The organism is Rothia sp. QJM3NY_36 (assembly GCF_056173115.1).
In genome coordinates, this window is sequence record NZ_CM149658.1 from 570877 (window position 1) to 628266 (window position 57390).

Here is a 57390-nt window from a genome sequence, read left to right on the forward strand (position 1 = left end):
GCGAGGCCGGCATCGAGACGTTCGTGCTGGCGCCCCGGGACTTCCCGGACCGCCCTGCCTGGAACCGGGCCCTGGAGGAGAAGCTCGCCTCCTACGCCCCGGACCTGCTGCTGTTCGCCGGATTCATGCGCATCGTCGATGCGCAGCTGGTCGCGCGCTTCGAGCGGCGCATCGTCAACACCCACCCGGCGCTGCTGCCCTCCTTCCCCGGGGCGCACGGGGTGCGCGACGCCCTGGCCCACGGGGTGAAGATCACCGGCGTCACCGTGCACCTGGTGGATTCCGGGGTGGACACCGGCCCGATCCTCGCCCAGGCCGCGGTGCCGGTGCTGGAGGGGGACACCGAGCAGAGCCTGCACGAGCGGATCAAGGAGCAGGAGCGTCCTCTCCTGGTGCGCACCCTGCGGGAGCTGGCCGCCCGCGCCTGAGGCGGCGGGCGCTGGCACGCCCGAGTGCGACGCCCCTTACACTGGAGGGGTCTTCGCGCCGTGCGCGCCACCATCTCCGACTTCCCAAGGGAGCATCCTTCCGTGACCCTCATCGACCTGGACCGGATCCCGCTGCGTCGAGCCCTCATCTCCGTCTACGACAAGACCGGCCTGCCCGAGCTGGCCCGCGGCCTGCACGCCGCCGGGGTGTCGCTGGTCTCCACCGGATCCACCGCCGGGGTGATCCGCGAGGCCGGGGTCCCGGTCACCGAGGTCTCCTGGATCACCGGGTTCCCCGAGTGCCTGGAGGGCCGGGTCAAGACCCTCCACCCGCGCATCCACGCCGGGATCCTCGCGGACCGGCGCAAGCAGGAGCACGTGGATCAGCTCGAGCAGCTCGGGGTCGAGCCCTTCGACCTCGTCGTCGTGAACCTCTACCCCTTCCAGGACACCGTGGCCTCCGGGGCCGGGGCGGATGAGATCATCGAGAAGATCGACATCGGCGGTCCCTCGATGGTGCGCGCCGCGGCCAAGAACCACCACGCCGTCGCCGTGGTGACGGACCCCGCCCACTACGACGACGCCGTGCGCGCGGCCGAGCAGGGCGGCTTCGACCTGGCCGCCCGTCGCCGCCTGGCCGCCGGGGCCTTCGCCCACACCGCCGCCTACGACACCGCCGTGGCCACCTGGACCCAGCACCAGTTCCTGCAGGATCCCGAGGCCAACTTCTGGCCGCCCTACGCCGGGCTGGGCTTCGAGCGCTCCGAGTCCCTGCGCTACGGCGAGAACCCGCACCAGAAGGCCGCCCTGTACGTGGATCCGGCCGCCGAGCCGGGCATCGCCCAGGCCGAGCAGCTGGGCGGGAAGGCGATGTCCTACAACAACTACGTGGACGCCGACGCCGCCCTGCGCGCCGCCTACGACTTCGACGAGCCGGCCGTGGCCGTGATCAAGCACAACAACCCGTGCGGGATCGCCGTGGGATCCGGTGAGGACCCCATCGCGGATGCGCACCGCAAGGCCCACGCCTGCGACCCGCTGTCCGCCTACGGCGGGGTCATCGCCGCGAACCGCGAGGTGAGCCTGGGCATGGCCGAGCAGATCAAGCCCGTGTTCACCGAGGTCGTGATCGCCCCGTCCTACGCCCCCGAGGCCCTCGAGCTGCTGCAGACCAAGAAGAACCTGCGCATCCTCCGGCTGCCGGAGGGCTTCGCCCGCGGGGCCGTCGAGTACCGGCAGGTCTCCGGCGGCGCCCTGTTCCAGGAGTCGGACCGGCTCCAGGCCGACGGGGATGACCCGAGCACCTGGACCCTGGCCGCCGGGGAGGCCGCCGACGAGCGGACCCTGCGGGACCTGGCCTTCGCCTGGAAGGCCCTGCGCGCGGCGAAGTCCAACGCGATCCTGCTGGCCGAGGACGGCGCGGCCGTCGGCATCGGCATGGGGCAGGTCAACCGGGTGGACTCCTGCCGGCTGTCCGTGGAGCGGGCCAACATCCTCGGGGCCGACGGCGCCGAGCGGGCCCGCGGCGCGGTGGCCGCCTCGGACGCCTTCTTCCCCTTCGCCGACGGGCTGCAGGTGCTGCTCGACGCCGGGGTGCGCGCCGTCGTGCAGCCCGGCGGGTCCATCCGGGATGAGGAGGTCATCGAGGCCGCCAAGACCGCCGGGGTGACCATGTACCTGACCGGCTCCCGGCACTTCTTCCACTGATGGCACCGGCAGCATCCGACCCCGCCGAGCGCACCGCGGAATCCGCCGCGGAGGAGCGCAGCGCCCGGCGGGCCGTGACCGTGTTCCCGTTGCTGATCCTCGGGGCGGGGGTGCTCGGCTTCCTCGCGCCAGGCGCGTTCGCCGCGTGGTCCCCGGCGATCAGCCCGCTGCTCGGGGTCATCATGTTCGGCATGGGCCTGACCCTGACCTGGCCGGACTTCGCGCTCATCGCCCGCCGCCCGGTGCCGGTTCTCATCGGAGTGATCGCGCAGTTCCTCATCATGCCGCTGCTCGGCGCCGGGATCGCCGCGGCGCTGCAGCTGCCGCCGGCCCTGGCGGCCGGGGTGATCCTCGTGGGCTGCTGCCCCGGCGGCACGGCGTCGAACGTGGTCTCCTACCTGGCGCGCGGGGACGTGGCGCTGTCCGTGGCGATGACCTCGGTGTCCACCCTGATCGCGCCGTTCCTGACGCCGCTGCTGTGCCTGTGGCTGGCGGGGGAGTACATGAGCGTGAACGGCACCGCGATGATGGTCTCGATCCTGCAGGTGGTGCTGATCCCGGTCCTGGCTGGGCTGCTCGTGCGCTGGCTGCTGCCGCGGCTGGTGCTGGCCATCACCCCGGCGCTGCCGTGGATCTCGGTCGCGGCGATCTCCGTGATCGTGGCGATCGTCGTCGCCGGCTCCGCGGGGGCCATCGTCTCCGCGGGTGCGCTGGTGCTGCTGGCGGTCGTGCTGCACAACGGCCTGGGCTACCTGCTGGGCTACGCCGCGGCCGCGGCCCTGCGGCTGCCGGCGCCCTCCCGGCGCACCACCGCGATCGAGGTCGGCATGCAGAACTCCGGATTGGCCACCTCCCTGGCCAAGACCTACCTCACCCCCGAGGCCGCCCTGCCGGGGGCGGTGTTCTCGGTGTGGCACAACGTCTCCGGGGCGCTGCTGGCGGCTATCCTGCGGCGGCGCGCCGGGGACTGAGCATCCCCGACGGGCACCGGCCGTAGTCGACGTCGGAGACGGAACGGCCGCGGCCTCCTCCGAAGGGGGCCGCGGCCGTTCCGCTGCTCTCGGTCAGGCTCAGCCGAGCGGGAACTCGGCGGACTGCCCGCCGGCCAGCACCGTCTCCTGCTCGCCGACCACCACGCGCACCGGCTGGGCCCGGGTGGAGCGGGCGGTGATGCGCATGAAGGTGCCGTCGATGTACACGTCCAGCAGCTGGCCCCGGTACTGCACCTCGAAGCCCACGGACTTCAGCTGCTCCGGCATGGACGGCTCCAGGCTGACGCAGTCCTCGTGCACCCGAAGCCCGGCGTAGGCCCGCTGGATCACGTCCAGGGTCCCGCACATGGCCCCTAGGTGGATCCCCTCCTGGGTGGTGCCGCCCTGGGTGTCGTCCAGGTCCGCGACCAGCGCATCCTGATAGGTGGACCAGGAGTTGCGGCGGTCGATCTGCGCGAGGATCGAGGCGGTGACCACCCGGGAGAGCGTCGAGCCGTTGGAGGTGCGCGGCAGGTAGTAGCGCACCGTGTCCTCGATGCGGGCCAGGGAGACGTCGTAGCCGAGGGCCGCGAGCTCATCCTGCAGCCCGGACTGGCCGAACAGGTAGATCAGCATCAGCGTGTCCGCCTGCTTGGACAGCTTGTAGTTGTTGGTCGCATCCCCCTCGGACTCCAGGATCAGATCCATCCGCCCGATGTTGCCGTACTTGCGGCGGTAATGGTCCCAGTCGATCTCGGCGAGGTCGTCGTAGCCGTCGAACTGGCTGATGGTCCCGTTCTCGTTGAACGGCACGGCCATGCGGGTGGACATGTGCTTCCACCGCTCGGTCTCGGACTCGGTGACCTGGTTGGCGGCCAGGGTCCGATCGGCCAGGTGCTCCGGCAGCACCTCCGGCAGGTGCACCACGTGCCGGTAGAGCCAGGCCGCCAGGACGTTGGTGTAGGCGTTGTCCTTCACACCCCCGCCGTTGACGGAGCCGGGGTAGCCGTCGTGGTACTCGTCCGGGCCCATCGCGCCCTCGATGTGGTAGCGCTGATCCTGCTCATCCCAGGTGGTGATGGAGGTGAAGAACCGGGCGATCTCGATCATCAGCTCCGCGCCCTCGTGGGAGAGCCAGGAGTCGTCCCGGGTGGCCTGGTAGTACTGCCAGGCGTTGAACGCGATGGCCAGGCCCACGTGGAACTGCCGCCAGGAGTTGTCCGGCATCCACCGCTCCGAGTGTGGGTTGTACAGCTCCACCGGGGTCTCCTCGCGCCCGTCCGAGCCGGACTGCCAGGGGAACATCGCGCCCTCGGCGCCGAACTCCCGGGCCTTGTGGCGGGCGGCCGGCAGTCGGGCGGAGCGGTAGGCCAGCAGGGACTTGGTGACGAAGGGCAGGCGCATGGTGATGACCGGGAGGATGAAGATCTCATCCCAGAAGATGTGCCCGCGGTACCCCTCCCCGTGCAGCCCGCGCGCGGTGACCCCGGCGTCGGCCAGCTCCATGTTGGGGCCGAGGGTCTGCACGATGTGGAAGATGTGCAGCCGCAGGGCCAGCATGGTCTTCACATCCGCGTCGATGTCCACGGCGAAGCGGGACCACAGCCGGGACCAGGTTGCGGTGTGCGGACCGTAGAGCGCCTCGAAGCCGATCGCGGTGCGGTTCAGGGCCTCCACCGAGCCGAGGGTGGCGGAGGCGATCGCGGAATCCCGGGAGGTCACGACGGCGGTGGTCGTGTCGAAGACCACCGGCTCGCCGTCGTGGCCGTTGACGTGGAAGTGGCGCATCTCCACGTTGCCGGGGCGGATCTCCCGCTCCACCCGGATATCCGAGGCGGCGTTGATCTGGGTGCGCTGGGCGATGGAGATCTGGTGGTCGGACTGGTTGGTGGAGACCACGCAGATGAGGGTCTCGTCCGGCAGCGTCGTGGAGGCGCGGGCCACCAGGTGGTGCCGGTTCAGCTCCCGGTACTCGGCGACGTTGTTGTTGGTCACGGTGGGATCGATGCCGGTGCGCACGTGGATGCGTCCGGACCAGCCCACCGGCTCCACCTTGGTCTCCATCGCGGACAGGTGCCGGCTGGCCATGGAGACCAGTCGACGCTGGTGCACGCGCAGGCGGCGGGGAGTCCGCGCGCCGTCGCGGTCCTCCTCGCGCAGCACCTCCTCCAGGAGTGCGCTGCGGGAGAGCACACCGTGGCGCATGTCCAGCTCGGTGGTCTCATCCAGGATGCGCAGCCCGCCCTCGGACCACCAGTCCCCGTCGCGAAGGCGGACGTCGAGCACCTCGAAGTTGGGCAGGTTGACCATGGACTCGTGCTCCAGGTCCCGGCCGTTGATGTGCGAGACCACCCGGTTGAAGATCCCGGCGACGTAGGTGCCGGGGTAGTGGATCCCGTCGTCCCCGTGCTCGGGGCGGGCCCCGCGCACCCCCATGTACCCGTTGGCCAGGGTCAGCAGGGCCTCGCGGTGGGCCTCGTGCTTGGGGTCGAAGCCGCGGTAGATCAGCTTCCAGGAGTCGGTGCGGTCCAGGCCGAGGTCCAGCTCGGCGACGTCGTTGTGCACGACGTCGGCCCCGGCCTCCTCCAGATCGGCCCGGTCCCCGTGCCGGTTGATCCCGACGACCAGCCCGAAGCCCCCGGCCTTGCCGGCCTGCACCCCGGAGACCGCATCCTCGATGACCACGGCGTCGGCGGGGTCCACCTCCAGGGCGCGGGCGGCGGCCAGGAACATGTCCGGGGCGGGCTTGCCGGGGATGCCGTGCTCCAGGGCGTAGCCGCCGTCGATGATGATGGGGAAGAGGTCCTCCAGCCCGGCCGCGGCCAGCACGGTGCGGGAGTTGCGGGAGGCGGTGACCAGGGCGATGCCGGTGCCGCCCTCCTTCACGCGGCGGGCGAAGTCCACGGTGCCGCGGAAGGTCTCCACGCCGTGCTCATCCAGCTGGGCCTGGAAGTAGTCGTTCTTCAGGGCGGCCTGCCCGTGCACGGTCCAGGCGCCGGGGGCATCGCCCTCGGCGCCCTCGGGCAGGGCGGCCCCGCGGGAGGCCAGCAGCTGGCGCACCCCGTCCTCGCGGGCGCGCCCGTCCACGTGGGCCCGGTAGTCCCGCGAGACGGAGAACTCCCGACGGTCGATATCCTCGGCGCTGCGGCCCTCGGCCGGCTCCAGGCGGGGATCGGCCAGGATCGCGTCGAACAGCTGCTTCCAGGCGGCGGCGTGCACCGAGGCGGTGTCGGTGACCACCCCGTCCATGTCGAAGATGACGGCCTGCTGGGGACACAGCATGGGGAACTCCGCCTTCTTCTCCGGGGCTCGGCGGGCGCCGGGCATGTTGGGATCGCCGGGGCGCAGGTTCAGCAGGTCGGTGGAGCCGAGGAGGTTCAGGGCGTTCATGGAGACCTTTCGCGAGGGTGACGACGGCGGTCAGGAGGTCAAGCCACCATTAAACACTCGCGTCGGAGGCCTGGCGATGGGCTCGGGCGCCGGATCCGCGGTCCAGGTGCACCCGAGGACGGGGTCGCGGGAGCGGGAGTGCGGAGCTCACCAGGCAAGACGCTGGAGCGCGCTCCACCCTGACGCCGACGCCGATGTGACCTAGACTAATCCCTCGGAACCCCTTTCCCCGCCGAATCCCCAGGAGAGCGATGAGCGCATCACCCGCGTCCGATGTCACCACCACCCCGCTGGCCGAGCTGGACCCGGAGGTCGCCCGGGCCATCGACGCCGAGCTGCACCGGCAGCGGGACACCCTGGAGATGATCGCCTCGGAGAACTTCGCCCCGCTGGCCGTGCTGCAGGCGCAGGGCTCGGTGCTGACCAACAAGTACGCGGAGGGTTACCCCGGGCGGCGCTACTACGGCGGCTGCGAGCACGTGGACGTCGTCGAGCGCCTGGCCATCGAGCGGGCCAAGGAGCTGTTCGGCGCCGAGCACGCCAACGTGCAGCCGCACTCCGGGGCGCAGGCCAACGCCGCGGTGATGATGGCCCTGATGAACCCGGGGGACACCCTGATGGGCCTGTCCCTGGCCCACGGCGGGCACCTGACCCACGGGATGAAGCTCAACGTCTCCGGGAAGCTGTACGACATCGCCGCCTACGAGGTGGACCCGGCCACCGGGCGCCTGGACATGGAGGCCGTGCGGCAGGTGGCCCTTCAGGCCCAGCCCAAGGTGATCGTGGCCGGCTGGTCCGCGTACCCGCGCCAGCAGGACTTCGCGGCCTTCCGCGCCATCGCCGACGAGGTGGGCGCCTACCTGTGGGTGGACATGGCCCACTTCGCGGGGCTGGTGGCCGCGGGGCTGCACCCCAACCCGGTGCCGCACGCCCACGTGGTGACCTCCACGGTGCACAAGACCCTCGCGGGTCCGCGCTCCGGGGTGATCCTGTGCACCGAGGAGCTGCGGAAGAAGATCGACTCCGCCGTCTTCCCGGGTCAGCAGGGCGGCCCGCTGATGCACGTGATCGCGGGCAAGGCCGTGGCCTTCAAGATCGCCGCCTCCGAGCAGTTCCGCGACCGGCAGGCCCGCACCCTGGAGGGCGCGCGGATCCTGGCCGAGCGGCTGGGGACCGAGGACGTCGCCCAGCACGGGGTGAAGGTGCTCTCCGGGGGCACGGACGTGCACCTGGTGCTGGTGGACCTGCGGGATTCCGCCCTGGACGGGCGCGCGGCCGAGGACCTGCTGCACGAGGTGGGCATCACCGTGAACCGCAACGCCGTGCCGAACGACCCGCGCCCGCCGATGGTCACCTCCGGGCTGCGCATCGGCGCCCCGGCCCTGGCCACCCGCGGCTTCGGCGCCGAGCAGTTCGCGGAGGTCGCGGACATCATCGCCGAGGCCCTGAAGCCCGAGCCCGACGTCGCCGCCCTGCGCGAGCGCGTGAACGCCCTCACCGCGGCCTTCCCCCTGTACCCGGATGTCGAGGAGTTCGCGGCGTGAGCACCACCCAGCAGCACAGCGAGCAGCAGGACGACGCCCAGCAGGGCCCGCAGATCCTGGACGGGCGGGCCACCGCGGCGGCCATCAAGGAGGAGCTGCGCGAGCAGGTCGCCGAGCTGAGGGTCCGCGGCATCGTGCCCGGGCTGGGCACGGTGCTGGTGGGCGATGACCCGGCCTCGCACTCGTACGTGAAGGGCAAGCACCGCGACTGCGCGGAGGTGGGCCTGGCCTCGATCCGCCGGGACCTGCCCGGGGACATCACCCAGGAGGAGCTGGAGGCCGTCATCGACGAGCTGAACGCGGACCCGGCGTGCACCGGGTACATCGTGCAGCTGCCCCTGCCCCAGCACATCGACACCAACGCGATCCTGGAGCGGATCGACCCGGCCAAGGACGCCGACGGGCTGCACCCGATGAACCTGGGGCGGCTGGTGCTGGACGTGTACGGGCAGGGCGATGCCCCGCTGCCGTGCACCCCGGCCGGGATCGTGGAGCTGATCCGCCGGCACGGGCTGGATGTGAAGGGCAAGGACGTGGCGGTGCTGGGCCGCGGGATCACCGTGGGCCGCCCGCTGGGGCTGCTGCTGTCCCGCCGGGACGTGAACGCGACCGTGACCCTGGCCCACACCGGCACCCGGGATCTGGACGAGGTGCTGGCCGCGGCGGACATCATCGTCGCCGCGATCGGCGTGCCGCACGCAGTGCGCGCCCACCAGGTCAAGGAGGGTGCGATCCTCCTGGACGTGGGCGTCTCCCGGGTGATGGACCCGGTGACCGGCAGGAAGAAGCTGGTGGGGGACATCAGCCCGGAGGCCGCCGAGAAGGCGTCCTGGCTCTCCCCGAATCCCGGCGGGGTCGGCCCGATGACCCGCGCGATGCTGCTGGTCAACGTGGTCCAGGCCGCCCAGCGCGCCGCCGACGCCGCCTGAGCGGCCCGCTCGCGGGGGAGCGCTGAGACTCATCTCGGCGCTCCCCCGCGGTCGTCTCGTGCCGACTTCGCGGAACACCCGTTGTGGTGCGTGACACCTCGCAGTAGGATCTGACGCACACATGAAAGTGTGACCCGCTCGGCGAGCGCTCGACGGGTCGCCCACCTCCGCTGAGACACCGGGTTCTTGCTGAGATGCGGGGATCGTGCTGAGATACCGCACGGCGGGACGCATCTCAGCACGAACAGCGCATCTCGACACGAAACCCGCATCTGAACGCACTTCGGAGCGCAGCAGTCACGACACTGAGGGCACGCGGCATCACCGGGAAGTCATCGCCGGAGCCAGATGCAGGGCGGGTGTCCTGCATCCGATGATTCGGGCTGGGCACTTCTCCCCGACCCCCCCGCCGGGGCCCCGGTGCCGCGCTTGTACAATGGGGGCCATGCGTTCAGCCGGTCCCCAGGAGCACTCTCAGGCATCATCCCCGGGCGGGGCGGACCCCGCCGCCACCCGCAGGAAGGCCGTCTGGGCCACCGTCGTCGGGATGGCGGTGCTCGTGGCGATCTTCATCGCCGCGATCTGGCGGGCCGCGGACGAGGCCTCTCTGCTCGGGTGGATCCTCGCCGCGATCGCCCTCGGCTGGCTGGGCCTGGCCGCGTACGTGCTGAGCCTGGTGCGCGGCAGCCTCACCCCCCGCACCACCTCGGCCCCCGGGCAGGAGGCCGGTGGGTCCGACTCCATGCGGGATGAGAAGCTCGCGCACAGCTTCCAGATCGTCCTGGTGCAGAAGAAGGTCGTCGCCGAGGAGCTGGCCAAGGGCGAGGACGCGGACGCCGAGATGATCGACCGCGCCCTGGACACCATCGACTTCACCGCCAAGAACGGCATGGGACTGGCCCGCTCCGCCCAGCCCGCCGCCCAGGAGGCCTGAGCCCACATGAGCTCCCCGAACACCGCCGCGCAGGACCCGGCACCCCGCGACCAGCACACGCTGCGCATCGCCACCGTCAACGTCAACGGCATCCGCGCCGCCTACAACTCCAAGAAGAAGCAGACCATGGGGGACTGGCTGGCCCACCGGGACATCGACATCCTCTGCCTGCAGGAGGTCCGCGCCCCGGACGCCAGCCTGCGCAAGCTCCTGGACGAGGACCAGTGGGAGATCCTGCACTCCGAGGCCGTGGCCAAGGGCCGTGCGGGTGTGGCGATCGCCACCCGTAAGGGTGCCGAGCAGCACCCCTCCCGGCTGCCGGACCAGCCCCGACAGACCCGCATCGGGCTGCCCGGCCTGGACGGGGACGAGCACACCGGCCGCTGGGTCGAGGCCGACTACGACCTGCCCGGCGGCACGAGCCTCACCGTGGTCTCCGCGTACGTGCACTCCGGGGAGGTGGACACCATCCGCCAGGAGCACAAGTACGCCTTCCTGGAGCGGATGCTCACCCGCCTGCCCGAGCTCGCCGAGCAGTCCGACCACGTGCTGATCGTCGGAGACCTCAACGTCGGGCACACCGAGCTGGACATCAAGAACTGGAGGGGCAACGTCAAGAACGCCGGGTTCCTGCCCGAGGAGCGGGCGTACCTCGACCGCTACTTCGGGGACGTCGGCTACGTGGACGTGGCCCGGAAGCTCGCCGGGGACGTGCCCGGCCCGTACACCTGGTGGTCCTACCGCGGTCAGGCCTTCGACAACGACGCCGGGTGGCGCATCGACTACCACATGGCCACCCCCGCGCTGGCCGCCGCCGCCCGGCAGGCGGTGGTGGACCGCGCCCCCAGCTACGACACCCGCTTCTCCGACCACGCCCCGCTCGTGGTCGACTACCAGCTCGTCTGAAGGAGCCCCCGCCCGTCATGACCGATACCGCCATCCCCAACCGCTCCACCGGCGCCCCCCGCGTGTTCTCCGGGGCCCAGCCCTCCGCGGACTCCCTGCACCTGGGCAACTACGTCGGGGCCGTGCGCAACTGGGTGGACATGCAGGATGCCAACGAGTGCATCTACTTCATCCCGGACCTGCACGCCATCACCGTGCCCCAGGACCCGGCGACCCTGGCCGAGCGCACCCGCAAGACCGCGGCCCAGTACATCGCTGCCGGGATCGACCCCACCCGCACCCCGTTTTTCGTGCAGTCCCACGTGCCCGAGCACACCCAGCTGTCCTGGCTGCTGTCCTGCATCACCGGCTTCGGCGAGGCCTCCCGGATGACCCAGTTCAAGGACAAGTCCGCCAAGCAGGGCGCCGAGAACGCGACCGTCGGGTTGTTCACCTACCCCATCCTCATGGCCGCGGACATCCTGCTGTACCAGACGGACCAGGTCCCGGTGGGGGAGGACCAGCGCCAGCATCTGGAGCTGACCCGCACCCTCGCCCAGCGGTTCAACACCCGCTTCGGGGAGACCTTCGTGATCCCGGAGGGCAAGATCCTCCGGGACACCGCCAAGGTCTACGACCTGCAGAACCCCGGGGCGAAGATGTCCAAGTCCGCCGCCAGCGACTCCGGGATCATCTGGCTGCTGGACGAGCCGAAGAAGATGGCCAAGAAGATCAAGTCCGCCGTGACCGACGACGGCACCGAGATCCGCTTCGACCGCGAGGCCAAGCCGGGGATCTCCAACCTGCTGACCATCTACTCCTCCCTGACCGGCCGTCCCGTGGAGGAGATCGTCGCCGAGTACGAGGGGAAGATGTACGGGCACCTGAAGGTGGGCCTGGCCGAGGTCGCCGTCGAGGTCCTGGGGCCCATCCGGGAGCGGACCCTGGAGATCATGGCGGACCCGGCTGAGCTGGATCGGCTGCTGGCCGCCGGGGCCGAGCAGGCCCGTGAGATCGCGGCCGTGACCGTGCAGCGCGCCTACGACGCCGTCGGCTTCCTGCCCCCGCTGCGGTAGCGCCCACCCGGACCCGCCATGACCCCCGGCCCCAGCACCAGCCCCACCCTGCGCGGGGATCGGCGCTACCTCAGCGTGGTGCTGGGGGTGCCGGAGCACATCCAGGACCGGGTGCTGTCCTGGCGGGCGGCCCAGGGGCTGACCTCCTCCGCCCCGCCGCACATCACCGTCCTGATCACCGAGACCGACCCGCGCGATCCCCTGCCGGAGCGGATCGCCGCGGAGCTGGCCCGGGTGTGCCGGGAGGTCGGACCCTTCCGGGTGGGCTTCGACGGGGCGGAGACCTTCCTGCCGGTCAGTCCCGTCGCGTACCTGCGCATCGCCGACGGCGGGGACCACCTGACCCGGCTGCACCGGATCTGCGCGGACCTGCTGCCCAGTGCCTCGCCCTTCGACTACCACCCGCACCTGACGCTGGCCCACGGGCTGGACGAGGAGGGGCTGCACCGGGCCCGGTGGGACTTCGCCTCCTGCCGCCTGAGCTTCCGCGCCGAGCAGCTGCAGATCTTCCACGGGGACCGCACCGGCTGGCGGGACCTCGGCGCCCTGCCCCTCGGGCCCGCCCGCTGACGCCCTCGGCCGACGTCGTCCGGTCGACGTCGCACCCCAGACGTTAGCCCGCAGGCTCCCAATCCCGGGCACCCGTCGTCTTGCGCCGCGCGACGCCGCGTGACCTCCCGTGTCCGGGCACTCGTGCCCCGGGCCCGCCCGCTCCTAGCGTGGTCCCCAACCCCGCGCCCCGGAAGCGATTCCGGCGGGCGGGCGGCACACACACCGGCATGAGGGACGTCAGGAGCACGGACATGGTCGAGACGAGATTCCACTGGTTCCTGCCCACCAGCGGGGACTCCCGCGGGGTCGTGGGCGGCGAGCACGGCGCGGAGGTGCTCAGCAGCTCCCCGGTGCGCGAACCCGAGCTGGCCTACCTGCGCCAGGTGGCCCAGGCCGCGGAGGCCAACCGCTTCGACTCCGTGCTGACCCCCACGGGTCTGTACTGCCGGGACCCATGGCTGACCGCCGCCGCGCTGGCCGAGCACACCCCGAGCCTGCGCTTCCTCGTCGCGATGCGTCCGGACGCCCTCTCGCCCACGCTGGCCGCGCAGATGGCCGCGACCTTCCAGGCCCAGACCGGCGGGCGCCTGGCCCTGAACGTGGTCACCGGCGGGGAGTCCGCCGAGCAGCGGGCCTACGGAGACTTCCTGGACAAGGAGGGCCGCTACCGGCGCACGCGGGAGCACCTGCGGGTCGTGCGCCGGCTGTGGGAGCACGGCCCGGCCTTCGACCACGACGCCGAGGGGGTGCGCGTGGAGCAGGCCCGTCTGGTCGATGCCCCGGACCCGGTGCCGGAGGTGCACTTCGCCGGGTCCTCCCCGGCGGCCCTGGAGATCGCCGCGGAGCTGGCCGATGTGTACCTGACCTGGGGCGAGCCGCCGGCCCAGGCGGGGGAGAAGATCGCGCGGGTGCGTGAGGCCGCGGCGGCGCGCGGACGCACCCTGCGCTACGGGGTCCGGCTGCACGTGATCACCCGGGACACCTCCGAGCAGGCCTGGGCCGTGGCCCAGGCGATGCTGGATGCGATCCCGGAGGAGCTGGTGCGCCGTCAGCAGCAGGCCCTGCGGGCCTCCGAATCCGAGGGGCAGCGGCGGATGCTGGCCCTGCACGGCGGGGACCGGCGGAACCTGGAGATCCACCCCGGGCTGTGGGCCGGTTCCGGGCTGATCCGCGGGGGAGCGGGCACCGCGCTGGTCGGCTCCCACGAGGAGGTCGCGGACCTGATCCGCCAGTACGAGGCCGTGGGCTTCACGGACTTCGTGCTCTCCGGGCACCCCTGCCTGGAGGAGGCGTGGTGGTTCGGCGAGGGCGTGCGTCCCCGGGTGGATCGGCCCGAGGCCTCACCGCGCACCGCGGATGCCCGACGGCGCGAGCGCGCCGCCGCCGCGGTGGACTGAGGCGCCCAGACACGGTGCGCCGGGGCGCGACGACGCGCTGCGCACCGCGGTGGTCTGATCCGCCCGGCCCGGTGTGTGGGGCGGGCGCCCCGGGGGCGGGAGAGGGCTAGAGCACGTCCGTGTCGCCGTTGCGCTTGAGCTCGTCCACCGCGTGCTTCACGCGCTGGGCATGCTCCTGGGTGGTCACCAGCAGCGCGTCCGGGGTGTCCACGACCACGATGTCCTGCACCCCGATCAGCGCGACGATGCGGCTGGTGTCTGAGACGACGATCCCGGAGGAGTCATCGGTCATCACCCGGGTGTTGCTGCCCAGCAGGGCCACCTCGTCCACGTTCTGCGCCCGGTTCAGCCGGGAGATCGCGGCGAAGTCCCCGACGTCGTCCCACGTGAAGTGGGCCGGGACCATCGCGACGTCGCCCGCGGCGGCGGCCGGCTCGGCCACCGCGTAGTCGATCGCGATCTTCGGCAGGGTCGGCCACACCCGATCCATCACGGCGTCGCGCTCCTCGGTCTCCCAGGCGCGGGCGATCTCCATGATCCCGGCGTGCAGCTGCGGCTGGTTGCGCTCCAGGTGCTCCAGCAGCAGGGCGGCCGGGGCGACGAACATCCCGGCGTTCCAGGTGTAGCGGCCCGAGCGCACGTACTCGCGGGCTGTGTCCTGGTCCGGCTTCTCCACGAACTCCTCCACGGCCAGCGCGGAGGGGGCCGCCTCGAGGTCGAGGGAGCGCCCGGCGCGGATGTAGCCGAAGCCCGTGGAGGGAGAGGTCGGGGTGATCCCGATGGTCACGATCCGCCCGGTCGCGGCGGTCTCGATCGCCTCGACCACGGCGCGGTGGAACTCCTCGGTGGGCTCCACGACGTGATCCGCGGCGAAGGAGCCGATGATCGCCTCCGGGTCGCGCAGCCACAGGATCGCCGAGGCCAGGCCGATCGCGGCCCCGGAGTCCTTGGGGGAGGGCTCCAGGACCAGGTCCTCCTCCGAGCATTCGGGCAGCTGGGTGCGCACGGCCGGGGCGTGGGTGCGCCCGGTGACGACCATGACGCCCTCGGCGCTGAGGTCGACGAGGCGGTCGTAGGTCGAGCGCAGCAGGGAGCTGCCGGAGCCGGTCAGGTCCAGGAGGAACTTGGGCGCATCCGCGCGGGACAGCGGCCACAGCCGCGAGCCCACCCCGCCGGCGGGGATGAAGGGTCGGAAGTGTTCGCGTGGGGATCTCATCGGCACCACCCTAGCCGCAAACCCCCGGGCGCGCGGCGCACATGGTGGGGAAGCGGGCGGACGCGGTCTGCCTCCGGCCGGTCCCCGCACCGCGGAGCGGGCGGGATTAGCCAAGGTTTCCCTCCCCTAATTCCGCGTAATTCCGCCGCGGAAGGGCTCAGACACCGTGTCACCAAGAGCCGCCGACGGCTGGTAGTCTCAGACGAGAAACAGCTCACTCACACCCGCGCCCGGGGACTCCTTCCGGACGACGTCGTCCCGAGTGGCCGGGCCCGCGCCGGGGCCGCAACCGGCGCCCGCCCGCTCGTTGATCACCCATCGGAGGTTGTTCAGTGCCGAACCAATCCCAAGGCACCCTCTACCGCGGCCGCCAGGGCATGTGGTCCTGGGTCGCGCACCGCATCACCGGCATCGCCATCTTCTTCTTCCTGCTCGTGCACGTCCTGGACACCGCCGTCGTGCGGATCTCCCCGGAGGCGTACAACGCCGTCATCGGCACGTACAAGAACCCTGTGATGGGGCTGGGCGAGGCCGGGCTGGTGGCGGCGATCTGCTACCACGCCTTCAACGGCCTGCGCATCATCCTCATCGACTTCTGGAAGGACGGGGCCAAGCACCAGAAGACCATGCTGTGGGGCGTGCTCGTCCTGTGGCTGCTGGCCATGGTGCCGTTCCTGATCCGCCACCTCGCCATCGTCTTCGGAGGTCACTGAGCCATGTCCACCCCTCTCAAGACCAGGATCGCCGTCCCGCGCAGCTCCGACCGCTCCGTGGACGGGGTGAAGTACAACCGCTCCGGGTCCAAGCGCAACAACTTCGAGATGTACGCGTGGCTGTACATGCGCATCTCCGGGGTGCTGCTGATCGTGCTGATCTTCGGGCACCTGTTCGTCAACCTCATGGTCGGCGACGGCGTGCACGCGATCGACTTCGGCTTCGTCGGCGGCAAGTGGGCCAACCCGTTCTGGCAGGTCTGGGACCTGCTGATGCTGTGGCTGGCGATGCTGCACGGCACCAACGGCGTGCGCGTGATCATCGAGGATTACGCGGAGAAGGACCGCACCCGCTTCTGGCTGAAGACCCTGCTCTTCCTAGCCGCCGGGTTCATCCTGCTGGTGGGCACCCTCGTGATCTTCACGTTCAGCCCCTGCCCGACCGTGGACAACCCGGATCTGCTGCCCTCCTTCTGCCCCGCGCAGTAGGCGCCGCCCTCCGCCGGGCGGGCCGCACAGCGCCCCCGCCCCACCACCGTCTCCCTCCATATAGAAAGAGCATCTGAAGCATGCAGGTTCACAAGTACGATGTGGTCATCGTCGGCGCCGGCGGCGCCGGGATGCGCGCCGCCATCGAAGCCGGCCAGCGCGCCCGCACCGCCGTGCTGACGAAGATCTACCCGACCCGCTCCCACACCGGCGCGGCCCAGGGGGGCATGTGCGCCGCCCTGGCCAACGTCGAGGAAGACAACTGGGAGTGGCACACCTTCGATACCATCAAGGGCGGGGACTACCTCGTGGACCAGGACGCCGCGGAGGTCATGGCCAAGGAGGCCATCGACGCCGTGCTGGACCTGGAGAAGATGGGCCTTCCGTTCAACCGCACCCCCGAGGGGAAGATCGACCAGCGCCGCTTTGGCGGGCACACCCGGGACCACGGGAAGGCGCCCGTGCGCCGGGCCTGCTACGCCGCGGACCGCACCGGGCACATGATCCTGCAGACCCTCTACCAGAACTGCGTCAAGCACAACGTGGAGTTCTTCAACGAGTACTACGTGCTGGACCTGATCATGGTCGAGGTGGACGGGATGAAGCGCCCGGCCGGCGTCGTCTCCTACGACCTCGCCTCCGGGGAGATCCACGTCTTCCAGGCCAAGTCCGTGGTCTTCGCCTCCGGAGGGACCGGCAAGATCTTCAAGACCACCTCCAACGCCCACACCCTGACCGGGGACGGCATGGCCATCGCCTTCCGCAACGGCCTGCCGCTGGAGGACATGGAGTTCGTTCAGTTCCACCCCACCGGCCTGGCAGGGCTCGGCATCCTCGTCTCCGAGGCGGCCCGCGGCGAGGGCGGGATCCTGCGCAACTCCGAGGGCGAGCGCTTCATGGAGCGCTACGCCCCCACCATCAAGGATCTCGCCCCGCGCGACATCGTCGCCCGGTCCATGGCCAACGAGGTGCGCGAGGGCCGCGGCTGCGGGCCCAACAAGGACTACGTGCTGCTGGACCTGACCCACCTGGAGCCGGCCCACATCGACGCGAAGCTGCCGGACATCACCGAGTTCGCCCGCACCTACCTGGGCGTGGAGCCCTACACCGAGCCCGTGCCGGTGTTCCCCACCGCCCACTACGCGATGGGCGGGATCCCCACCACCATCGACGCCGAGGTCTACCGCAACTCCGAGGAGACCGTCCCGGGCCTGTACGCCGCCGGGGAGGTGGCCTGCGTGTCCGTGCACGGGTCCAACCGCCTGGGCACCAACTCGCTGCTGGACATCAACGTGTTCGGCAAGCGCGCCGGGATCAAGGCCGCCGAATACGCACTGGAAGCGGACTTCTTGCCCGTGCCCGAGGATGCGACCCGGCGCACCGAGGAGCTGCTGGAGCTGATGCGCAACGGCCACGGCGAGGAGAAGGTCGGCCAGATCCGCCGGGAGCTGCAGGACACCATGGACGCGGACATGCAGGTATTCCGCACCGAGGAGACCATCCACCGCGCCCTGGACAAGATCGCCGAGCTGCAGGACCGCTACACCCGCATCTCCATCCAGGACCAGGGCAAGCGGTTCAACCTGGACCTGCTGGAGGCCGTGGAGCTGGGCTTCCTGCTGGAGCTGGCCAAGGTCATGTCCGTGGCCGCCCTGCACCGCGAGGAGTCCCGCGGCGGGCACTTCCGCGAGGACTTCCCGAACCGCGATGACGAGAAGTTCATGAAGCACTCGATGGCGTACCTGGACACGGAGGCGGAGACGGACCACGTGGCCGGGATCCGCCTGGAGACCAAACCGGTGATCTTCACCCGCTACGAGCCGATGGAGCGCAAGTACTGATGAGCACGCAAGAGAAGGAATACGCGGAGCCGGCCGAGCCGGCCTCGAAGGTCGAGCTCAAGAGCGAGTCCGGCGACGGCGGGGAGATCCCCACCTACGACGTCACCCTGCGGGTGCGCCGCTACAACCCGGAGGTCTCCGAGGAGGCCCACTGGGACGAGTGGACGCTGCAGATGTACGGCACGGACCGCGTGCTGGACGCCCTGCACAAGGTCAAGTGGGAGCTGGACGGCTCGCTGTCCTTCCGCCGCTCCTGCGCCCACGGGGTGTGCGGCTCGGACGCGATGCGCATCAACGGGCGCAACCGCCTGGCCTGCAAGACCCTGCTGAAGGACCTGGACCTGTCCAAGCCGGTCACGGTCGAGGCCATCAAGGGCCTGCCCTGTGAGAAGGATCTCATCGTGGACATGGAGCCGTTCTTCCAGTCCTACCGGGAGATCATGCCGTTCCTGATGAACGAGGGGCACGAGCCGGAGAAGGAGCGCTACCAGTCCCAGGAGGACCGCGCCCGCTTCGACGACACCACCAAGTGCATCCTGTGCGCGGCGTGCACCAGCTCCTGCCCGGTGTTCTGGACGGACGGGCAGTACTTCGGCCCCGCGGCCATCGTCAACGCCCACCGGTTCATCTTCGACTCCCGAGATGACGCCGGGGACCTGCGCCTGGAGATCCTCAACGACAAGGAGGGCGTGTGGCGCTGCCGCACGACCTTCAACTGCACCGAGGCCTGCCCGCGCGGCATCCAGATCACCAAGGCCATCGCCGAGGTCAAGCAGGCGGTGCTGGCCCGGGCCTTCTGAGCCGGACCACCCGCCCGCTTCACGACGCCGCCCGCCCCTTCCGCACCGGGAGGGGCGGGCGGCGTCGTCGTGCCCGGGCGGCCTTCCGGGCGGGGCGGTGCCGCCTCCCGGTCACACGCCGTCACACGGTCACGCCCGCGGCGGGTCGCGTTGGGGTCCTATAGTCGTGACCATGCCAGAACTCCCCGCCGCACCCGCCGAGCAGCCGCCCATCGGCCCCCTCGCCAAGGCCTTCCTGCCCGAGCTCATCGACTTCCGCCGCACCGTGCACCGCAACCCCGAGCTGAGCTTCCGGGAGCACCGCACCACGGACCGGATCATGGCGCGCCTGCAGGCGGCGGGACTGGACCCGGTGCGCCTGGAGCACACCGGCTGCTACGTGGACATCGGCCGGGGCCCGCTGGCCGTGGCCCTGCGCGCGGACATCGACGCCCTGCCCATCCAGGAGGACACCGGGCTGGAGTTCTCCTCCGTCAACGACGGCGTCATGCATGCCTGCGGACACGACATCCACCAGACCGTGATGCTCGGGGCGGCCCTGACCCTGGCCGACGTGGACTCCTCCGCGCCGCTGGCCCGCAGCGTGCGGGTGATTTTCCAGCCGGCCGAGGAGAAGCTGCCCGGCGGCGCCCTGACCGTGATCCGCCAGGGGGTGCTGGAGGGGGTCCCGCGGGCCTTCGCCCTGCACTGCGAGCCCAAGGTGGACGTCGGTCAGGTCGGCACCCGCATCGGGTCCATCACCTCCGCGGCCGACACCATCAAGCTCAGCGTGCGCGGGCGCGGCGGGCACACCTCCCGTCCGCACCTGACCGAGGACCTGATCTTCGCGATGAGCCAGATCGCGATCAACGTGCCCGCGGTGATGTCCCGGAACATCGACGTCCGCTCGGGCGTGCTGGTGGCCTGGGGGCAGATCGAGGCCGGGGTGGCGCCCAACGCGATCCCCGCCCACGGCTACCTCGCTGGGACCATGCGCTGCCTGGACGCGGACGCCTGGTACCGCTCCGGGGACCTGCTGGATCGGGTGGTCGGCCAGGTGGCCGCCCCCTACGGCGTGGAGGTGGACGTGGAGCACATCCGCGGCGTGCCCCCGGTGGTCAACACCGAGACCGAGACGACGATGCTGGAGAACGCCGCCCGGGCCGAGCTGGGGGAGGACTCCGTGGTGCTCGTGGAGCAGTCCATGGGCGGGGAGGACTTCGCCTGGATGCTGCAGGAGGTCCCCGGCTCGATGATGCGCCTGGGCACCCGCACCCCCGGCGGGCGCACCTACGACCTGCATCAGGCCGACTACGTGGCCGATGAGCGGGCCATCGAATGCGGGATCCGCGTCATGGCAGCCACCGCGCTGCGGGCCATCCAGCACGAGCTGCGCACCCGCTGAGCGCAGGCGCGCGGGCGCGGCGGAGCCGGAAGCGGCCGACGCGGCGGATGGTCGGGTGGGCCCCGCGCGGGGGCTAAACTGGTGACCCGTACCCCACGTCACGTCCGGCTGTGCCCGGTGTCGCCTCGGTGTCCTCGCGCAGCAGGCGGCCGATCCGGCCGCGACCGTCCGAAAGGCCGTCTCCCATGCCCGTCGTCCCCGCCTGGCCCCGCACAGCCCCGCGCACCCGCCCCGTGCGCGCCGCCGCGCTGCTGGGCACGGCCGCCCTGCTGCTGGCCGGCTGCGCCCCCGCCCCGCCGGAGGACTCGGACATCGCCAGCGACCACGCGGACTACACCGGCTGCATCGTCTCCGACTCCGGCGGCTTCGATGACCGCTCCTTCAACCAGAACTCCTACGAAGGGGTGATGAAGACCAAGGACGACTACGGCATCAAGACCAAGGCCGCCGAATCCCAGGCCGTCACCGACTTCGAGCCCAACATCAACTCGATGCTGCAGGGCGGGTGCAACCTGACCGTGACGATCGGCTTCAACATCGCCGACCAGACCAAAGCCGCCGCCGAAGCCCACCCGGACCGGCACTTCGCGATCGTCGACGACAACTCGATCCAGCTGCCCAACGTCCGCCCCATCATCTACAACACCTCCCAGGCCGCCTACCTCGCCGGATATCTCGCCGCGGGCACCACCAAGACCGGCAAGGTCGCGACCTTCGGCGGCATGGAGATCCCGACCGTCACGATCTTCATGGACGGCTTCGCCCAGGGGGTGGCCCACTACAACCAGGTCCACCACACGGACGTGAAGCTGCTGGGCTGGGACGCCCAGAAGCAGACCGGCAGCTTCACCGGGGACTTCGAGGACACCGGCAAGGGCAAGACCACCGCGCAGAACTTCCTCAACGAGGGCGCCGACATCGTGATGCCCGTGGCCGGGCCCGTCGGCAACGGCGCGGTGGACGCGGTCACCGGATACAACGCGGATGAACCCGAGGCTCCGGCGCGGATCATCTGGGTGGACTCGGACGGCTACGAGACCCTGGCCTCCGGTCAGGAGTACGTGCTCACCTCCGTGATCAAGAAGATGGGCGCGGCCGTGGAGAACGCCTTCGTGGACGACATGGACGGGAAGTTCACCGACACCCCGTACGTGGGCACCCTCGAGAACGACGGCGTGGGCCTGGCCCCATTCCACGACCAGGCCTCCCAGGTCCCGCAGCAGCTGCAGGACGAGCTGGACGAGCTCAAGCAGCAGATCATCGACGGCACCGTGGACGCGGACTCCGCGGCCAGCCCCCAGACCAAGAACTGACACAGACCCGAAGGCCGCACGCACATGAGACTCGAACTGCGCGGGATCACCAAGCGCTTCGGCGCATTCACCGCCAACGACGCCGTGGACCTCACCGTGGATCCCGGCACCGTCCACTGCCTCCTCGGGGAGAACGGGGCGGGCAAATCCACGCTGATGAACATCATCTACGGCCTGCAGGCCCCCACCGCCGGGCAGATCCTGGTGGACGGGCGCGAGGTCGCCTTCGACGGCCCCGGAGACGCGATGCGCGCCGGGATCGGCATGGTCCACCAGCACTTCATGCTGGTGCCCGTGTTCACGGTCGCGGAGAACGTGGCCCTCGGCTCGGAGGCCACCCGCGGGCCCGCCCTGGACCTGGAGACCACCCGACGCCGCATCCGCGAGATCTCCCAGCGCTACGGCTTCGCGGTGGACCCGGACGCCGTCGTGGAGGACCTGCCGGTGGGCGTGCAGCAGCGGGTGGAGATCATCAAGGCCCTCGTGCGCGAGGCCGAGCTGCTGATCCTCGATGAGCCCACCGCGGTGCTGACCCCCGCGGAGACGGACGAGCTGCTGGGCATCATGGCGCAGCTGCGCGCGGACGGGAAGTCCCTGCTGTTCATCTCCCACAAGCTGCGCGAGGTCCGGCAGGTCTCCGACGAGATCACCGTGATCCGGCGCGGGAAGGTCGTGGGCACCATCGAGCCCACCGCCTCCAGCACGGAGCTGGCCGCGATGATGGTCGGGCACGAGGTGTCCCTGACCGTGGACAAGGAGCCGGCCAGCACCAACGAGCGCCTGCTGCGGGTGCGCGAGCTGTCCCTGCGCTCCGAGACCGGCGTGGCCCTGCTGGACGGGATCGACCTGGAGGTGCGCGGCGGGGAGATCCTCGCGATCGCCGGTGTGCAGGGCAACGGCCAGACCGAGTTCGCCGAGACCCTCCTGGGGCTGCGCCCCCAGGCCACCGGCTCCGTGGAGCTGGACGGACGCCAGCTGCTGGGCCGGCGCCCGAAGCGGATCATCCGCGACGGCATCGGGTTCGTGCCCGAGGACCGCGGCCGCGAGGGCCTGGTCGGCTCCTTCAGCATCGAGGAGAACCTGGTCCTGAACCAGTACGACACCCCCCGCTTCTCCCGCGGGCCCTGGCTGCGCCGCCGGGCCATCCGCGCCCAGGCCGAGCAGCGGACCGCGGAGTTCGACATCCGCCTGCACTCCGTGGCCGATCCCGTCACGACCCTGTCCGGGGGCAACCAGCAGAAGGTGGTGCTGGCCCGGGAGCTGGCCCGCCCGCTGCGCCTGTTCGTCGCCTCCCAGCCCACCCGCGGCGTGGACGTCGGCTCGATCGAGTTCATCCACCGCCGCATCGTCGCCGAGCGCGACGCCGGGACCCCGGTGGTCATCGTCTCCACCGAGCTGGACGAGGTCTACGCGCTCGCGGACCGGATCGCCGTCTTCCACGGCGGACGGCTCATGGGCGTGGTGGACCCGGACATCCCGCGGGAGGTCCTCGGCCAGATGATGGCCGGGGCCGACGCCGAGGAGGCCCGGCGCCTCGTCGAGCAGGACACCCGCGAGCACGACCTCGCATCGATCACGGAAGGAGAGCGCGCATGAGCGGTCTCGACCCGGCCGCCGGCACCACCGCCCCCGCCGGAGCGGGACCCGGCGGGCTGGAGCCCGAGGAGCGGCCGAAGCCGATCACCCCGCCCTGGGCCGACGCTCCCGCCCCCGAACCACGGCCCACCCTGGCCTACCGCCTGACCTCCTCGCCGCTGGTGCTCTCCGCGGCGGCCCTGGTGCTGTCGCTGATCGTCGGCGGACTGCTCATCATCTTCACCGACCAGCGCACGCTGACCCGGATGAACTACTTCTTCGCCCGGCCCTCGGACACCTTCGAGGCCGCCTGGCGGGCCGCCAGCGACGCCTACATCGCCCTGTTCGAGGGCGCGGTGTTCAACCCGCACGGAGCGGACTTCGCGGACAAGATCTTCCCGCTGACCGAGACCCTGACCATCGCGACCCCGCTGATCCTCGCCGGTCTCGGCGTGGCCCTGTCCTTCCGGGCCGGGCTGTTCAACATCGGCGCGCAGGGACAGATCATCCTCGGCGCGATCCTCGCCGGGTGGATCGGCTTCTCCTGGGACCTGCCCGCCGGGGTGCACCTGCTGCTGGTGATCCTGGGCGGTGCGCTCGGCGGGGCCCTGTGGGGCGGGCTGGTGGGCCTGCTCAAGGCCCGCACCGGGGCGCACGAGGTCATCCTGTGCATCATGTTCAACTACATCGCGTTGAACCTGGTGCTGTACCTGCTGACCACCCCGGCCTTCCAGCGGGAGGGCTCCACCAACCCGATCTCCCCGCAGCTGCCGGACTCGGCCCTGTTCCCCCGGCTGTTCGGGGACTCCTTCCGGCTGCACTGGGGCTTCGTCCTGGCGATCCTCGCGGTGCTGTTCGTGTCCTGGCTGATCGATCGCTCCACGATCGGGTTCCGCCTGCGCGCCGTCGGGGCCAACCCGAAGGCCGCGCGCACCGCCGGGATCAGCGTCAGCGCCGGATACGTCGTCGTCATGCTGCTCTCCGGGGGCCTGGCCGGGCTGGCCGGGGCCACCCAGGTGGCCGGCACGGAGAAGGTGCTCACCGGGGACGTGGCCGCCTCCTTCGGCTTCGACGCGATCACCGTGGCCCTGCTGGGCCGCTCCACCCCGTGGGGCACCTTCTGGGCCGGTCTGCTCTACGGCGGCTTCCGCGCAGGCGGTGTGGCCATGCAGACCAACACCGGCACCAACATCAACATCGTCCTGGTGGTGCAGTCCCTGATCGTGCTGTTCATCGCGGCCCCGCCGCTGGTGCGCGCGATCTTCCGGCTGCCGGACCCGGCCCGCCCCCGCCGGGCGAAGGCCGCCCGTCCCGCCGCCGCGGAAGGAGCGACCCGATGAGCGTCGCAGCGACCCCCACGACCCGCCCCGGCCTCGCCCTGCCGGTGATCCGCCGCTGGCGCCTGGGCGCGACCTTCGCGGTCCTGTCCCTGCTCAGCCTCCTGCTGATCGGCATCGACCCGGCCCCGGCCACGGTCACCTTCCGCCTCGCGGAGAAGCACGACGCCGTGCGCCTGGCCGACATCGACCTGCCGGCGGTGGCCACCGGCTGGGTGCTATCCGCCCTCATGCTTCTCCTGGCCGTCTGGGCCCTGATGCGCGGGGCGCGCGGAGCCAACCCGCCGGTGTGGGCCTCGACCCTGTTCTGGGCCGCGTTCGTCGTGGCCATGCTGGTCTGGGCGGTGTCTCACGCGGACGCGCACTCGCTGTCCCTGCCGGGTCTGCTGGCCGGCTCCCTGGCCCTGTCCGTGCCCCTGATCTTCGGGTCCATGTCCGGTCTGCTGTGCGAGCGCAGCGGCGTGGTCAACATCGCGATCGAGGGCCAGCTGCTGTTCGGCGCCTTCGCCGCGGCCGTCGTCGGGACCGTGACGCACTCGGCCTGGGCGGGGCTGGCGGCGGCCATGATCGGGGCGATGCTGGTCTCCCTGATCCTCGCCGTGTTCTCCATCCGGTACCTCGTCAACCAGGTCATCGTCGGCGTGGTCGTCAACGTGCTGGTCTCCGGGCTGACCGGCTTCCTGTACTCCACGGTGCTCTCCCGCCAGGCCACGACCCTGAACTCCCCGGATCACCTGCCGGACTGGTCCGTGCCCGGGCTCTCGCGCATCCCGGTGATTGGGCCCGTGCTGTTCGACCAGTCGCTGCTGGTGTACGTGATGTTCGGCGTCGTCGCCCTCATCTGGTACGGGCTGAACCGCACCCGGTGGGGGCTGCGCACCCGGGCCGTGGGGGAGCACCCGCAGGCCGCGGACACCCTGGGGGTGAACGTGAACCGGCTGCGCTTCGGCAACGTGCTGCTGGCCGGGGCCGTGGCCGGGATGGGCGGGGCCTTCTTCACGCTGGTCTCGGTCTCCGCGTTCAACAAGGACATGACCGCAGGGCAGGGGTACATCGCCCTGGCCGCGCTGATCTTCGGCCGGTGGCGTCCCGGCGGGGCGCTGTGCGCGGCCCTGCTGTTCGGCTTCGCGACCAACCTGCAGTCGGTGCTCTCCCTGCTGGGCACCACGGTGCCCAGCCAGTTCCTGGCCATGCTGCCGTACGTGGTCACCGTTGCCGCGGTCACGGGGCTGGTGGGGCGCACCCGGGGTCCTGCCGCCTCCGGGCAGCCCTACGTCAAGGAGTGAGCATGGCCGATTCCGAGCAACCGGGCCGGGTGGGGCAGGACGCCGTTGCGGGCACCGAGGTGGGGGCTTGTGTCGGCGACGACCCGGCCTGGCCGGAGCTGCTCGCCGCGGCGCGCGACTGCCTGGAGCGGGCGTACTGCCCCTACTCCGCGTTCCCCGTGGGGGCCGCGGCCCGCACCGAGGACGGGCGGCTGGTGACCGGGGCGAACATCGAGAACGCCGCGTACGGGGTCACGCTGTGCGCGGAGTGCTCCCTGGTCTCCGAGCTGTTCCGCACCGGCGGGGGCCGGCTCGTCCGCTTCGCCTGCGTGGACCGCACCGGCACCCCGATCATGCCGTGCGGGCGCTGCCGCCAGCTGCTGTCCGAACACGCCGCACCGGGCCTGGTGGTGCTCACCCCGCAGGGCGAGCTGCCCATGGCCGAGGTTCTGCCCCAGGCCTTCGGGCCCGGAAACCTCGGGTCCTGACGGTCCCGTCCGCACCCGCCAGAGGAGAGGTCCCATCATGTCCGAGCCCTTCGACGCCGTCGACGTCATCCGCGCCAAGCGCGACGCCGGCCGGCTGAGCACCGAGCAGATCGACTGGGTCATCGACGCCTACACCCGAGGGGCGGTGGCCGAGGAGCAGATGGCCGCCCTGGCGATGGCGGTGTACCTGAACGGTCTGGACCCGCAGGAGCTGTCCGCGTGGACCGCGGCGATGATCGCCTCCGGGCGCCGCCTGGACTTCTCCCCGATCCTGCGCTCGCCGGGCAACCCCGACGGGAAGATCGCCACGGCGGACAAGCACTCCACCGGCGGGGTGGGGGATAAGATCACGCTGCCGCTGGCGCCGCTGGTGGCCGTCTACGGGATCGCGGTCCCGCAGCTGTCCGGACGGGGGCTGGGGCACACCGGCGGCACCCTGGACAAGCTCGAGTCGATCCCCGGGTGGCGGGCGCAGGTGGGGCCCGAGCGGCTCCTGGAGATCCTCGGCTCCACCGGGGCGGTGGTGTGCGCGGCCGGGGCGGATCTGGCCCCGGCGGATCGCAAGCTCTACGCCCTGCGGGACGTGACCGGCACGGTCGAGTCGATCCCGCTGATCGCCTCCTCGATCATGTCCAAGAAGATCGCCGAGGGCACGGACTCCCTGGTCCTGGACGTGAAGGTGGGCACCGGGGCGTTCATGAAGACTCCGGAGCGGGCCCGGGAGCTGGCTGGCACCCTCGTGGGGCTGGGGGAGCAGGCCGGGGTGCGCACCACGGCCTTGCTCACCGAGATGTCCGTGCCGCTGGGCCGGGCGGTGGGCAACGCAGTGGAGGTCGAGGAGGCGGTGCAGGTGCTGGCCGGGGGCGGGCCGGACGACGTCGTCGAGCTGACCGTGGCGCTGGCCCGGGAGATGCTCGCGGCCTCCGGGATGCAGGAGGACCCGGCCGAGGCGCTGGCCGACGGGCGGGCGATGGACGTGTGGCGCCGGATGATCCGGGACCAGGGCGGGGACCCTGACGCCGCGCTGCCCGTGGCCCGCCACGAGCACGTCATCACCGCGCCGACCGACGGCGTGCTGACCCGGCTGGACGCCCTGGCCGTGGGCACGGCCTCCTGGCGGCTGGGGGCCGGGCGGGCCCGGAAGGAGGACGCGGTGCAGGCCGGGGCAGGGATCCTGCTGCACGCCAAGCCGGGGGAGCGGGTGCGGGCGGGTCAGGCGCTGATGAGCCTGCGCACGGAGGATCCGGAGCGCTTCACCCGAGCCGAACAGGTCCTGGAAGGTTCCTGGGAGATCACCCAGGAAGCACGGGCGGCGGATTCCGCCGGTGTCGAACGGCGCGTGATCCTCGATAGGATTTCGGCAGAATAGAAGACCGAGGACGTGAGCCCCGCCCGTGGCCGTGAGCGGGGTGGTCGATCAACGCCGTCAGGCGTGGAAGTGCAGGTGTGTTGTGGCCTTCAAACTGTTCCGTGGCAGTGCCGAACCCGAGCCGAAGCAGCCCCGGCAGCGCCCTGCCGACGGCGGGGCGGGTGCCGCTCCCGCCACCGGGTCCGAGCCGCGCCCCGAGTCCGGCGGCATCCGGGCGCTGAGCCCCCGGGAGGAGGTGCCCGCCGGCGGGGGACTGCCCGAGCTGCTGTCCCTGATGGACCGCTACGGGGTGCGCACCCTGCGCCTGGACCAGCACGGCAACGAGATGACGGCCACCATGGATCCCAGCGAGAAGCCCGAGCGCAAGACCACCGTGGACACCGAGTCCACCTGGTTCGACGCCGTCGCCTCCCTGTACACCGCGGCCCAGTCCGGCCCGCGCGGGCCGTGGCGGCGCGCGGAGATCATGGTCGGCACCACCCGCGACGGCCAGCGGCCGGTGGAGGTCGAGTACACCTACCCGGGCTCGGAGCGCCAGGATTGCTCCGCCTACGTGCAGACCGTCGCGCAGCAGTCGGCCGGCGAGGGCTCCGGGGCGGGCACCGCCGCGGACGCCGATGCGGCGGCCGAGCCGTCCTCCGCCGGGGCCGGGTCCGCCGCGGTCGCCGCAGGGTCCGACTCAGCCGCCGGTGCATCCGAGACCGTCGCGTCGGGTGCCGAGGATCGGCCCGCGGAGAAGGCCGAGGTGCTGGGTGTGCCGGCCGCGCAGGAGTCCCGCGACGGCGCGGACGCCGAGACGCCGCGCACCGACGCCGCCGAGTCCGCCGTGTCCGGGTCCGCCCAGACCCCCGCTTCCGTGTCCGATGGCTCTGCGGCCCCCGAGGCCGCCGCGTCCGCCTCCGCCGAGCACGCCGCCGCCGGGGACCCGCAGGAGGCCCGGGAGGTCCCCGAGCAGACCGGGTCCACCGGAGCGGGTGAGGCCGGGGCCGAGCAGCCGGTGCCCGCCGTCGTCCCGGACAGCACCTGGGATGAGGAGCACCAGACCGGGCGCGAGCACCGCGTCGAGGACGCGCTGCCGGAGTCCGCGCCGTCGGTGGCCGAGCACGCCGACGTCGCCCCCTCCTACCACGCCCCCGCCCAGGCCCCGGCCAAGCCCTCGGACACCCGCCTGGCCCCCGGCAACCTGGTGCTCACCGAGGCGCAGGTGGTCTCCCGCCTCACCGACGCCCAGCAGGCGCTGTTCGGCCCGCAGGGCACGGCCCGGGACGTCTCCACCGTGCTGATCCGGGTGCGCGCCCTCGGCTCCTACTACGACGCCCTGACGCACGTGCGCGGCAACGGCCTGTGGGATCAGCGCAGCACCTTCCAGCTGGTTCCGGAGGAGGCCCTGCAGGTGCTGGCCCTGAAGGAGGACTCCTACCAGGAGGGCCAGGGCTCCCCGATCGCGATGATGTTCCGCTTCACCCCGGGCATCCCCCCGGAGGTCTCCTTCGACTACGCGGACGAGGAGCGCTACGTCCAGTACCGGGACCGGCTGCCGGCCCAGCAGTACGTGGAGGAGCTGCGGATGTACCCGCGCACCGGGTCCAACATCCCCGAGCACATGAACGAGGCCCTCACGCAGTGGAGCCTGTGAGCCACCAGCCGACGGCCACGGGGGCGGCCAGCGCGCCGCCCCCGTGGCCGTCGGTGTGTCTGCACGACCACCTCGACGGCGCCCTGCGACCGGGCACCGTCCTTCAGCTGGCCGCGCGGATCGGGCACGAGCTGCCCGCGTCCGACCCGGAATCCCTGGGCCGGTGGTTCCGGGAGGCGGCGGATTCGGGGTCCCTGGAGCGCTACCTCGAGACCTTCGAGCACACCGTCGCGGTGCTGCAGTCGGCCGAGGCGCTGGAGCGGGTGGCCCGCGAGTACGTGCTCGACGCCGCCGCGGACGGGGTGCTCTACGCCGAGGTCCGCTGGGCCCCGCAGCAGCACACCCGGGCCGGACTGGACCCGGATGAGGCCGTGCTGGCCGTGGCTCGCGGCCTGGCCGCCGGCGAACGGGAGGCGGCCGCTCGGGGCGAGTGGATCCGGGTGCGCCAGCTGCTGTGCGCGATGCGCCAGCTGGACGGCGCCGAGCGGGTCGCGGACCTGGCCCTGGCCCACCGCGAGCACGGCGTGGTCGGCTTCGACCTGGCCGGGCCGGAGGCCGGCCACCCGCCGTCGGATCACCGAGAGGCCCTGCAGCGCTGCGCCGAGCACCTGCTGCCGGTCACCCTGCACGCCGGGGAGGCCGCGGGGCCGGAGTCCATCCGCTCGGCCGTCGTCCACGGCCGGGCCCGGCGCCTGGGTCACGGGGTGCGCCTGCTCGCGGACGTCACCCGGGACCCGCAGGCTCTCGCGGACCCGGCCGATCCGGCCTCCGGGCTCGTCCTGGGGGAGCTGGCCGCGGGGATCCGGGACGCCGGGATCGGCCTGGAGGTGTGCCCCTGCTCGAATCTGCAGACCGGGGCGGCCCCGCGGGTGGACGACGTCGGGCGCGACGATCCGGCACCGGCGCGCACCCCGGGGGAGCACCCGGTCGCGCTGCTGCGCGCGCTGGGCTTCGATGTGCTGCTCTCCCCGGACAACCGGCTGATGAGCGGCACCTGGATGGCCCGGGAGCAGCAGCTGCTGACCCACCACCACGGCTGGGGCCGGGAGGAGTTCCGGGAGCTGGCCCTGACCGGCGCCCGCCACGCCTTCCTGCCCGCCGGGCAGCGGGAGCAGCTGGCCGAGCGGATCCGGGAGGCCTACGCCGTCCTGCCGCCCGCCGCGCCCGAGACTGAGACTGCCCCCGGCGGCGCCGCGGAGGAACCCGTCGCGCCGCGGGCGGAACGGGCCTTCGGGGATCTGGTGCGGATCATGCGGCGGCTGCGCTCGGAGCGGGGATGCCCGTGGGATGCCGCCCAGACCCACGCGAGCCTCGTGAAGTACCTCCTGGAGGAGACCCACGAGGTCATCGAGGCCATCGAGTCCCCGCAGCGGCCCGGGGTGGATGCCGCGCTGCTGCGCGAGGAGCTCGGGGATGTGCTGCTGCAGGTGGTCTTCCACGCCCGGATCGCCCAGGAGAGCCCGGAGGAGGCCTTCGACGCCGCGGACGTGGTAGCGGGGCTGAGTGCCAAGATGATCCGGCGCCACCCCCACGTGTTCGCCGGGGACGCCGCCCAGGCCTCGGAGGATCTGCCTCCGGCCGACGCCGCTCCGACCGCCCAGGAGCGCGGGGCCGCGTGGGAGGAGCTCAAGCGGCGGGAGAAGCCCGAGCGCACCGGGCCCTTCGACGGCATCCCGCCGAGCCTGCCCGCCCTGGCCCGGGCGGAGAAGATCCTGGGCCGGGCCGCGAAGGCGGGCCTGGATCTCCCGCCGGTCGCGGATCCGCCCGGGCCCGACGCCGGGGCGGCGGGGACCGAGGAGGCCCTGGGTGAGGCCCTGCTGGGACTGGTCGTGCGGGCCCGGCAGCTGGGGGTGGACCCGGAGGCCGCGCTGCGTGCCGCGGTGCGTCGCTACGTGCGCCGGGTCGGCTGAGCCGCGGCGTCGGCCCCGGTCCGTTCGGCCTCCTCCCGAGCCGTCCAGTTGGGTTTCCCTGAAACTCTGTGTGATCGTGTGGGGAATTGGTAGACTCGTGGCAGAGGGCCCTTCGGGGTCCGAGCACTGATCAGCCCATCATCCTTCCCGATTCAAAGGAGAACACCATGGCTATCATCCTGGACGTGCACGCCCGCCAGATCCTGGACTCGCGCGGCAACCCGACCGTCGAGGTCGAGGTCCTGCTGGAGGACGGCTCCGTCGGCCGCGCCGCGGTGCCCTCGGGTGCCTCCACCGGCGAGTTCGAGGCCGTGGAGCGTCGCGACGGCGACAAGCACCTGTACCTCGGCAAGGGCGTCCTGGATGCGGTCAAGGCCGTCGAGGACGAGATCTCCGAGGTCGTCGTCGGCCTGGATGCCGCGGATCAGCGCGTCGTCGACCAGGCGATGCTGGACCTGGACGGCACCGACAACAAGGGCAAGCTCGGCGCCAACGCCATCCTCGGCGTCTCCCTGGCCGTGGCCCACGCCGCCGCCGAGTCCGCCGAGCTGCCGCTGTACAAGTACCTGGGCGGGCCCAACGCCCACGTGCTGCCCGTGCCGATGATGAACATCCTCAACGGCGGCTCCCACGCCGACTCCAACGTGGACATCCAGGAGTTCATGATCGCCCCGATCGGCGCCCCGAGCTTCTCCGAGGCCCTGCGCTACGGCGCCGAGGTCTACCACACGCTGAAGAACGTGCTGAAGGAGCGCGGGCTGTCCACCGGCCTGGGCGATGAGGGCGGCTTCGCCCCCAACCTGGACTCCAACGCCGAGGCCCTGGACCTGATCCTCGAGGCCATCGAGAAGGCCGGCTTCACCCCGGGCAAGGACGTCGCCCTGGCCCTGGACGTGGCCTCCTCCGAGTTCTACGACAAGGACTCCAAGACCTACTCCTTCGAGGGTGAGCAGAAGACCGCCGAGGAGATGTCCGCGTACTACGACCAGCTGGTCGCCAAGTACCCGCTGGTGTCCATCGAGGACCCGCTGGACGAGGACGACTGGGAGGGCTACCGCACCATCACCGAGCACCTCGGTGACAAGGTGCAGATCGTGGGCGATGACTTCTTCGTCACCAACCCGCAGCGCCTGGCCAAGGGCATCGAGATGGACGCCGCCAACGCCCTGCTGGTCAAGGTCAACCAGATCGGCTCCCTGACCGAGACCTTCGACGCCGTGGAGATGGCCCAGACCAACGGCTACCGCTGCATGATCTCCCACCGCTCCGGGGAGACCGAGGACGTGACCATCGCGGACATCGCGGTGGCCACCAACGCCGGGCAGATCAAGTCCGGTGCCCCGGCCCGCTCCGAGCGCGTGGCCAAGTACAACCAGCTGCTGCGCATCGAGGAGGAGCTGGCCGGCGGCGCCCGCTACGCCGGGGCCTCCGCCTTCCCCCGCTTCACCGCGAAGTGATCCGGACCCGCGGCCGATGAGCCGCGGAGCCCGCCCGCGCGCGCTGAGCGCGCTGAGAGACGACGCCGCCCGGTGCTCGCCGTCCCCTCGCGACCCGAGGGGGCGACGGCGCTGGGCGGCGTCGTTCTTCGCTAGACTGGGCGGGCGGGTCAGCAGACCCGCGCGGGTCCGGGCCGCTTCCGAGGCCGGGATCCGCAAGGACACCGCCGGCGCGGGCCCCGGTCCGCGCCGACAGGGGAGAGGGGCAGTCCCATGATGAGGAATCCGCTGCGCGGCGCGGCCCGCTGGCTCGGCTACACCCGGACCCCCGTCCGCAGCGCCCCCGCATCCCGCCCGACGGCACCTCGACCGACCCGACCGGCGGACTCCGAGCGGCCGCCCGAGGTGGAGCTGGTCGAGCAGGAGGACCCCCGGGGTGCGCTGGTCGGCGCCGAGGACTGGTCCGAGCAGGAGGATCGCCATCCCACCCTGGAGCCGGTGGCCGCCCGCTCCTTCTCCGGGCGTACCCTCCTCCTGCTGCTGATCGCGGCCGTGCTCGTGGTGCCGCTGGCGCCCACCGTGCACCGCTACTTCGCCCAGCAGGCCGAGATCCAGTCCCTGCACCGGGACATCGCCGACCTGCAGTCCCAGCAGGCGGACCTGGAGGAGCAGAAGAAGCGCTGGGACTCGGATGACTACGTCCGCCAGCAGGCTCGTGAGCGGCTGATGTACGTGGACCCGGGGCAGACCCCGTACATGGTCATCGGCCAGCAGGAGGGCCAGGCCCAGGCCGATGACTCCTCCGCGGAGGCCGCGGCCCAGGGCCATCCCGACTGGGGGACCACCCTGTGGGAATCCGTGGCCGGAACCCGCTGACCCCCTTGCCCCACCGACCCCAGGAGACCCTGTTGAGCCCCTCGCCCCAGGACCCGTCCTCCCCCAGCTCCACCCCGAACGCCACCTCCGGTGACGCCGAGCACCGCGATACCGAGCCCACGCAGGCCCCGACCGGCGTCGGGCACGAGGTGCGCCCCGCGACCGGCGTCGGCGTCGACGAGACCAGGCTGGAGCCCACCGCCCAGGACCTGCGGGTCCTGACCCGGATGCTGGGCCGCCCGGTGCGCGACGTCGTGGAGATCCCGGCCCGCTGCGTGTGCGGGAACCCGCTCGTGGCCGCGACCGCCCCGCGGCTGTCCGGGGGCAGCCCGTTCCCGACCGTCTTCTACCTGGCCCACCCCGGGGCCACCCAGGCCGCCTCCCGGCTGGAGGCCGCCGGGGTCATGGCGCAGATGACCGAGCGGCTGGGCCGGGATGAGCGGCTGGCCGCGGCCTATCGCGCCGCCCACGAGGACTACCTGGCCCGCCGGGAGCGGATCGGGCGTCTGGCCGGCACCGGGGAGGTTCCCGAGATCGAGGGCGTCTCCGTCGGGGGCATGCCCGTGCGGGTCAAGTGCCTGCACGCCCTGCTCGGACATACCCTGGCCGTGGGGACCGGCATCAACCCCCTGGGGGATGAGACCCTGGAGGCCGTGGAGGCCTCCTGGTCTCCTTACCGCTGCGCCTGCGATCCCGCCTGGCGCGACCAGGACTGATACGCCCCACCCCTGCCGAGACACCACGGGAAGGACCCGACCATGCGCGTGGGCGCCATCGACTGCGGCACCAACTCCATCCGTCTGCTCATCGCCGACGCCGAGCCCGGGAACCCCGGGGCCCCGCCCCGGCTGCGCGACGTCGTGCGCGAGATGCGCATCGTGCGCCTCGGGGCCGGGGTGGACGCGACCGGCTGGCTCTCCGAGGAGGCCCTCCAGCGCACCTTCGAGGCCGCCGGCGCCTACGCCGAGCAGCTGCGCCGCCACGACGTGGACCGGGTGCGCATGGTCGCGACCTCCGCGAGCCGCGACGCCGGCAACCGGCGGGCCTTCGCCGCGGGGATCCGGGAGCGGCTGGGGATCGAACCCGAGGTCATCAGCGGGGACGAGGAGGCCCGGCTCTCCTTCGCCGGGGCCGCGGCCGCCGTGCCGCAGACCGCCGAGGGTCGCAGCCTCGTCGTGGACATCGGGGGCGGGTCCACGGAGTTCGTGCTGGGCGAGGCCGACGGGGTGATCGCCGCTCGGTCCCTCGATATCGGCTCCGTGCGCCTGACCGAGCGCTACCTCAGCTCGAACCCGCCCACCGAGGCCCAGCTGCGCCGCCTGGTCGAGGACGTCGACGCCGCCGTGGAAGCCACCCTGGAGACCGTCCCGCTGGACACCGCGACCCGACTGATCGGGGTGGCCGGGTCCGTGACCACCGTGACCGCCCGGGCCCTGGGCCTGCGGCGCTACGACTCCCAGGCCGTGCACGGGGCCGAGCTGGGCATCGAGGAGATCACCGCGGCGGCCGGGGAGCTGACGCGGATGACCCGGGAGCAGCGTTCGGACCTGGAGTACATGCCGATCGGGCGGGAGGACGTCATCGGGGCGGGGGCGCAGATCTGGGCTCGGATCGCCCAGCGGATCGGGGAGCTGACCGAGGGCCGGATCCGCGGCGCGGTGACCTCCGAGCAGGACATCCTCGACGGCATCGCCCTGTCCCTGCTCTCCTGAGCGGCGCGCGCCCCGCGGCCCGAGTTCGCACGGGGGATGGCATGGGCGCCATCACGGTGGCAGGATGGGGCGGGTGAACCGTCCGGTCCGGCGTCGCGGGGGCCATCCCCGCCGCGGCGCCACGGGCCCACCCCTCCAGCGCAAGGAGTAGCATTCTCACCATGGCTTTCAACCACCTGGCGAACGATCGCCCCCGTATTCTCGTGGTCGGCGGCGGCTATGTCGGCCTGACCGTCGCCTCCCGGATCCAGAAGGACGTCAAGGCCTCCGGCGGCGTCGTCACCGTCGTGGATCCCAACCCCTATATGACCTACCTGCCGTTCCTGCCGGAGGTGGCCGGCGGCTCGATCGAGTCCCGTCACGCCGTGGTCCCGCTGCGCCAGCACCTGCGCGACAGCGAGATCCTCGCCGCGCACGTGGAGAAGATCGACCACCGCAACCGCACCGCGACCCTGCGCGGCATCGACGCGGGCGACACCTACGAGCTGACCTACGACCAGATCGTGGTCGCCGCCGGATCCGTGACCCGCGCCTTCCCGATTCCGGGCCTGGCCGACGCCGCGATCGGCATGAAGAGCATCGAAGAGGCCGAGCACGTGCGCAACTGGGTGCTCGAGCGCATCGAGGTCGCCAGCCTGCTCAAGGACGAAGACGCCCGACGTCGAGCCCTGACCTTCGTGGTCGTCGGCGGCGGCTTCGCCGGCATCGAGACGATCGGCGAGATCGAGGACATGGCCCGCGACGCCGTGGAGCGCACCTCCCAGCTGCGCTCCAGCGACCTGCGCTTCGTGCTGGTCGAGGCCATGGGCCGGATCATGCCGGAGGTCCCGGAGGCTCGGGCCGAGTCGGTCGTCGCGCACCTGCGCGCCCGCGGCATCGAGGTCCTGCTGAACACCTCCCTCGGGGAGGTGGAGGACGGGCACACCCTGAAGCTGGTGAACATGTCCGACAAGTCCTCGGCCGGGGTGGTCGAGGCCGACACCCTGATCTGGACCGCCGGCGTGCAGGCCGCGCCGTTCCTGAAGAACTCGGACCTGCCGCTGGATGAACGCGGGCGCGTGCGCGTGGGCGCCGACCTGCGCGTGACCGGCGACGACGGCCCCGTGGAGGGCGCCTGGGCCGCCGGGGACAACGCCGCGGTGCCGGACCTGACCGGCGGCGGCGTCGGCGGGTTCTGCGTGCCCAACGCCCAGCACGCCTCCCGCCAGGGCGTGCGCCTGGCCAAGAACCTGCTGGCCTCCCGCAGCGGCGGACAGCTGGAGGACTACTACCACGAGAACCTCGGTGCGGTCGCCGGGCTCGGGGCGTACAAGGGCGTGGCCAACATCAAGGGCCGTTCCTTCGAGGGTCCGCTGGCCTGGCTGATGCACCGCCTCTACCACGGCTACGCGATCCCCACCGCGGAGCGCTCCGCCCGCGTGGGCGCGAACTGGATCCTGTCCACCGTGTTCGGCCGGGACACCACCCCGATCCGCCACGCCCGGGATCCGCGCCTGCCGTTCCTGGCCGCCACCGGCAACGCCCCGGAGGCCAAGAAGGCCCGGCTCTAGCCCGGTCTCGGCTCCGCGCGGTGCGTCCTCTCCCGCGAGGGGACGCACCGCGCGGGCGGCTCCCGGCGCCCCGGCGTCGGCGGGCCGCCCCCTGCGCCCCAGTAGCCCAATCGGCAGAGGCAGCTGACTTAAAATCTGCGCAGTGTGGGTTCGAGTCCCACCTGGGGCACCGCGACCGTCGCCTCGGGGCGCCTCACGCTCACGCTGTGGGCGATACCCGCCGGCCCGGGCCTGCCCGCAGGCGCCGCCGCCTTGTAGACTGGGCCGCGACGTGTCGTGGTCGTCTGCGCAGCCTGTGGTCCGCGCGGCGGCCGTCGCCAGCGATGCCGTCGACGACCGTGAGCGAACACTCTTAGGAGATGAGAACACCCATGGCCAGAGGCAACCCCCTGATCAGCCGTCTCAGCACCGAGGCGCAGAAGAACCCCTACGCGAACCAGCCGCTGGACTACTACGACGGCGCCGGGCGGGCGACGACCACCCAGGCACCCTCCCCGTACGCGGCGCCGAACCCCGCCGCCGCACAGCCCGGTCCGCAGACCGCCGACGCCGAACAGCTGAACCGGATGTACCAGGCCCCCTCGGCGACCCCGGCCGACACCCGGCGGGCCACCCTCAACGACGTCGTCGCGAAGACCCTGTCCCTGCTGGGCCTGGTCATCGTGGGCGCGGTCGTGGGCTGGTTCGTCCCCGGTCTGGGCTTCCTCGGCGGGATCGTGGGTCTGGTCGTCGGACTCGTGGTGGTCTTCAAGAGGAACGTCTCCCCGGTGCTGACCATGGTCTACGCCGTGGCCGAGGGACTGCTGCTCGGGGCGATCTCCGGGGTCTTCGAAGCCCAGTACGGCGGGATCGTCGTCAACGCGGTGCTGGCCACCGTGGTCGTGTTCATCGGGATGCTGATGCTCTACGCCAAGGCCGGGGTGCGCCTGTCCCAGCGGATGGTCGCGATCCTGGGCATCGGGATGATCGCCTACCTGGTGTTCCTGGTGGGCAACTTCGTCTTCGGGATGATCACCGGCTCCTCGATGCGCGACGTCGAGATCTTCGGCATCCCCCTGGGCATCCCGCTGGGCCTGATCGTCGTGGCGATGGCCGCGATCAGCCTGATCGCGGACTTCCAGAACATCGACGAGGCTCTGCGCGCGGGCGTCCCGGAGAAGGAATCCTGGCGCCTGGCCTTCGGCCTGATCGTGACCCTCGTCTGGCTCTACATTGAGATCCTGCGCCTGTTCAGCTACTTCATGCGCAGCGACGACTGACCCCCTCCCACCCCCGGCCATCGGGCCCCGGGCGCGCAAGCACCGCCGAGACGGCGGCTTCCGCACCGGGGCCCGGTGCCGTGCGGATCCCTTCCACCCATCCCTGAACCCTTGGAGAACCCGCCGATGAGCACCACCGAGGACGGCGCGGTTGAGCCGCAGCTTCCCATCACCACCCCGCCGCCCGGGGACCGTCCCACCGAGCCGTGGACCCGCCGCTCCTCCGGGCAGGCCGGGGACTCCCGTCGCCAGGATCCGCACATCCCCTTCGCCCTGAACACCGCCGCCGCCTGGTCCTGGCGGCTGCTGTTCGTGCTGATCATGGCCGGGGTCATCGTGTGGCTGTCCCGCCCCGTCTCCACGATCCTCGTGGGGGTGGCGGTCGCCGCCCTGCTGGCCGGACTGCTCACCCCCGCGGTGCGGTGGCTGCGCAAGCACCGCATCGGCTCCGGGTGGGCCACCGCCATCACCGAGATCGGTCTGATCGTCGTGGTCCTGGGGCTGCTGACCCTCGTGGGCCAGCAGCTGGTATCCGGGTTCACCGACCTGTCCGATCAGGTGGTGGCCGGCTACCACCAGCTCATGGACTGGCTGACCGACGGTCCCCTGCACGTCACGGTGGACCAGGTGGACCAGGCGATCAGCTCCGTGACCGCGACGATCAAGGACAACTCATCGCAGATCCTCGCCGGAGCCGCCAGCTTCGGCTCCACCGCCGGCAACGTGGGCGAGGGCCTCGTGATCTGCCTGTTCACGCTGATCTTCTTCCTCCTCGAGGGGGAGCGGATCTGGCTGTTCCTCGTCGGCCTCGCCCCGAAGAGCGCGCGCCGGGCCGTCAACGGCGCCGGTCGCCGCGGCTGGCACTCCCTGGTCTCCTACACGCGCATCCAGGTCTTCGTGGCTTTCGTCGACGCCGTCGGCATCGGACTGGCCGCGTTCTTCCTCCGGGTTCCGCTGGCCTTCCCCCTGGCGGTGCTGGTCTTCCTCAGCTCGTTCGTCCCGATCATCGGCGCCCTGCTGTCCGGCGCGGTCGCCGTGCTGCTGGCCCTGGTGGCCAACGGGCCCATCAACGCCGTGCTGATGCTCGCCGCGGTTCTGCTGGTCCAGCAGATCGAATCGCACCTGCTGCAGCCCCTGGTCATGGGCAAGGCCGTCTCCCTGCACCCGCTGGCCGTGGTCCTGGCCGTGGCCGTGGGCACCACGCTGCTGGGCATCGTGGGCGCGGTGTTCGCCGTGCCCGCCCTCGCCGTGCTCAACACCGTGATTCGGTATCTGGCCGGCAGGCAATGGGAGCAGGATGACGCCATCCGCACCGAGCCGTTCCGCTTCGACTGGGAGATCGCCAAGGCCAGGAAGAAGTCCCTGAAGCAGAAGGCCAAGGAGAAGCTGCGCGAGGAAGCGCACCCGGAGGAGCAGACCGCATGAGCGCGCTGGAGCAGCTGCCCGTCACCTTCGAGCAGATCCAGGAGGCAGCCCACCGCCTGGACGGCATCATCGAGACCACGCCGATCGCCCACTCGCGGGCCCTGGAACGGCGCATCGGCTCCCCGGTGCACCTGAAGGCCGAGAATCTGCAGCGCTCCGGATCCTTCAAGGTCCGCGGCGCCTACAACCGCATGGTCCGGCTCACCCCGGAGCAGAAGGCGGCCGGCGTCGTCGCCGCCTCGGCGGGCAACCACGCCCAGGGGGTCGCGCTGGCCGCGTCCAAGCTGGGACTGGAGGCCAGGATCTACATGCCGCAGGGAGCGGCCCTGCCCAAGATCGCCGCGACCCAGAGCCACGGGGCCCAGGTGGTGCTGCACGGCACCACCGTCGACGAGGCGCTGGCCGAGGCCAAGCGGCATGCGGATAAGACGGGCAAGACCTTCATCCACCCCTTCGACAACGCCGACATCATCGCCGGTCAGGGCACCCTGGGCCTGGAGATGCTTGAGCAGGTCCCGGACGCGGACACGATCATCACCGGCGTCGGCGGCGGCGGGCTGCTGGCCGGGGTCGCGATCGCCGCCAAGACCCTCGCGGCCCGACAGGGCCGCCCGATCCGGGTGATCGGGGTGCAGGCGGAGCACGCGGCCGCCTACCCGCCGTCGCTGGCCGCGGATGCGCTGGTGCCGCTGAAGAAGGTGTCGACCATCGCGGACGGCATCGCGGTCGGGCGGCCCGGGCAGCTGCCGTTCTCCATCATCAAGGAGCTGGTGGACGACGTCGTCACGGTCTCCGAGGACGACCTCGCCCGCGCGCTGATCTTCCTCATGGAGCGGAACAAGCTCGTGGTGGAGCCGGCCGGGGCGGTGGGGGTCGCGGCCCTGATGAACGGGACCCTCAACGAGGCCTACGGGAACCTCGGCACCACGGTGTGCCTGCTCTCCGGGGGCAACATCGACCCGATGCTGATGCTCAAGGTCATCCAGCGGGGCCTGTCCGCCGCGGGGCGCTTCCTGACCGTGCGCATCATGCTGACCGATCACCCCGGGGAGCTGCGCGACATCTCCCGGATCATCGCCGAATGCGATGCGAACGTGACCGGCGTGGACCACACCCGGGTCGGCGGGGCGCTGTCCATGGGGGACGTGTCGATCACCATCGACATGGAGACCAAGGGCAAGGACCACTCCCACGAGGTCCTGGAGGCCCTCCAGGCCGAGGGCTTCCGCCCCGAAGTCATCAACTGACCCACCCCCCTGCCGCACAACGGGAGATGCTTCCCATCTCGGGACGTGTCACGTCCAGGAATGGGAAGCATCTCCCGCTCTGCGGTGGAGTAGGGGGAAAGGGGTCAGTAGGGCTTGGCGGCCAGGACCTTCAGCGGGATGTCCTTGCCGTTGGGGGCCTGGTAGGTCAGCTCGTCGCCCACCTTGTGCCCCATGATGGCCTGACCCATCGGGGACTTCTCGCTGTAGACCTGCAGGTCGTCATCGCCGACCAGGGTGTCGGCGACCTCGCGGGAGCCCAGCAGGAACGTGATCTTCTTCCCCGCGATCTCCGCTTCCACGCGCATCCCGGGCTCCACGACGCCGTCGTCGGCGGGCTTCTGGCCCACCTCGGAGTTCTCCAGGAGGTACTTCAGCTGCTGGATGCGGCCCTCGTTCTTGCCCTGCTCCTCCTTGGCGGCGTGGTAGCCGCCGTTCTCGCGCAGATCGCCCTCCTCGCGGGCGGCTTCGATGCGGTCCACGATCTCCTGGCGCTTGGGGCCCTCGCGCTCCTCCAGCTCCGCCTGGAGGCGGTCGTAGGCCTCCTGGGTCAGCCAGGCTGCGGATTCGGTGGTCTCTTCGGACATCGTGTCTCCTCGGTCGGGACGCCCGCCGCGGGCCCCGGACGGTCCGGGCGCGCTTGCGGGCCGGTGCCGGGGTCTGGCCCCGGGCCGACGCCGCGAGACGGCGTGCGTCTGGTCATGCAGATCAGGCCCGCAGCGGACCGCACGGGGTCGGGCTGCGGGTGACGTCAGGCTCCCAGTGTAGCCGCGCGCGGCGCGCCGCCGGCCGATTAAGCTCTGCGGAACACCGATGCCGATGCCGACGCCGACGCCGACGCCGTCGCGCTCACGCGCCGTCGACGACCCAGCAGGATTCCACGGTGGCGGTCTCGGCCCGCCCGGTGGTCAGCAGGTCCACGTGCTGGCGCGAGGTGGCCCCGGCGTCGCGGCCCACCTGGATCTCCTTCCAGCCGACCACGGCCCGCTGATCGTTCACGGCCTGCACCGCGCAGCGCACGTCGTCGTCCGGGCGCTTGGTGAGGTCGAAGTCCAGGGAGGTGCGCAGCGGGGAGCTGACCTGCACGCTCTTCTCCTGGTAGGTCGGGGCGGTGCCCCGGTGGGCGGCGATCCAGGCGACGAAACCGGAGGCCAGCACCAGCACGAGCACCGCCAGCAGGGCCAGCGCACGCCGCGAGGGCCGGGTGCGGGCGGGCTTCTTCCCGTAGCGCTGGTCTAGAGTGGAGGAGGTCAATTCGCTCGCTTCCGGCGGGTGCTCATGGACTGATCCCCACTCTAGCGAAAAGGATGTGTGCCAGGCCGTGCCAGAGCCGCTCAAGACCCAGACCGCAGGCCCCGTGGTCCCGCTCGACGCCGCCCTCGCCTCGGATTATTCGGGGCTGCGGATCCTCGCCGTCCACGCGCATCCCGACGACGAGTCCAGCAAGGGCGCGGCCACGATGGCCGCCTACGCCGCGCGCGGCGCCCGGGTCATGGTCGCCACCTGCACCGGCGGGGAGCGCGGGTCCATCCTCAACCCGGGCGTGGAGCGCAATCCCCGGTCCCACTGGGACCTGCCCGGGCTGCGTCGGCAGGAGATGGCCCGGGCCCGGGAGATCCTGGGGGTCGAGCACCGCTGGCTGGGGTTCACGGATTCCGGTCTGCCGGAGGGGGATCCGCTGCCGCCGCTGCCGCAGAACTCCTTCGCGACCCTGCCGCTGGCCCGGGCCGCAGCGCCCTTGGTGCGTCTGGTGCGCTCCTTCCGCCCACACGTGATCCTCGCCTACGACGAGAACGGCGGCTACCCGCACCCGGACCACATCATGAGCCACCGGGTGGCCGTGGAGGCCTGGGACGCGGCCGGGGACCCCGAGCGCTATCCGGGGACCGGTGAGCCCTGGACGCCGCTGAAGCTGTACTACGACCGGGCCTTCAACGTCGAGCGCTTCCAGGCCCTGCACGAGGCGCTGGTGGAGCGCGGACTGCCCTCTCCATACGCCGAGCGGCTGGCGCAGTGGGCCGAATCCGAGCCGGAGGGCGCCCCGCCGGTCTCCCGCCACGAGACCACCACGCAGATCCCGGTGGCCGACACGCTCGCGGTGCGCGACGACGCGCTGCGCGCCCACGAGTCCCAGGTGGACCCGGAGGGCTTCTTCTTCGCCGTCGCCCAGGATATCCAGCGCGAGGTGTGGCCGTGGGAGGACTACGTGCTGGCCGCCAGCCGCGTCCCGGAGAGCCTGCCTGAGCACGATCTGGCCGCCGGGATCGGCCTCGACGCCGCACCGGCGGGGGAGCGTCGATGATGGGCGCACCGGTCCTCGCCCTGGTGGGCCCCGTCCGGACGGCTGCGCTCGCGGCCGCCGAGCAGAGTCCCTCTCTGAAGCCCGGGCTGGACACCGCCGACGTCTCCCCGGGCACGGTGGGCTTCCTGGCGACCCTGGTGATGGTGATCCTGGTGATCCTCGTGGCCCTGGACCACACGCGGCGCCAGCGCCGGATGAAGAACCGCTTCGACTACGCGATGGCCCGCGCCGAGCAGGACCGACGCCGCGCCGAACAGCCCGAGGAGCGGGCGGGCGACGGCGGGGCCGCAGCCGCCGCCGGGACCGGCGAGCGCGAGGAGACCGCCGAGAGACCGACCGAGCAGAAGGACCCGGGCACGGGTGCGGACGGGGATCAGCCGGCGTAGATCGAGAAGACGATGGCGATCCAGTGGCAGATGAACCCGAGGATCGTGCACACGTGGAACAGCTCGTGGAAGCCGAACACCGCAGGCGCCAGGTGCGGGCGCTTCAGCGCGTAGAACACCGCTCCGACGATGTAGCAGGCCCCGCCGCAGCAGATCAGGATCGTCGCCGTCGGGCTCACCGCCCAGAAGTCCCCCAGGAAGAACACCGCGGCCAGGCCCATGACCACGTACAGCGGTGTGTAGAGCAGCCGCGGGGCGCCGGTCCACAGCACCCGGAACAGCACCAGCAGCAGGGCACAGCCCCAGATGCTCCACAGCAGGATCTGCGTCTTCGGCGGGTCCAGCATGGTCAGGGCCAGCGGCGTGTACGTGCCGGCGATGATCAGGGAGATGTTCGAGTGGTCCAGGCGCTTGAAGACCATCCGGGTCCGATCCGGCCAGTACGCCCGGTGGTACATCCCGGAGACCCCGAACAGGATCACGCTGGTCAGCGCGAACACGGCGCAGGCCAGGGACAGCGCCCCGCCGCCGGCCAGCACGATCAGCACGATCCCGGCCGCGAAGGCCACGGGAGCGAAGGACGCGTGGATCCACCCGCGCCAGGCGGGCTTGCGCTCCAGGACCTCGGCGAAGCGCTCGGCCGCGGTGACGGCGGCCTCCTCCGCCCGGTCCGTGGCGCGCCGGGTCGCCGCCTCGGCCCGATCCAGCAGGCTGGCGGCGTCCGCCTCCCGGTGCGGATGGCCGGACTGGTTCCCATGCTGCGTGCGCGACGGCGCCATGACGGCGGCCCCTTCCTGCCGGTGCGGGATGCTGTGGTCATCCTAGTCCTCGCGTCCGGATGCCGGCCCCGGTGGCCCCGACTCGGCGCGGCTCGCGGTACGGTGGGGACTGACCGACCGCCCGACGCGGCCGACGCTCGGGGTGGGCGCAACCGCCGCCCGGTGCGCCGACCCGCCAGCCCAGCGCCCGGTCGGCACCGCACCCGAGGACGGGTGCGCAGGAGAGCCGAGGGGCGCGCAGGAGAAGGACCGAGATGAAGCTGCGCAAGCCGCTGTACAGCGTGTACGAGCGGAACCTGGTCGCCGGGATTCCGGCGGAGCGCCTGCCGAAGCACGTGGGGGTCATGGTGGACGGCAACCGTCGCTGGGCCGCCCTGATGGGCCAGACCACCCGGCACGGACACCAGGCCGGGGCGGAGCGGATCCAGGAGTTCCTGGGCTGGTGCCGGGAGCTGGGGATCGACGTCGTGACCCTGTACATGCTCTCCACCGAGAACCTCAGCCGGCCGGCCGAGGAGCTGACGGACCTGCTGGGGATCATCGAGGAGCTGCTCACGGGCCTGGCCGATTCCCGGGTGGCCCGGCTGCAGCCGGTCGGCGCCCTCGAGCTGCTGCCGGAGGGTCTGGCCGCGACCCTGGAGCGGGCCACGGTGAGCACCGCCGAGGTGGAGGGGCTGCACGTGAACATCGCCGTGGGCTACGGCGGACGGCAGGAGATCGTGGACGCGGTCCGGGAGCTGCTGCGCGACGCCGCCCGGGAGGGACGCGAGATCGCCGAGCTCGCCGAGACCCTGGGGGCCGAGGACATCGAGAACTACCTCTACACCCGGGGCCAGCCGGACCCGGATCTGGTGATCCGCACCTCGGGGGAGCAGCGGCTGTCCGGGTTCATGATGTGGCAGTCCGCGTACTCCGAGTTCTACTTCTGCGAGGCGCTGTGGCCGGATTTCCGGAAGGTGGACTTCCTGCGGGCCCTGCGCGACTACGCCGGGCGGCAGCGGCGCTTCGGCTCCTGAGACACCGGGCGGGAAGGGGAGCAGACCATGGTGCGGATGCTCGGGGACTGGGCGGCGGCCGGCCGATACGGCGCCGTCGCGCTGGGGGCGGCCGGGGCGCTGGCCTTCCTGGTGCTGGCCGCGGTGCTCACCGTGATCGACGCCCGCGAGCACCGGCTGCCGCGGGCCTGGGTGCTGCCGGCCTACCCGGTGCTGGGCATCCTGCTGGGTGCCGCCTTCGCGCTCGGCGAGGGACCGGGAAGCCTGCTCGGCGGGCTGCTGGGCGCGGCGGGCACCGGGATCTTCTACGGCGCGGTGCGCCTGGCCTCCCCGGCGGCGATGGGTTTGGGTGATGTCCGCCTGGCCCCGCTGCTGGGCTGGAGCCTCGGGCTGGTCTCCGTGCCGCACGCCCTGGTCGGACTGCTGCTGAGCTTCCTGCTGGCCGGGCTCTGGGCCGCGGGGCTGATCCTGCTGCGCCGGGCGGATGCGGACTCCCACGTGGCCTTCGGCCCCTGGATGCTGCTCGGCACGGCTGCGGCCTGGCTGGCCCTGCCCGCCCGCCTGCTGTGACTCCCGTGATCCCACCGACGCATCGAGAAGGAGAAACCCATGCCCACCCCTGAGTTCGTGCTGAGCATCCGCGAGAAGATCGGCCACGACCTGCTGTGGATGACCGGGGTCACCGCGGTGATCCTGGATGACCGGGAGCGGATCCTGCTGTGCCGGCGCGCGGACAACGGGGCGTGGACCCCGATCACCGGGATCGTGGATCCGGGGGAGCAGCCGGCGGACACCGCCGTGCGGGAGGCCGAGGAGGAGACCGGAGTGCGGATCGCGGTGGAGGGGCTGGCCTCGGTGCTGAGCAATCCGCCGCTGGTCTTTCCCAACGGGGACCGGGCGCAGTTCCTGGATCTGACCTTCCGATGCCGCTGGGTCGGCGGGCGGGCCCGGGTCAACGACGAGGAGTCCACCGCGGTCCGCTGGTTCCCGCTGGATGATCTTCCCTCCATGTCCGAGCGGATGCACCGGCGCATCGCCGCGGCGCTGGGGTTCTCCGGGCGCACCGACTTCGCGGTCGGCGGCGCACAGAGCAGGGAAGCGCAGAACGGGGGAGCCGGGGACTCGGGATCCCCGAGCGGCCGCGGATCCGAGGCGGCGTCGGACCCTTCGTAGCGCTAAAGACTAAGGGCGTACTCAAATTAAGATCAGGTAATCTTTACGGGCACCTGAGCCGACCCGCAGGTCGGCCTCACTGTGTCATTGCGCCGCACCGGGTGCTGCGGACGAAAGCATCTTCAAGGAGGATCGATGCGCCGAGGACCCGCGCTGTCCGCGATCGCGACCCTGTCGACCCTGACCCTGACCGGAACCGTCCTGGTGGCCCCCGCCCAGGCGAGCGAGGGGGTCAGCCTCTCACCGGAGACCACCATCACCACCGGCGGACGCCCCCGGGACCTGGACGTGGCGCCGCGCGCCAGCAACTGTCCGTGCCCGTGCAGCAGGACTCCATCCTGCCCGGGCAGGACGCCGACGCGCCCGTCGGGCACATCGCCCGGATCGACCTGGCGAACCCGCAGACCCAGCAGCGGCATCAGGTCACCCAGCCGCGGCCCAGCGACGTCGTCTCCAGCGCCGACGGGTCTCGGCTGTACGTGCTCAACGCCTCCGACGGCTCCATCACGGTGCTCGATGCCCGCAGCGGGGCCGTCGAGCGGGAGATCGAGGGCGTGGTCACCTCCTCGAACGGCATCGTGCTGGACTCGGACAGCGGCGACCTGTACGTGTTCGACAACTTCGGCCTGCAGCGGGTCATCCCCGGCACCGGGGAGGTCATGGAGCGCACCGAGGTGAGCCGGCACGAACGGCCCTTCGTCCGGGATGCGGTCTACGACGCCCAGCACCGGCTGGTGTGGCTGGCCAACGCCAATGAGGGTGTGGTCACCGCGTACTCCACCGTGACCCACCAGTGGGTGCGCACCGTGCGGGTCCCGGTGGCCGAGTACCGGTTCGAGGACACCGTCCTGGGAGCGAATCCGCGATCGCTGGCGATCGATCCTCAGCTGGGCAACCTGTACATCGGCACCAGCGGCAGCAAGGTCGCGGTGGTGCAGACCTCCACCGGCAAGCACCTGGGGGCTCCCATCTCCGTGGTGGGGGAGTCCACCTCCCTGACGGTGAACCCCCGCACCCACGAGGTCGTGGCCGGTCACGGCCGGGCCAACACCGTCTCGGTGATCTCCCCGCAGACCTGGACCGTGGCCTCCTCCCTCGATCTGCACGCGGCGGGGATCACCGGTCCCGCGGGCTTCTTCACCTCGGACGTGACGGACGTGGAGACCGGGGCGGACGGCACCGAGGTCTACGTCTCCCACGAGCGCACCGGCCGGGTGTCCATCCTGGACCGGTCCGGGGACATCCCCGAGGTCACGCCGCTGAGCGTGGCCCCGGGGCAGGACGAGGCGCCGGACCCGCAGGAGCCGGGGCCGGGCGGCGAGCCCTGGGATGGTCCGGCGACGGCGGACCCCCTGCAGCGTCCCGCCGATGCGGTGGAGGTCTCCCACCCGAGCCTGTCCTGGGCGGTGAACGACTACATGCGGTCCTGGACCCCCGAACCGCTGGGCCCGGTCACCCGCGAGGGGCAGCAGTACGTCTTCGGTGAGGGCCGCGGCTGGTACGACGGGCGCAGCGGACGGGCCTCGGTGGCCTGGGACGGCGGGGTGCGCATCCGGCACTACGCGATCATGGCCCCGGGGGTGATCACCAGCTTCGGGAATCCCCGCCTGGATGTGGAGGCGGACGGCTCGGCGCGACTGAGCGTGGAGCTGAGCTGGATGCTCAACGACGAGAACAGCGGCGGGTACCACCGGGTCACCATGGCCACCTTCGATCACGTGGAGCTCAGCCGGGAGGGCCAGCGGGTGACGGTCACCGGGACCCCGGACTTCGCGGGCCGCGAGTACCGCGAGGGCGACCGGGTGTTCTCCGGGTCCTTCCCGGGGGAGTTCATCGACGCGCTGCACCCGGATATGCGGCCCCGGTGGTATGCCTCCGGGTCCGGTGGGGACGCCAAGAAGACCCCACTGCCGCTGTCGGTGAGCTTCGACGCCGAGCAGAAGGCCGCCGAGCCGACGCCGGAGCCGACCAGCGAGCCGACGGCCGAGCCGACCGCTGACCCCACCGCGGAGCCGACCGCGGAGCCCACCAGCGAACCGACCGTCGAGCCCACCGCCGAGCCGATGGCCGAGCCCACCGCGGAGCCGACGTCGGACCCCGCCGACCCGACCGTGCCGGCGCCCGGCGGTGACGAGGACGCCGACGCCGAGGATCCGGAGGGTGCTCAGGAAGTGGGCGGCGCGGGAACCGGGCAGCCCGGCCCCGATGACTCGGCCGACCGCTCCGATCGGGCCGGAGCCGTCGGGACCGGCGGCGGCAACAGCCCCGAGAACGGCGGCACCGGTGGACCCAGCGATGCCGGCTCCGGCAACGACGGCTCCGGCGGCGGCCTGGCGGCCACCGGGGCCCGCACCGGCGGGTACCTGGCGGTCGGTGCGCTCCTGCTCGCCCTGGGCGCCGGTGCGCTGACGCTGCGGCACCGTCGCCGGGCCTGAGCCCGAAGACACGGAAAGGGCCCCACCCCGCGCGATCGCGGGATGGGGCCCTTTCCGTCAGCCTCAGCGACCCGACGGCGCCGGTGCTACCACTGACGCACGGCCTGCACGTTGCGCAGGTTGGAGCGGGCCATGGACACGGCCTCGCCCGCGCCGCGGTTGAGCACGATCTTGGACATCGCGGTCGCGAAGCCGAAGATCTGGTCCGAGGAGATCTTCGGCGGCACGGACAGGGACATCGGATCGGTGATGACCTCCACCAGGGCCGGGCCGTCGAAGGACAGCGCCTCCTGGTAGGCCTTCTTCAGCTTCTTCGGGTCCGTCACGCGGATGGCGTGGAAGCCCATCGCCTTGGCGATGTCCGCGTAGTTGGTGTCCGGCACGTCCACGCCGAAGTCGGCCAGGCCGTCCACCAGCATCTCCAGCTTGACCATGCCCAGCGTGGAGTTGTTGAACACCACGACGTTGGTGGGCAGGCGGTAGGTGGCGATGGTGATGAGATCGCCCAGCAGCATGGACAGCCCGCCGTCGCCGGACAGCGAGATGACCTGGCGGCCCGGGTAGGCAAACTGCGCCCCGATGGACTGCGGCATCGCGTTGGCCATGGACCCGTGCAGGTAGGACCCGATCAGCCGGCGCTTGCCGTTGGGGCGGATGTAGCGGGCCGACCACACGTTGCACATGCCGGTGTCCGCGGTGAACACGGCGTCCTCGGCGGCGACCTCATCCAGCACGGAAGCGGCGTACTCGGGGTGGATCGGCTGGTGCTTCTCCACGTTGCGGGTGTACGCGCCGACGGCCTTGTTCATGATCTGGTCGTGCTTCTTCAGCACGCGATCCAGCCACTTGCGGTCCTTCTTGTACTCCACCAGCGGCAGCAGGGCCCGCAGGGTCTCCAGGGCGGAGCCCTCGATCTGCAGGTCCACGTCCGTGCGCCGACCCATGACCGAGGGATCGGTGTCGATCTGGATGGTCGTGGTCTCCGGCAGGAACTGGTCGTACGGGAAGTCCGTGCCGATCATGATCATCAGGTCGGCGTCGTGGATGCCCTCGGCGGCCGCACCGTAGCCCAGCAGGCCGGTCATGCCGACGTCGAAGGGGTTGTCGTACTGGATGAAGTCCTTGCCGCGCAGGGAGTGCCCGACCGGGGCGGCGGCCTTCTCCGCGAGGGAGACGACCTCGTCGTGGGCGCCCTCGATGCCGGCGCCGACGAACAGCGCGACCTTCTTGGCGCGGTTGATGTGGGAGGCCAGCTCCTGGATGGTCTCCTGGTGCGGGACCTTCGGGGCCCGGCGCAGGGTCCCCAGCACCGGGGCCTCGGTGGCGGTGTCCTCATCGGCGATGTCGCCCGGGATGGTCACCACGGCCACCCCGGAGTCGCCGACGGCGTGGCGGATCGCCGAGGCGACCACGCGCGGGGACTGCTCGGGGGAGAGCACCATCTCGTTGTAGACGGAGCACTCCTCGAAGATCTGCTGCGGGCGGGTCTCCTGGAAGTACCCCTGCCCGATCTGCTTGCTCGGGATGTGCGAGGCGATCGCAAGCACCGGGGCCTGGGAGCGGTTGGCGTCGTACAGGCCGTTGATCAGGTGCATATTGCCCGGGCCACAGGAACCGGCGCACACGGCGAGCTCCCCGGTCAGCTGGGCGTCCGCGCTTGCGGCGAAGGCGGCGGCTTCCTCGTGGCGCACATGCACCCAGTCGATCCCGCCCTTCTTGGAGCCGCCGGTGGCGCGCACGGCGTCGACGATGGGGTTCAGGGAGTCTCCGACGATCCCGTAGATGCGGTGAACGCCGGCCTCGACCAGCTGGTTCACGATCTGTTCTGCAAGCTTCACGATGCCTCGATCTCTCTTCTCGCTTCTCGCGGGGATGGGTGGCCTCCTGCAGGCACAAGGGCACCCACGCAACCCGGTGATGCCGTCTATGACAACACCGCTGCATCGAACCAATATTCCAGAACGCCCCTCCCGGTGGAAGAGGCCATACCCCCTTGTGAGCGATGTCGCGGCCGCCTCCTCGGGTGGGCGCACGCCCCGGCGTCGATCGGCGCGGGGAACGCGCACGCGACGCCGGGGCGTGGGTGGGACGCGGCGGGCGGGACGGCTAGCGCCGGCCCAGCATCCGGGTCACGTCCAGGGCCTCGTCCAGCTGCTGCTCGGTGACCTCGCCGCGCTCGACGTAGCCCAGCTGCTCCACGGCCTCGCGCACGGTGGTCTTGTGGGCCACGGCGTGCTTGGCGATCTTCGCGGCCGCCTCGTAGCCGATGAGTTTGTTCATCGGGGTCACGGTGGACGGGGAGGCCTCGGCCAGGAAGCGGGCCCGCTCCTCGTTGGCCTCCAGCCCGTCCACCATCTTCTCCGCCATGACCCGGGAGGAGTTGGCCAGCAGCCGGATGGACTCCAGCAGGTTCTTGGCCATCACGGGGATGCCGACGTTGAGCTCGAAGGCGCCGTTGGTGGAGGACAGGGCGATCGTGGTGTCATTGCCGATGACTTGGGCGGCCACCTGGATCACGGCCTCGCAGATCACCGGGTTGACCTTGCCCGGCATGATCGAGGAGCCCGGCTGCAGGTCCGGGATGTGCAGCTCGCCCAGGCCCGTGTTCGGCCCGGAGCCCATCCAGCGGATGTCGTTGCAGATCTTCATCAGCGAGTATGCGATGTTCCGCAGCTGCCCGGAGGCCTCGATCAGCCCGTCCCGGTTGGCCTGGGCCTCGAAGTGGTTGCGGGCCTCGGTCAGGGGCAGACCGGTCTTCTCCGCCAGCAGCTCGATGACGCGGGCGGAGAAGCCGTCCGGGGTGTTGATCCCGGTGCCCACGGCCGTCCCGCCCAGGGGGACCTCGGCCACCCGCGGCAGCGAGGCTTCGATGCGCTCGATGCCGTAGCGGACCTGGGCGGCGTAGCCGGAGAACTCCTGCCCCAGGGTCACGGGGGTGGCGTCCATCAGGTGGGTGCGCCCGGACTTCACCACGTCCGCGAACTGCTCGGCCTTCGCCTCCAGGGAGGAGGCCAGGGTGTCCAGGGCCGGGATGAGGTCCTTGATCAGCGCGCCGGTCACGGCCACGTGCACGGAGGTGGGGAAGACGTCGTTGGAGGACTGGGAGGCGTTGACGTGGTCGTTGGGGTGCACCTCGATGCCCTGATCCTCCAGGGCCCGGGTGGCCAGGGTCGCCAGCACCTCGTTGGCGTTCATGTTCGAGGAGGTCCCGGAGCCGGTCTGGAACACGTCGATCGGGAAGTGCTCGTCGTAGGTGTGGGCGGCGACGGCGTCAGCGGCGTCGCGGATGGCCCGGGCCCGGTCCGCGTCCAGGACTCCCAGCTCCTCGTTGGCCTGGGCGGCGGCCTTCTTGACCAGGGCCAGGGCCGCGATGTGGGCGGATTCCAGCGTGGAGCCGGAGATCGGGAAGTTCTGCACGGCGCGCTGGGTCTGGGCCCGGTACAGGGCGTCCTTGGGGACCTGGACCTCGCCCATCGTGTCGTGCTCGATGCGGTATTCGGTGGTGTCGCTCATACGCACCATCCTATGCCGCGACCCGGTCCATGACGTGGTCCGGTCCACCTTCGACGGGCCCGGACCGGATCAGTCCTCGGCCAGCTCCTGGGAGGACCACACCAGCTCGGCCCGGCCGTCGCGCAGGTTGTAGAACACCCCGACGACGGCGGTGCGACCCTCGCGCACCGCGGCGTCGATGATCTTGGACTGGTCCAGCACCCGCTGGGCCGTCTGCCGGGTGTTGGTGCGCACCATGTCGTTGATGGTGGGGGTCTCGCCCTGGGCCTCGCGGTGGGTCTCCACCACGGCGGGCAGGATCTCCTCGACCAGGTCCCGCACGAAGCCGCCGGGCATCTGCCCGGAGTCGTAGGAGCCGGAGGCGGCGGTGACCGCGCCGCAGGAGTCGTGGCCCAGGACCACGATCAGCGGCACGTCCAGATCCGTCACCGAGTACTCCAGGGAGCCCAGTGCGGCGTTGCCCACGACCTGCCCGGCCGTGCGCACCACGAAGGTGTCGCCCAGCCCGAGGTCGAAGATGATCTCCGCGGCCAGCCGGGAGTCCGAGCACCCGAAGATCACGGCGAAGGGGTGTTGCCCGTCGGTCAGGGACTCCCGGCGCGCGGCGTCCTGGTTGGGGTGCTCGGAGGCGCCGGCGACGAAGCGGGCGTTGCCCGCGCGCAGACGCTGCAAGGCTTCGGCGGGGGTGGGACGGGTGCTGGTGCTCATGGGTCCTCGGATCTGTTCTCGTGGGTCGTCTGCGATGGGCCGCGCGGGATCCGCGCGGGGGTCGATGGGGTGTGTGGAGCGGGGTCGGTCGGTGAGGGGTCAGGGGGCGGCGGAGGCGCTGGCCGACGCCGCAGCCCCCGCGCCGTCCGCCGTGCGGGCCAGGCGGGAGAGCAGATCCTTCAGCTCCTCATCCCGGGAGTCCCCGGTGACCACCACCGTGGTCCCCGCCAGCCGCCCGACCGCTGAGACGGTGGTCTCCCCGGTCTTGCGGTCCGTGCTGGAGTGGCGGCGCCACTGGATGCCCTCGACATCCATGGTCCCGGTCTGCGGGGCCCGGTCGATCCGCTCGGCCGTCCAGGTGGGATCGGCGCGGTCGGTCTGGGCGAGCGTCAGGAAGCCGCCGGAGGCAGTGACCGCCCCGAACTCCCAGTACGGCACCTCCTGGTCATCGGCGGGGTGCCAGCGGGCGAAGTTCGCGTGCCAGTCCGCGGGCAGCTCGGGGGCCAAGACGTCGAAGCCGGCATCGGTGCGGGCCTGCTGGGCGGTCTGCACCAGGTCCACCTGGGGGCGGTAGGTCTGGTTGTCCGGGCGCGGCTGCAGCCACACGAACGGCAGGGTGATGCCCAGCAGGGCGATCACGGAGATCACCATCGCCCCGACCGGGGTATTCAGCCGCCGCGCCTGCTTCTCGGTGATCTGCGGGACCACCGGCTCATCCCGCTCGCTCCGGTCCCGGGCCTGCTCGTTCTCCTCCACGTCCCCCATTGTGCCCCACCCGCGGGCGCGCCCCGTCCGGCCGGGGCGCGTGCCCGGCGGGGCAGGCGGTGCCCACTATGCTGGAGAGCACAGCCAGAGGGGCCCGCTCGCGGGCGCCGAACTCAAGGACGAGGAAACAGCACCGTGTCTGCAGTACAGGATGAGAACAACAACCAAGCCGACCGCAACCTGGCCCTGGAGCTGGTGCGGGTGACTGAAGCCGCAGCCATCGCCGGCGGGCACTGGGTCGGGGCGGGGGATAAGAACTCCGCGGACGGGGCCGCGGTGGATGCGATGCGCAGCATGCTCTCCACCGTCAGCTTCAACGGCACCGTCGTCATCGGCGAGGGGGAGAAGGACGAGGCCCCCATGCTGTACAACGGCGAGTCCCTGGGCGACGGCGACGGCCCGGCCCTGGACGTGGCCGTGGACCCCATCGACGGCACCCGCCTGACCGCCCTGGGCATGAACAACGCGCTCGCGGTGATCGCGGTGGCCGACGGCGGGTCGATGTTCGACCCCTCCGCCGTGTTCTACATGGAGAAGCTCGTGACCGGCCCGGACGCGGCCGACATGGTGGACCTGCGCCTGCCGATCAAGCAGAACCTGCACCTGGTGGCCAAGGCCAAGGGGAAGAAGGTCAACCAGCTCACCGTGTGCATCCTGGATCGCCCGCGCCACGCCCAGCTGGTCGAGGAGGTGCGGGCCACCGGCGCCCGCACCCGCATGATCCTGGACGGGGATGTGGCCGGGGCGATCGCCGCCTGCCGCGAGAACACCGGGGTGGATGTGATGCTGGGCACCGGCGGCACCCCCGAGGGGATCGTGGCCGCGTGCGCGATCAAGGCCACCGGCGGGATCATCCAGGGGCGCCTGGCCCCCACCGACGATGACGAGAAGCAGAAGGCCATCGACGCCGGGCTGGACCTGGAGGCCGTGATGACCACGGATGAGCTGGTGACCAGTGACAACTGCTTCTTCGCCGCCACCGGGATCACCGACGGGGATCTGCTGCGCGGGGTCCGCTACTCCGGGCCCACCATCACCTCCCAGTCCATCGTCATGCGCTCCAAGTCCGGGACCGTGCGCATGGTCGAAGCCGAGCACCAGGCGGCCAAGTGGGAGCGGTACGCCCGCGGCTGATCCGGGGACGGGCGCGGCGTCGGGGTAGGATTCCCTGACGGCGCGCCGCCGCGGCTCCCGCGGATGCCCGACGGGCGGCGCTGTCGGAGACCGACGTCGTCGATGACCACCGTGGGGCGCGGTGGGGATGGGGGAGCCCATGAACGCTGCCGAGGCCCAGGAATCCGCCGTGCGCGCGGACGTGCGCGATCTGCGCACGCTCTTCGCGCTGATCCCGTGGCGGATGCGCCCGCGCATCCTCGGCATGGTCCTGGTGGCCTTCGCCTCCTCCCTGCTGGACATCCTCGCGGTGGCGACGATGGTGCCGCTGACCCAGATGCTCACCGCCCACGGGGAGGTCCCCCCGGTGGTCCAGGAGCACCTGGCGCCCCTGGTGGGCACCGAGGATCGGCAGCGGCTGCTGCTGATCCTCGCGCTGCTGGTCGGGCTGGCCTTCCTCGTCAAGAACGCCGCGCTGATCGGGATCCGCTGGTGGTCCATCGGCGTGGTGCAGCGGGCGTCCTCCTCGGTGCAGGCCGAGATGCTGGACCGGTACCTGCAGGCCACGTATGAGGCCCACCGGCACCGCTCCAAGGCCGCGATCCTGAACAACATCAACACCGGCGTGCCCCAGGCGTTCAACAGCGTCCTGCTGGGCTACATCTCGATCCTGGTGGACGCGGCGACCATCGTCCTGCTCATGGGCACCCTGCTGGTGCTCTCCCCGGTCGGGTTCATCGCCGCCCTGGTGCTGTTCGGCGGGGCCGCGCTGCTGCTGGCCCGGGTGGTCCGGCCCTTCGCCCTGCGCTACGCGCACCGGCTGTTCGAGCTGAGCAAGGACGGCTTCGCCCTGCTCTCCCCGGCCATCGAGGGCTTCCGGGAGACCCGGATCTTCGGGCGGGAGGGGCTGTTCGCGGACGGATTCCGCCGCAACCGCTCGGACAACGCCCACTACGCCCAGCCCCAGCAGTTCTTCGCGGAGCTGCCGCGGTACCTGCTGGAGGTCGTGATGATCTTCGGCATCCTCGTCATCGCGCTGGTGCTGTTCGCGACCACGGACCAGATGACGGCCTTCGGCCTGCTGGCGGCCTTCGCGGCCGCGGCCATGCGCATCGTGCCGGCCCTGAACCGGGTGGTCGGCACACTCAACGGCGTCCGGTCGGGGCAGCCCTCCCTGCGCACCGTCGCCGCCGAGGTGCGGGGCCTGCAGGCCGAGGCCGACGCCGATCCCTCCCATGCGGAGCAGCCGGTGCAGATCCCCCGGGCCTCCCTGGAGGTGCGGGACCTGGGCTTCCGGTACGCCGACGCCGACCGGGACGTGCTCACCGGGGTGGACGTGAGCATCCCGGTGGGCCGCACGGTCGCACTCGTCGGCTCCTCCGGGGCCGGCAAGACCACGTTCGCGGACCTGCTGGCCGGGCTCTACGTCCCCACCAGCGGCAGCGTCACGGTCGGCGGGGTGGATATCTCCGCGCATCCCCGGGCATGGCGCCGCCGGGTCGCGATGGTCTCCCAGAAGGTCTTCCTGTGGGATGTGCCCCTGCGGGACCTGATCACCTTCGGGCAGCCGGAGGATCAGGTGGACCAGGAGCTGCTGGCCCGGGTCCTGCGCCAGGCGCGCCTGGAGGAGCTGGTGGCGCAGCTGCCGGACGGGCTGGACACCCTCGTGGGCGACGCCGGGGCGCGCCTGTCCGGCGGGCAGACCCAGCGGGTGGGCATCGCCCGGGCGCTGTACTCCCAGCCCGAGGTGCTCATCCTGGACGAGGCGACCTCCGCCCTGGACAACGAGACCGAGCACGAGATCACCCGCACCATCGAGGCCCTGCACGGGAAGATCACCGTGATCGTGATCGCCCACCGGCTCTCCACGGTGCGCAACGCGGACGAGATCCTGTTCTTCTCCCGCGGGCGCCTGCGCTCGCGCGGAACCATGGCGCAGCTGCGCGAGACCGAGCCGGAGTTCGCCCGCCTGGTGGAGCTGGGCCGACTGGACTGAGCGCCCGGTCCCGATCCGCCCGACGCCGCCCGGCCCGGGCCGACGTCGGGCGGGGTGCCGCAGGTTCAGCGGCGCAGGCGCCCCACCAGTCCGCGGACCTTCTGTTCGGCGGTTCCCGCCAGGCGGCGGGCCGCGGGCAGGCCCTTCTCCTTGGCGGCCTCCTTGGCGGCGTAGACCGAGCGGAACGCGGCGTAGGCGGCGGTCGAGACCGGCAGGTCCCAGGTGCCCGGGTAGGTCACCGGGTAGCCGCCGTAGGACTTCTTGAACTTGGTGAACCCGGCCCACTCGTGATCCGGCTGGCCCTCCGGGGCGATGCCGAACATATCGAAGCGCCGCAGCCCGGCCTCCTTGGCATCCAGCATCATCCGGGTGACCAGGGGGTTGTTCGCGGACAGGCGCCGGTGGGCATAATCCATGCTCGCGTGGGCGTAGGTGCGGGTGTCCGCGGAGTCGTAGACGAAGGCCGCGCCGATGGGCTCTCCGTGCAGCTCGGCCACGTACAGCGCGGCGTCGCCCTGGGGCATCAGCGAGCGGGCCGCCTGGGTGAGGTAGT

Annotated in this window: 49 protein-coding genes and 1 tRNA gene (2 of these 50 cut by a window edge); 40 read left to right on the top strand and 10 right to left on the bottom strand. The window is 71.6% G+C overall.

The features are described from left to right. The 3 genes from purN to AC0VXQ_RS02475 form a co-directional block, all read left to right on the top strand. On the top strand, positions 1-428 hold the 3' portion of the coding sequence (gene purN, locus AC0VXQ_RS02465; RefSeq protein WP_081046391.1) for a phosphoribosylglycinamide formyltransferase. 136 nt of this gene lie to the left of the window's left edge; only the last 428 of its 564 coding nucleotides appear in the window; the start codon falls outside the window, past its left edge; the stop codon is at positions 426-428. Between the two features lie 102 nt (positions 429-530). Further along, the gene (gene purH, locus AC0VXQ_RS02470; protein WP_475529005.1) at positions 531-2135 is read left to right on the top strand and encodes a bifunctional phosphoribosylaminoimidazolecarboxamide formyltransferase/IMP cyclohydrolase; all 1605 of its coding nucleotides are present in this window, start codon (positions 531-533) and stop codon (positions 2133-2135) included. Then, a complete protein-coding gene (locus tag AC0VXQ_RS02475) occupies positions 2135-3106 on the top strand; it encodes a bile acid:sodium symporter family protein (protein WP_058731536.1) in 972 nt (323 codons plus the stop codon). The genes purH and AC0VXQ_RS02475 overlap by 1 nt, the downstream gene beginning before the upstream one ends. Before the next feature lie 99 nt (positions 3107-3205). Here AC0VXQ_RS02475 and AC0VXQ_RS02480 read toward each other — a convergent pair whose 3' ends face one another. Then, positions 3206-6496, bottom strand: a complete 3291-nt coding sequence (locus AC0VXQ_RS02480; RefSeq protein ID WP_081101670.1) for a beta-phosphoglucomutase family hydrolase — start codon at positions 6494-6496, stop codon at positions 3206-3208. 251 nt (positions 6497-6747) lie between these two features. Here AC0VXQ_RS02480 and glyA point away from each other — a divergent pair, with 251 nt between their 5' ends. The 7 genes from glyA to AC0VXQ_RS02515 all read left to right on the top strand — a co-directional run bounded on the left by glyA (position 6748) and on the right by AC0VXQ_RS02515 (position 13813). Beyond that, complete coding sequence (gene glyA / locus AC0VXQ_RS02485) at positions 6748-8040, top strand: serine hydroxymethyltransferase (protein WP_224799918.1); 1293 nt, start codon at positions 6748-6750, stop codon at positions 8038-8040. Next, the gene (locus AC0VXQ_RS02490; RefSeq protein ID WP_475529010.1) at positions 8037-8969 is read left to right on the top strand and encodes a bifunctional methylenetetrahydrofolate dehydrogenase/methenyltetrahydrofolate cyclohydrolase; all 933 of its coding nucleotides are present in this window, start codon (positions 8037-8039) and stop codon (positions 8967-8969) included. Before glyA ends, AC0VXQ_RS02490 begins: the two co-directional genes overlap by 4 nt. Positions 8970-9414: 445 nt before the next feature. Beyond that, a complete protein-coding gene (locus tag AC0VXQ_RS02495; protein ID WP_224799919.1) occupies positions 9415-9903 on the top strand; it encodes a hypothetical protein in 489 nt (162 codons plus the stop codon). A gap of 6 nt (positions 9904-9909) precedes the next feature. Next, positions 9910-10809, top strand: a complete 900-nt coding sequence (locus AC0VXQ_RS02500; RefSeq protein ID WP_100465018.1) for an exodeoxyribonuclease III — start codon at positions 9910-9912, stop codon at positions 10807-10809. Positions 10810-10826: 17 nt separating this feature from the next. Then, entirely contained in the window at positions 10827-11864 is a 1038-nt protein-coding gene (gene trpS, locus AC0VXQ_RS02505) for a tryptophan--tRNA ligase (protein ID WP_055684290.1), read from the top strand. Positions 11865-11882: 18 nt separating this feature from the next. Beyond that, positions 11883-12434 (top strand): 2'-5' RNA ligase family protein, encoded by a 552-nt coding sequence (locus AC0VXQ_RS02510; RefSeq protein WP_055684291.1) that lies wholly within the window; start codon positions 11883-11885, stop codon positions 12432-12434. A 233-nt stretch (positions 12435-12667) separates the two neighbouring features. After that, positions 12668-13813 carry an LLM class flavin-dependent oxidoreductase gene (locus tag AC0VXQ_RS02515; protein ID WP_081101705.1) on the top strand — a complete coding sequence of 382 codons (1146 nt, stop codon included), beginning with the start codon at positions 12668-12670 and terminating at the stop codon, positions 13811-13813. 106 nt (positions 13814-13919) lie between these two features. Here AC0VXQ_RS02515 and AC0VXQ_RS02520 read toward each other — a convergent pair whose 3' ends face one another. Beyond that, complete coding sequence (locus tag AC0VXQ_RS02520) at positions 13920-15029, bottom strand: mannose-1-phosphate guanylyltransferase (protein ID WP_055684292.1); 1110 nt, start codon at positions 15027-15029, stop codon at positions 13920-13922. A 332-nt stretch (positions 15030-15361) separates the two neighbouring features. On the opposite strand from AC0VXQ_RS02520, the gene sdhC reads away from it, so the two are divergent. The 22 genes from sdhC to ilvA all read left to right on the top strand — a co-directional run bounded on the left by sdhC (position 15362) and on the right by ilvA (position 40654). After that, positions 15362-15742 (top strand): succinate dehydrogenase, cytochrome b556 subunit, encoded by a 381-nt coding sequence (gene sdhC / locus AC0VXQ_RS02525; RefSeq protein ID WP_081046379.1) that lies wholly within the window; start codon positions 15362-15364, stop codon positions 15740-15742. Between the two features lie 3 nt (positions 15743-15745). Further along, the gene (locus AC0VXQ_RS02530) at positions 15746-16231 is read left to right on the top strand and encodes a succinate dehydrogenase hydrophobic membrane anchor subunit (RefSeq protein ID WP_055684293.1); all 486 of its coding nucleotides are present in this window, start codon (positions 15746-15748) and stop codon (positions 16229-16231) included. Positions 16232-16311: 80 nt separating this feature from the next. Next, positions 16312-18072 (top strand): succinate dehydrogenase flavoprotein subunit, encoded by a 1761-nt coding sequence (gene sdhA, locus AC0VXQ_RS02535; RefSeq protein ID WP_055684294.1) that lies wholly within the window; start codon positions 16312-16314, stop codon positions 18070-18072. After that, positions 18072-18872, top strand: coding sequence for a succinate dehydrogenase iron-sulfur subunit (locus tag AC0VXQ_RS02540; protein WP_055684295.1), 801 nt, complete (start codon positions 18072-18074; stop codon positions 18870-18872). The genes sdhA and AC0VXQ_RS02540 overlap by 1 nt, the downstream gene beginning before the upstream one ends. A gap of 172 nt (positions 18873-19044) precedes the next feature. After that, positions 19045-20256, top strand: coding sequence for an amidohydrolase (locus AC0VXQ_RS02545; protein ID WP_081046380.1), 1212 nt, complete (start codon positions 19045-19047; stop codon positions 20254-20256). Positions 20257-20441: 185 nt separating this feature from the next. Next, entirely contained in the window at positions 20442-21569 is a 1128-nt protein-coding gene (locus AC0VXQ_RS02550; protein WP_196825942.1) for a BMP family lipoprotein, read from the top strand. A 24-nt stretch (positions 21570-21593) separates the two neighbouring features. Continuing rightward, a complete protein-coding gene (locus AC0VXQ_RS02555; RefSeq protein ID WP_475529017.1) occupies positions 21594-23165 on the top strand; it encodes an ABC transporter ATP-binding protein in 1572 nt (523 codons plus the stop codon). After that, entirely contained in the window at positions 23162-24484 is a 1323-nt protein-coding gene (locus tag AC0VXQ_RS02560; RefSeq protein WP_081047800.1) for an ABC transporter permease, read from the top strand. The genes AC0VXQ_RS02555 and AC0VXQ_RS02560 overlap by 4 nt, the downstream gene beginning before the upstream one ends. Further along, complete coding sequence (locus AC0VXQ_RS02565) at positions 24481-25767, top strand: ABC transporter permease (RefSeq protein WP_100464244.1); 1287 nt, start codon at positions 24481-24483, stop codon at positions 25765-25767. Before AC0VXQ_RS02560 ends, AC0VXQ_RS02565 begins: the two co-directional genes overlap by 4 nt. Positions 25768-25769: 2 nt before the next feature. Next, entirely contained in the window at positions 25770-26234 is a 465-nt protein-coding gene (locus AC0VXQ_RS02570; protein WP_100464245.1) for a cytidine deaminase, read from the top strand. Positions 26235-26271: 37 nt separating this feature from the next. Further along, the gene (locus AC0VXQ_RS02575) at positions 26272-27603 is read left to right on the top strand and encodes a thymidine phosphorylase (protein ID WP_100464247.1); all 1332 of its coding nucleotides are present in this window, start codon (positions 26272-26274) and stop codon (positions 27601-27603) included. An 82-nt stretch (positions 27604-27685) separates the two neighbouring features. Continuing rightward, the gene (locus AC0VXQ_RS02580) at positions 27686-29239 is read left to right on the top strand and encodes a hypothetical protein (protein WP_100464248.1); all 1554 of its coding nucleotides are present in this window, start codon (positions 27686-27688) and stop codon (positions 29237-29239) included. Beyond that, on the top strand, positions 29236-31149 hold the full coding sequence (locus tag AC0VXQ_RS02585; RefSeq protein WP_475529024.1) for an adenosine deaminase: 1914 nt from the start codon (positions 29236-29238) through the stop codon (positions 31147-31149). Before AC0VXQ_RS02580 ends, AC0VXQ_RS02585 begins: the two co-directional genes overlap by 4 nt. Positions 31150-31316: 167 nt before the next feature. Then, positions 31317-32606, top strand: a complete 1290-nt coding sequence (gene eno, locus AC0VXQ_RS02590) for a phosphopyruvate hydratase (RefSeq protein ID WP_058731788.1) — start codon at positions 31317-31319, stop codon at positions 32604-32606. A 252-nt stretch (positions 32607-32858) separates the two neighbouring features. After that, positions 32859-33461, top strand: coding sequence for an FtsB family cell division protein (locus AC0VXQ_RS02595; RefSeq protein WP_475529027.1), 603 nt, complete (start codon positions 32859-32861; stop codon positions 33459-33461). A gap of 32 nt (positions 33462-33493) precedes the next feature. Next, entirely contained in the window at positions 33494-34177 is a 684-nt protein-coding gene (locus AC0VXQ_RS02600) for a DUF501 domain-containing protein (protein WP_404817469.1), read from the top strand. Positions 34178-34219: 42 nt separating this feature from the next. Beyond that, positions 34220-35173, top strand: coding sequence for a Ppx/GppA phosphatase family protein (locus AC0VXQ_RS02605; RefSeq protein ID WP_058730217.1), 954 nt, complete (start codon positions 34220-34222; stop codon positions 35171-35173). A gap of 161 nt (positions 35174-35334) precedes the next feature. Then, complete coding sequence (locus tag AC0VXQ_RS02610) at positions 35335-36723, top strand: NAD(P)/FAD-dependent oxidoreductase (RefSeq protein ID WP_058730216.1); 1389 nt, start codon at positions 35335-35337, stop codon at positions 36721-36723. 95 nt (positions 36724-36818) lie between these two features. Next, positions 36819-36892: transfer RNA gene (locus AC0VXQ_RS02615), tRNA-Leu, on the top strand. Positions 36893-37094: 202 nt separating this feature from the next. After that, positions 37095-37982 carry a Bax inhibitor-1/YccA family protein gene (locus AC0VXQ_RS02620; protein WP_081046140.1) on the top strand — a complete coding sequence of 296 codons (888 nt, stop codon included), beginning with the start codon at positions 37095-37097 and terminating at the stop codon, positions 37980-37982. Between the two features lie 126 nt (positions 37983-38108). Continuing rightward, entirely contained in the window at positions 38109-39407 is a 1299-nt protein-coding gene (locus AC0VXQ_RS02625) for an AI-2E family transporter (RefSeq protein WP_475529032.1), read from the top strand. Next, positions 39404-40654, top strand: coding sequence for a threonine ammonia-lyase (gene ilvA, locus AC0VXQ_RS02630; RefSeq protein WP_058730214.1), 1251 nt, complete (start codon positions 39404-39406; stop codon positions 40652-40654). Before AC0VXQ_RS02625 ends, ilvA begins: the two co-directional genes overlap by 4 nt. A 104-nt stretch (positions 40655-40758) precedes the next feature. Here the strand turns inward: ilvA and greA are convergent, their stop codons facing one another. Both greA and AC0VXQ_RS02640 read right to left on the bottom strand, forming a co-directional pair. Then, positions 40759-41259, bottom strand: coding sequence for a transcription elongation factor GreA (gene greA, locus AC0VXQ_RS02635; RefSeq protein WP_055684306.1), 501 nt, complete (start codon positions 41257-41259; stop codon positions 40759-40761). Positions 41260-41521: 262 nt separating this feature from the next. Beyond that, a complete protein-coding gene (locus AC0VXQ_RS02640; RefSeq protein WP_055684307.1) occupies positions 41522-41926 on the bottom strand; it encodes a DUF4307 domain-containing protein in 405 nt (134 codons plus the stop codon). A gap of 103 nt (positions 41927-42029) precedes the next feature. Between AC0VXQ_RS02640 and mca the strand changes: the two genes are divergently transcribed. Both mca and AC0VXQ_RS02650 read left to right on the top strand, forming a co-directional pair. After that, positions 42030-42974, top strand: a complete 945-nt coding sequence (mca, locus tag AC0VXQ_RS02645) for a mycothiol conjugate amidase Mca (RefSeq protein WP_058730220.1) — start codon at positions 42030-42032, stop codon at positions 42972-42974. Continuing rightward, the gene (locus AC0VXQ_RS02650; RefSeq protein ID WP_058743460.1) at positions 42971-43360 is read left to right on the top strand and encodes a hypothetical protein; all 390 of its coding nucleotides are present in this window, start codon (positions 42971-42973) and stop codon (positions 43358-43360) included. The genes mca and AC0VXQ_RS02650 overlap by 4 nt, the downstream gene beginning before the upstream one ends. Here AC0VXQ_RS02650 and trhA read toward each other — a convergent pair. Next, positions 43348-44139 (bottom strand): PAQR family membrane homeostasis protein TrhA, encoded by a 792-nt coding sequence (gene trhA / locus AC0VXQ_RS02655; RefSeq protein WP_081046138.1) that lies wholly within the window; start codon positions 44137-44139, stop codon positions 43348-43350. The two genes, AC0VXQ_RS02650 and trhA, sit on opposite strands and share 13 nt — an antisense overlap. A gap of 254 nt (positions 44140-44393) precedes the next feature. Here trhA and AC0VXQ_RS02660 point away from each other — a divergent pair, with 254 nt between their 5' ends. The 4 genes from AC0VXQ_RS02660 to AC0VXQ_RS02675 all read left to right on the top strand — a co-directional run bounded on the left by AC0VXQ_RS02660 (position 44394) and on the right by AC0VXQ_RS02675 (position 48742). Continuing rightward, on the top strand, positions 44394-45155 hold the full coding sequence (locus AC0VXQ_RS02660; protein WP_058730212.1) for an isoprenyl transferase: 762 nt from the start codon (positions 44394-44396) through the stop codon (positions 45153-45155). A 27-nt stretch (positions 45156-45182) separates the two neighbouring features. Further along, positions 45183-45704 carry a prepilin peptidase gene (locus AC0VXQ_RS02665; RefSeq protein WP_055684310.1) on the top strand — a complete coding sequence of 174 codons (522 nt, stop codon included), beginning with the start codon at positions 45183-45185 and terminating at the stop codon, positions 45702-45704. Positions 45705-45743: 39 nt separating this feature from the next. Next, a complete protein-coding gene (locus AC0VXQ_RS02670; RefSeq protein ID WP_081046137.1) occupies positions 45744-46307 on the top strand; it encodes an NUDIX hydrolase in 564 nt (187 codons plus the stop codon). A gap of 314 nt (positions 46308-46621) precedes the next feature. Next, complete coding sequence (locus tag AC0VXQ_RS02675) at positions 46622-48742, top strand: PT domain-containing protein (RefSeq protein WP_224799925.1); 2121 nt, start codon at positions 46622-46624, stop codon at positions 48740-48742. A gap of 86 nt (positions 48743-48828) precedes the next feature. Here the strand turns inward: AC0VXQ_RS02675 and AC0VXQ_RS02680 are convergent, their stop codons facing one another. The 4 genes from AC0VXQ_RS02680 to AC0VXQ_RS02695 form a co-directional block, all read right to left on the bottom strand. Continuing rightward, on the bottom strand, positions 48829-50580 hold the full coding sequence (locus tag AC0VXQ_RS02680; RefSeq protein ID WP_075514535.1) for a pyruvate dehydrogenase: 1752 nt from the start codon (positions 50578-50580) through the stop codon (positions 48829-48831). A gap of 268 nt (positions 50581-50848) precedes the next feature. After that, complete coding sequence (locus AC0VXQ_RS02685) at positions 50849-52255, bottom strand: class II fumarate hydratase (protein ID WP_475529040.1); 1407 nt, start codon at positions 52253-52255, stop codon at positions 50849-50851. Between the two features lie 69 nt (positions 52256-52324). Beyond that, positions 52325-52963, bottom strand: coding sequence for a carbonic anhydrase (locus AC0VXQ_RS02690; RefSeq protein WP_075514534.1), 639 nt, complete (start codon positions 52961-52963; stop codon positions 52325-52327). A gap of 99 nt (positions 52964-53062) precedes the next feature. Then, positions 53063-53719, bottom strand: a complete 657-nt coding sequence (locus AC0VXQ_RS02695) for a DUF4245 domain-containing protein (RefSeq protein WP_165869992.1) — start codon at positions 53717-53719, stop codon at positions 53063-53065. A 144-nt stretch (positions 53720-53863) separates the two neighbouring features. On the opposite strand from AC0VXQ_RS02695, the gene glpX reads away from it, so the two are divergent. Then, a complete protein-coding gene (gene glpX, locus AC0VXQ_RS02700; protein WP_055684316.1) occupies positions 53864-54862 on the top strand; it encodes a class II fructose-bisphosphatase in 999 nt (332 codons plus the stop codon). 139 nt (positions 54863-55001) lie between these two features. Beyond that, entirely contained in the window at positions 55002-56837 is a 1836-nt protein-coding gene (locus tag AC0VXQ_RS02705; protein ID WP_061225283.1) for an ABC transporter ATP-binding protein, read from the top strand. Positions 56838-56902: 65 nt separating this feature from the next. On the opposite strand, the gene AC0VXQ_RS02710 is transcribed toward AC0VXQ_RS02705, so the two are convergent. Continuing rightward, positions 56903-57390, bottom strand: the final stretch of a protein-coding gene (locus tag AC0VXQ_RS02710) for a lipid II:glycine glycyltransferase FemX (RefSeq protein WP_475529045.1). 535 nt of this gene lie beyond the right edge of the window; 488 of the gene's 1023 nt are visible here — the last part of the coding sequence; its start codon lies beyond the right edge, outside the window; the stop codon is at positions 56903-56905.

What these genes read in the sequence shown, in the direction of transcription:
- AC0VXQ_RS02475 (WP_058731536.1), top strand. Translation starts at nt 2,135, where the DNA reads ATGGCACCGGCAGCATCCGACCCCGCCGAGCGCACCGCGGAATCCGCC.
- AC0VXQ_RS02480 (WP_081101670.1), bottom strand. Translation starts at nt 6,496, where the DNA reads ATGAACGCCCTGAACCTCCTCGGCTCCACCGACCTGCTGAACCTGCGC.
- glyA (WP_224799918.1), top strand. Translation starts at nt 6,748, where the DNA reads ATGAGCGCATCACCCGCGTCCGATGTCACCACCACCCCGCTGGCCGAG.
- AC0VXQ_RS02495 (WP_224799919.1), top strand. Translation starts at nt 9,415, where the DNA reads ATGCGTTCAGCCGGTCCCCAGGAGCACTCTCAGGCATCATCCCCGGGC.
- AC0VXQ_RS02500 (WP_100465018.1), top strand. Translation starts at nt 9,910, where the DNA reads ATGAGCTCCCCGAACACCGCCGCGCAGGACCCGGCACCCCGCGACCAG.
- trpS (WP_055684290.1), top strand. Translation starts at nt 10,827, where the DNA reads ATGACCGATACCGCCATCCCCAACCGCTCCACCGGCGCCCCCCGCGTG.
- AC0VXQ_RS02510 (WP_055684291.1), top strand. Translation starts at nt 11,883, where the DNA reads ATGACCCCCGGCCCCAGCACCAGCCCCACCCTGCGCGGGGATCGGCGC.
- AC0VXQ_RS02515 (WP_081101705.1), top strand. Translation starts at nt 12,668, where the DNA reads ATGGTCGAGACGAGATTCCACTGGTTCCTGCCCACCAGCGGGGACTCC.
- AC0VXQ_RS02520 (WP_055684292.1), bottom strand. Translation starts at nt 15,029, where the DNA reads ATGAGATCCCCACGCGAACACTTCCGACCCTTCATCCCCGCCGGCGGG.
- AC0VXQ_RS02530 (WP_055684293.1), top strand. Translation starts at nt 15,746, where the DNA reads ATGTCCACCCCTCTCAAGACCAGGATCGCCGTCCCGCGCAGCTCCGAC.
- sdhA (WP_055684294.1), top strand. Translation starts at nt 16,312, where the DNA reads ATGCAGGTTCACAAGTACGATGTGGTCATCGTCGGCGCCGGCGGCGCC.
- AC0VXQ_RS02540 (WP_055684295.1), top strand. Translation starts at nt 18,072, where the DNA reads ATGAGCACGCAAGAGAAGGAATACGCGGAGCCGGCCGAGCCGGCCTCG.
- AC0VXQ_RS02545 (WP_081046380.1), top strand. Translation starts at nt 19,045, where the DNA reads ATGCCAGAACTCCCCGCCGCACCCGCCGAGCAGCCGCCCATCGGCCCC.
- AC0VXQ_RS02550 (WP_196825942.1), top strand. Translation starts at nt 20,442, where the DNA reads ATGCCCGTCGTCCCCGCCTGGCCCCGCACAGCCCCGCGCACCCGCCCC.
- AC0VXQ_RS02555 (WP_475529017.1), top strand. Translation starts at nt 21,594, where the DNA reads ATGAGACTCGAACTGCGCGGGATCACCAAGCGCTTCGGCGCATTCACC.
- AC0VXQ_RS02560 (WP_081047800.1), top strand. Translation starts at nt 23,162, where the DNA reads ATGAGCGGTCTCGACCCGGCCGCCGGCACCACCGCCCCCGCCGGAGCG.
- AC0VXQ_RS02565 (WP_100464244.1), top strand. Translation starts at nt 24,481, where the DNA reads ATGAGCGTCGCAGCGACCCCCACGACCCGCCCCGGCCTCGCCCTGCCG.
- AC0VXQ_RS02570 (WP_100464245.1), top strand. Translation starts at nt 25,770, where the DNA reads ATGGCCGATTCCGAGCAACCGGGCCGGGTGGGGCAGGACGCCGTTGCG.
- AC0VXQ_RS02575 (WP_100464247.1), top strand. Translation starts at nt 26,272, where the DNA reads ATGTCCGAGCCCTTCGACGCCGTCGACGTCATCCGCGCCAAGCGCGAC.
- eno (WP_058731788.1), top strand. Translation starts at nt 31,317, where the DNA reads ATGGCTATCATCCTGGACGTGCACGCCCGCCAGATCCTGGACTCGCGC.
- AC0VXQ_RS02595 (WP_475529027.1), top strand. Translation starts at nt 32,859, where the DNA reads ATGATGAGGAATCCGCTGCGCGGCGCGGCCCGCTGGCTCGGCTACACC.
- AC0VXQ_RS02605 (WP_058730217.1), top strand. Translation starts at nt 34,220, where the DNA reads ATGCGCGTGGGCGCCATCGACTGCGGCACCAACTCCATCCGTCTGCTC.
- AC0VXQ_RS02610 (WP_058730216.1), top strand. Translation starts at nt 35,335, where the DNA reads ATGGCTTTCAACCACCTGGCGAACGATCGCCCCCGTATTCTCGTGGTC.
- AC0VXQ_RS02620 (WP_081046140.1), top strand. Translation starts at nt 37,095, where the DNA reads ATGGCCAGAGGCAACCCCCTGATCAGCCGTCTCAGCACCGAGGCGCAG.
- AC0VXQ_RS02625 (WP_475529032.1), top strand. Translation starts at nt 38,109, where the DNA reads ATGAGCACCACCGAGGACGGCGCGGTTGAGCCGCAGCTTCCCATCACC.
- ilvA (WP_058730214.1), top strand. Translation starts at nt 39,404, where the DNA reads ATGAGCGCGCTGGAGCAGCTGCCCGTCACCTTCGAGCAGATCCAGGAG.
- greA (WP_055684306.1), bottom strand. Translation starts at nt 41,259, where the DNA reads ATGTCCGAAGAGACCACCGAATCCGCAGCCTGGCTGACCCAGGAGGCC.
- AC0VXQ_RS02650 (WP_058743460.1), top strand. Translation starts at nt 42,971, where the DNA reads ATGATGGGCGCACCGGTCCTCGCCCTGGTGGGCCCCGTCCGGACGGCT.
- trhA (WP_081046138.1), bottom strand. Translation starts at nt 44,139, where the DNA reads ATGGCGCCGTCGCGCACGCAGCATGGGAACCAGTCCGGCCATCCGCAC.
- AC0VXQ_RS02660 (WP_058730212.1), top strand. Translation starts at nt 44,394, where the DNA reads ATGAAGCTGCGCAAGCCGCTGTACAGCGTGTACGAGCGGAACCTGGTC.
- AC0VXQ_RS02665 (WP_055684310.1), top strand. Translation starts at nt 45,183, where the DNA reads ATGGTGCGGATGCTCGGGGACTGGGCGGCGGCCGGCCGATACGGCGCC.
- AC0VXQ_RS02670 (WP_081046137.1), top strand. Translation starts at nt 45,744, where the DNA reads ATGCCCACCCCTGAGTTCGTGCTGAGCATCCGCGAGAAGATCGGCCAC.
- AC0VXQ_RS02685 (WP_475529040.1), bottom strand. Translation starts at nt 52,255, where the DNA reads ATGAGCGACACCACCGAATACCGCATCGAGCACGACACGATGGGCGAG.
- AC0VXQ_RS02690 (WP_075514534.1), bottom strand. Translation starts at nt 52,963, where the DNA reads ATGAGCACCAGCACCCGTCCCACCCCCGCCGAAGCCTTGCAGCGTCTG.
- AC0VXQ_RS02705 (WP_061225283.1), top strand. Translation starts at nt 55,002, where the DNA reads ATGAACGCTGCCGAGGCCCAGGAATCCGCCGTGCGCGCGGACGTGCGC.